Here is a 57,671-nt window from a genome sequence, read left to right on the forward strand (position 1 = left end):
GCCGACCATCAGCAACGAACAGTGTCCTGGTGGCGGCGCATACGCCGCGTCGGGACCGCCGTCGGCGGGCTCGCGGTGAAGGCAGGCCTTGCCACGGTCGCCGGGTTCATCTTGCTTGTCGTCGTGCTGGGTGCTGGCCTCTACGGGAGTGCCGCGCTCCCGCTGACGAGCGCTGGGCCCACTAAGGCGGCCCTGAACGCGGGGGCCTCACCCTTAGCTCCGCCCGCCACCGGGGCGGCCGCGCCCTTCACCGGAGCATCGACGGGATGCTCGGAGCCGGACCCGACGAACCGCGAGGGCTGCCTCACCCAGGCCACGGCCTGGCTCTACGACCAGCTGGAGCAGCACTTCGGCAAGCAGCCGACCGCGTGCTGGGACCGCCACGAGTGGAACCCGACCAGCGACCACCCCCGCGGGAAGGCCTGCGACGTGACCATCGGCCGAGCTGGCACCTTCCCCGGTGACGCTGATCGGGCACACGGGTGGGAGGTGGCCAACTGGCTGCGCGCGAACGCCTCAGCCCTCGACATCGCGTACGTGATCTGGGACGGCAAGATCTGGTCGGCCAGCCGAGAGGACGAGGACTGGCGGACGTACACAGGCGGCGGGATCTACGACGTGAGTACCGCTACCGGCGGCCACTACGACCACGTCCATGTCTCGACGCGAGACTGAGGTGATCCGAGTATCACCTCGGTGGTGACCCAACGTCACGTCGTGCGGTCGTAGATGAGGTGCACCGCCGGTGCATGCGGGACAACGAGTCCCGGATGGACACCAGTGAGGCGATGGTCCACATCGCGTTGATCACGATGATGCCACGGCGGCTGGCCCGTCAGCGCTAGTTCTCGGACTCGCTCTCACAGTGCCGGGGCTGACCAAAAGCCGAGGCTAATTGGGGTCCTGATGAGTCCGCAGATGGCCATGGTCATGGCCGGCTTGCTCACGCCCGCGGGCATCGGGTGGCCATCCGAGAGCTGCTCCGGCATCGGCGCTGGCAGGCGCTACGCCGCACGGCGGTGCAGGTCCACACCGCCAGTGGCGACCTCGCGGCCTTCGATCGAGTAGCCGTCCTCAGGCAGTCGCTCGACGCCCCACCACAACGGCCCCGGGCCTCACAGGCAGCGGATTCCGCGGTGCCGAATATTGGCACGTCGAGCAAGTCCGAGACGACTGTCGGTCCCGGGACGTAACCTGCCGCTCACCATGGCACTCGACATCGCCGACCTCCCCCAGCACCTCGGGAAGCTCCAGCAGTACCGCGCGCTCCTCTCCGGCGACGAGAAGGGCGAGAGCCAAGTGTTTCTCGACCGGCTCTTCCAGGCTTTCGGCCATGAAGGCTACGCCGAGGCCGGCGCCAAGCTCGAGATGCGTCTCAAGAAGAACGACAACAAGGGCACCTCCTTCGCCGACCTGGTGTGGAAGCCACGCGTCCTCATCGAGATGAAGAAGGCCGGCGCCGACCTCTCCAAGCACTTCCGGCAGGCCTTCGACTACTGGGTACGCGCGGTTCCGGACCGCCCGCGCTACGTCGTGCTGTGCAACTTCGACGAGTTCTGGATCTACGACTTCGACCGTCAGGTCGACGAGCCCGTCGACCGCGTCGCGCTCGCCGACCTGCCGCGCCGATGGGAAGCCTTCGGCTTCATGCTGGCCGATGAGCGGCCGGCGGAGTTCGCCAACGACTTGGTCGAGGTCACCCGCGAGTCCGCCGACAAGCTCGCCAAGCTCTTCAACACCCTCGTCGCCCGAGGCGTTGGGCGCGAGCAGGCCCAGCGCTTCCTCCTGCAGTCGGTCATGGCCATGTTCGCCGAGGACATCCGCCTGCTGCCGACGCACCACTTCACGACCGCGGTCACGGACTCGCTGGGCGCCAGTAAGCCCGTAGATACGTCTTACGACGTCGTCTTCGGTCTCTTCACGGCCATGAATACTTCGGGCGCCACCCCGGGCGGCCGCTACGCGGGCACGCCGTACTTCAACGGTGGGCTCTACTCCAAGGTCGAGCCGTTCGGGCTCGAGCGCGCCGAACTCGAGGTCCTCGCCGACGCCTGCCGCACCGACTGGTCGCTGGTGCGCCCGGAAATCTTCGGCACGCTCTTCGAGCAGTCGCTGGGCAAGGAGGAGCGCCACGCCTACGGCGCGTATTTCACCAGCCCCGCTGACATCGCCAAGATCGTCGGTCCATCGCTCGTGGAGCCCTGGCGGGCGCGCATCGAGGCGGCTACGACGCTGCCCGAGCTGCGCGCACTGCACCACGAACTCAGCACGCTGCGGGTGCTCGACCCGGCCTGCGGTTGTGGCAACTTTCTCTACGTCGCCTACCGCGAGCTGCGTCGCCTCGAGCACGAGGTGCTCGACCGCATTGAGGAGCGCTCACGGCGCGCGGGCTACCGCGAGCTCTCCCTGGTCACCCCGGAGCAGTTCCACGGCATCGACGTCCGGCCCTTCGCCGTCGAGGTCGCCAAGGTGACGCTCATGGTGGCGAAGAAGTTCGCGGCCGACGAGCTCGGCGACGACCAGCATGTCCTACCGCTGGAGAACCTCGATGCCAACATCATCGAGGCTGATGCGCTCTTCACAGCGTGGCCATCAGCCGACCTCATCATCGGCAACCCGCCGTACCTCGGCCGCCGGAAGGTCGTTGAGGAGCGTGGTGCGGCCTACGCCGACCAGTTGGCCCAGCGCTACCCGGCGGTCTCCGGGGTTAGCGACTACGTCTCGTATTGGTTCCCCTTGGCTCACGACCAGCTGCCCCAGGGTGGTCGCGCCGGGTTGGTCGCCACCAACACCATTCGCCAGGGCGACACCCGCAAGGTCACCCTCGACTACGTCGTCGACCACGGCGGCACGCTCACGGAGGCCGTCTCAACCCAGCCTTGGTCGGGCGACGCCGTCGTGCACGTCTCCATCGTCAATTGGGTCAAGGGCGAGCACCCCGAGCCGAAGGTCTTGTGGGTCGAGGACGGCCGCACCCGCCTTGAGCTGCCCGAACTGACCACCTCGCTCAGCCCGACCGTCAACGTGCGCTCAGCAAAGGCGCTTACAACGAACAAGTCGCCCAAGCGCGTGTTCCAAGGCCAGACCTTCGGCGTCGTGAAGGCCTTCAAGCTGAGCACCCAGGACGCCGCGCCGCTAAAGAGGGCCAGCGCGGGCGACGCGTCCGTCATTCACCCGTTCATCGGCGGCGAAGGACTGCTGCACGAGAACCCGCTGACGCAGGTCGTCATCGACGTCCCCGACGGTGACGCCGATACCGCGTGGCACCGGGCGCCTGCTGTCATGGCTCGCCTCCAGGATATGGCGCTGACCATCCGACAGGAGGCGGCAGAGAAGGAGGCACGCCGCAACGGTGAAGCGCTCGCCGCCAACGCCAACGCGCGCGTGAATCACCACCACAAGCGCTTCCTGGAGACGTGGTGGAGGCTCAGCTACCGCCGCGAGGACCTGCTGGGGGAGCTGGCAAAGGTCGACCGCTACATCGCGGTCACGCGCACAGCCACGCACGCCCGCCTGAGCGTCTTCACCTTCGTCGAGCCGCAGGTGCACCCCGGTGACTCGGTAGTCGCCTTCCCGCTCGATGACGACTACAGCTTGGGCATCTTGCAGTCTTCGACGCACAAGCGGTGGTTCGACGCCCGCTGCACGACGCTTAAGGTCGACCCCAACTACACGTCAACCACCGTGTGGGACAGCTTCGCGTGGCCCCAGCACCCGACCCCGGCTGCGGTCAAGGCTGTATCCGAGGCGAGCGCGGCACTGACGCGATACCGCCAGGAGTCCATGGCGCAAGGGAGGACCCTGGCGCAGATGTACGACGTTCTCCGCACCCCGGGAAAGTCGAGACTCCGGACACTGCACGAAGCTCTTGATGCGGTAGTGACGACCGCCTATGAGTTCGACCCGAAGGTCGACGTGTTGGCTCAGCTGCTCAGCCTCAACCTAACGACAGCGGACCAGGAAGCGGCCGGTGAAGCTGTGACAGCCCCGGGCCTTCCCCGCCACACCGACGGCACGCCCTATGAGGGTTGCCGCTTGACGGACTGGGCTCTGAGCGCCGAGTGGCCGTGACGCAGCTGCAACACGCCCCAGGTCATACCGGGAGCGCCAGACCCACTCCGGGGCGTTGCGGCGACGACCGAGCCCGTACGGAGCGCCTGCTGTTGGTAGAGCCCGATGAGGGCGCACGGGGACTCACGGTCGGCGGATTATCAGCCGTAGCGGCGGAAGCTGGCCCAGGCGAGGAAGGGATCCGCTGATCGGAGTTGGTGATCTTGTGGGCGGTCGCATGCACGAGCAGCACCCTCATGACGGCCGAGGAGGGATCAGGCCCGTGGAAGGTCACAGCGTCGACAAGCGCAAGATCGTGCAGTCCGTCGCTGTCACCACTGCCGCCTCGGCCAATCTGGAGGGTCAGGCTCTCCCGCCTGACTTCGTGCGCTCGCCGCGCGTCGCCGAGCTTCTGGCCAAGCGTCGCCGCTCGGCCTGATGCCGCTGGAGCCGGGGTACGGCGGGACGCCCGTCCCCGATGCCGAGCTGGGCTGGCTGCATCGCGACGTCCGCGAGCTCCTCGGCGATCCCGTCACCCTGCTGGACATCTACGACTACGAGCAGGCCTTCCAGCGGGACGTCGCCGGGCTGCAGTTTGATGCCGTCCTCTGCGGCGATCTTCAGGTCGACGATCTGCTCAGGGACACGTACGTACGTGACCTCCACCGCTCGGGTCCGCTGTACGACAGGCTCTGGCAGTGGGCGGGGAAGTACCGCCGGCACGAGGCCAAGGTCGGGGTTGCTCCGAGGTGATCGCCGTCGAGTTCCGCCAGACCCTGGAGTCGATCGCCTACCGCTGGCAGCACACCGATGACTGGACTGCGCGCGTCCTCGGCATCGCGGTGCACGTCGGGCTCGTCCGCATCCACCCGTTCGTCGACGGCAACTGGCGTGCCACGCGACTGCTGGCCGACCTCGTCTTCGCCGCCGTGCAGAACCCAGAGTCACCGGATCTCTTCGACTGGGACGTCGACAAGGCCGCCTGCATCGCTCACCTGCGGCGATACGACCGCTCCCGGGACCCGCTGGGACAGTGAGCCGGCACCACCACCTTTACAGCGCGGTGTCGGTGCGGGTAGGCAGCCGCGTTCGGTCCTCATTCCGGTCCTCATGAGAACCAGCGGGCACCAACGCGACCCAACCCAGCCGACGCTAACCACCTTGCTCCCCACAGAGGAGGCGTGCGCAACAGCTGAACGGCAGGGGACTGGTGCGATCCCGACGCTGAGTCACCGTCGTTCTGGCTGGTCAAGGACCTCATACCGCTGGCTGGCCCCTGCCGGAACAGTCTTCAAGAAGTCCTCAAAAAATCCTCAACTTGGCCGCATACGACCATCACGTGCCAACGCTCCTCAACGCATCCTTGCAGGTCATGGCACGATCAGACTCACGCCGCGGTAGCTCAGCCGGTCAGAGCAGGGGACTCATAATCCCTGGGTCGTGGGTTCGAGCCCCACCTGCGGCACCTACGTTTTTCCTGGTCACAACCTCAAAAAGGCTGTGACCAAGGGTTCTGCGCGGGGCAGAGAACTCCGTAGGGGCTCCTCTGGTTCTAGTCTCCTCCAATGGAGGACACATGGGTCGAGCGGGATCTGCCGTTGCTCACCTGGCTCGTTAGCCACTTCGACCAGTACTTCACCGACACGGTGGGCCTGGATCAGCTTGCGCAGCATTACGACGGGTCGCTGGACGACGTCGAGCGCGGGCTCGCGGCGCTCAGCAGCGCCCAGCCGCCCTACCTGCTGCTCGCTCCCGGGGAGATGAGCATGGCCGATCGCCTGGCGCCGGTCAGCGGTGTGACCGAGCGCGCCCGTCGCACCGTCGGCGCATGGCCGTCACCGGAGAGCCTGGCGGAGGCTCTGGGCCGAGCACTCGTGACCGCGTCGGAGAGCGAGCCGGATCCAGTCAAGAAAAGCAAGCTGCGCGAGCTGGGATCCTTCACCCTGGGTGCCGGGCGGGACCTCCTGGTCGACATCACGAGTGCCTTTATCACCAAGAGCACGGGCCTGAACTGACACACCGGGTGACTTCTTGTGACACCCTCTGAGCCCACGCTGAGCAGGGAGCCGCCGAGGTGCCACAGGTACCGGACCACGAAGATCGCAACATTCGTCAGTACGTCGAAGGCCAGCTTCGCGATGATGAGGACGGAGTCACTCTCGTTCAGCGGGTTGGCCAGGAGCGGGTCGCCGGTACTACGTACTCCATGTTCGACGTACACACCATCAAGGGCCGCTGGTGGGTCATCACCGACCCAACGAACCTGTACGACCAGGCCGCGTTCCCGGAGATCGACAACCTACTCAGCTTCCATATCGGGCTGGGCTTCCGAGTGATGGACAAAGGTCGAGTTGAGGTCGAGGACGACCTGCGCGAACACGCCGAGGGTGCCTGGCGGCGATACGCAGCTGCGGTCGAGGCCATGGACACAGCCAACGATGCCGAGGACTTCCAATCCGTCGGGGTGAAGTGCCGCGAGGCACTGCTCGCTATCGCTCGCGAGAATCATGACGCCGACTGGGTTGGAGAAGTAGCCGAGCCACCGAAGGGTGACAATCTCAAAGGCTGGATGGAGATCTTCGCCGCCGCGCTCCTGCCCGACCGTCGGCAGCGGGCCTACCTGAAGGAAATCACCGACAAGACCTGGGACATCGCCGTAGGTCTACAGCACAACACGAACGCGACCCCGTGGGACGCCGAGCTGACACTCGAGGCCGTTCACCACGTGCTCAACACATTTATGTTGGCCCGCATCAAGCACGATCGCGGCGATCCTGAGCGCTGCCCTCGTTGCGGTTCCTACCGCCTCGCCGGAGACGGCGAGATGGACGAGGTCGACGGCGAGGCCGGATACGCACAGTGGACGATCTGCGCTGCCTGCAAGTGGACGTCCGACCGCGAGTTCGAGTCATTCAAGGACTGGAATGAGCGCGTAGGCGACCGTGCCGCCAAGTACCTCGCGGGCGAACTCCCTGAGCAGCAGCAGCCCATGCCTAACGATGGGTTCAGTGCAGCTCGCAGCAAGCCTAAAGAAGGCGCGTAGACCGCGACGGCCCCTACCGAGCGAACGAGCCGCGTCTGGCGATGAGAGCCCGTTGGGTGACGAGTCGCAGCGTTCCACGGACACCGTTCGTGCAGACACCTACCGTTCTCGTCCAGCAGCGGGACTCGCCCGGAGCCACCGCAGGCCAAGGGGAGGGCACATGGCCAAGGACAAGGACGAGGACCTGCGCGAGGACATCGCGGCCGCCAAGTCGAAGATGCGGGTGACGTTCGGCGGTGGGCGCGAGATCAAGCGCCTGGTGGAGCACCTGTGGGAGGGCGAGCGCGTCGATGATATGACCGTGGGCCTCTACGGCAAGGGCAACGGCCTCGTCACGCTGACGGACCGGCGACTGCTGTTCACGCTCGACGGCGTGATGTCACGCGCGTCCGAGGACTTCCCCATGGACAAGGTGTCGTCGGTGCAGTGGTCCAGCGGCATGGTCACCGGAACCATCACCATCTTCGCCTCGGGCAACAAGGCCGAGATCAAGAGCGTCAACAAGGACGACGGCAAGCGCATCGTCGACACGATCCGCGCTCGACTCGCTGCCCCCAAGGCCAGCGCCAGCACCGTCGCCGCGCCCGCCGCGCCCGCGTCGCCGGACGTCTTCGAGCAGTTGGAGCGTCTCGGCAAGCTGCGTGACGCGGGGGTGGTGACGCCGGAGGAGTTCGACGCCAAGAAGGCCGAGCTGCTCGCTCGCCTCTGACGTGCCGACGGCCCTCGCCGCGCGTGGCGGGGAGGGCCGCCGAGGGGTCTCGCGTGGTCGCTACCGAGCGAACGACCCACCGGTGGTCCCGGTGGGCCGGAGCGCCGTGACCGACGCCGTAGCGGCCAGAGCCGGATCGGGGGCCGCCGGACGCGCCGACAGCCCTTCCAGCGCGGCGACGGCTGCGGCGGTGTCCTCCGCGAACAAGTGCGTGTAGATGAGCCGGGTCACGGTGTCGTTGGCGTGGCCCATCCACTCGGCCACCTGCTGGGAGCGCACCCCCGCGCTGGCGCACAGCGAGGCGTAGGTGTGGCGGAGGTCGTGGAACCGCACCCCCGCTCCCCGGGTACCGCTGGGTAGCCCCGCCGCGACCAGCGCCGGACGGAAGCGCCGCTTCACGAAGGTGCCCGGCTCCCACGGGCGGTCGTAGTCCACCGCCCCCGACACCGGCGAGTCATCGGTCGAGGTGGTGCCGCCGCGAGCGCCGTGGGAGTAGCCGCCGGGGCACCCGCCCAGCCACAGCGGCGTTGAGGCGTCATCGGCGCGGAGGTCCTGGGCGAGGTACGCGCCCAGGTCCTCGGCGAGTCAACGCACCAACGGCACCCGGCGGCTCGACCGGCCGGGGTGGCGGGCACCGCCGACCGCCGGACCGGCGACGTGTGATCAGATCGTCGAGCACCCACGGCCCGGGCCCGGGCCCCGGCTCAGCAAGGAGCTCAGACCATGACCGTCAAGCCCGCTCACGGCTTCCACCTGGCTCCGCTGCGCGGGTGGATGAACGACCCCAACGGGCTGGTCGAGATCGCGGGCACCCATCACGTCTTCTTCCAGCACAACCCCCACGCGCCGACCTTCGGGCTGATGCACTGGGGGCACGCCACCAGCACCGACCTCGTCCACTGGACCCACCACGACACCGCCCTGACACCGGGTGCCGGCGGGCCCGCAGATGCCGGCGGGTGCTGGTCGGGCGTCGCCGCTCCCCTGCCCGACGGCCGGTGGGCCCTGCTCTACACCGGCATCCCCGCCGGGCGTCCGTCGAGCCCGGGGAACGCCACCGGCTGCCGCGCCGTGTCCAGCGACCCCACGCTGAGCGCCTTCGCGCCGGACGGCGCTCCCGCCCTGGCCGAGTGGCCCGAGACCGACCCGCCGTTGACCGACTGGCGCGACCACGCGCTGCTCGCCACCAGCAACGGGCCGCTGCGCCAGGTGATCGCCGCCGGCACCTGCGGCGCGCCCGGCGCCGGCCGCCTCCTCACCTACCGGTCCACAGCTCCGGAGGGCGAGGAGCAGTACACCGCCTGGACCTACGAGAGCGTCCTCCTGCACGCGGAGGACGCCGGGCTCCCCGGGCAGGTGTTCGAGTGCCCCGACGTGTGGGTCTACGGCGACGAGGAGCCCTCGGGGCGGGCGGGAGCGGAGCGGGCCCTCGTGGTGCTCTCCTGGTACGACAAGGTCGTCGGTGGCCACCCCACCGACGACCCGGTGATCGCCTCGGGTGCCCTGTGGCTGACCGGGGTCCTGCACAGCACCCCCCAGGGCCTCCGCTTCGAGCCCGAGCACCGCGGCGTCGTCGACCACGGCGACCGCTTCTACGCGTGCCAGTCGTACTCCACCGGCGACGGGCGCCGCCTCGCCCTCGGCTGGCTGCGCACGCAGGACGATCCCGCCAGCCGCGACGCGAGCACCGTCGGCACCCAGTCCCTGCCGCGGCACTGGCGCGTGGTCCGGGGGCGCCTGGAGCAGCAGGCCGCCGAGGAGCTCGTCTCGCGCGTCGGAGAGCCGGTGGCGCACCTCGACGCCGAGACGGGGCGCGCGGTGCTCCCGGCTCCCCTGTCGCAGCTGGTCGTCGACGTCCACCTCGACGAGGACGCGACGGCGGGCGGGCTGAGCGGACGGGGCGTGGTCATGACCGGCGCGGACGGGCGCAGCACCACCGTCGACCTGGGCTGGACCGCGCTGACCTCCACGGAGACGCGGAACGACGAGGGGCTGTGGGCCCCGACGGCCCGCACCACGCGGTCGGTCCGGATCTTCGTGGACGCCGGCCTCGTCGAGTGCTTCACCGACGACGGACGCGCCGCGGCCTTCAGCGACCTCGGGAACCCGACGATCGCCAGCATCCACCTCGAGGGCGCTGCGACCTCGGCCGTCACCGTCGTGGTGCGCACCATGGACGTCTGACCGCAGTGCTCGTCCCCTGAGGGCGAGCACTGCGGTCGGAGCTGCAGGTCGTGCCGGCGCCGCGGCGTCGGCACCACCTGCCGCCCGCTCCGGTCAGACCGCCTGGAGGTGCACCAGCGTCACCGTGAGCGGGTGCCGGCGCGGCAGCACCAGACCCACCGAACCCCACACCGACCCGGGCAGCGCCGCCCCACCCGCCGGGCCCTCGGCCTCGACCGGGCCCATCCCCCGGTTAGCCCGCGCACCGCCGTCGGGCTCCGGCGCCCGCGAGCCCGCCGCGTCGACCGGCCCCACCCACCTCGCCCGGTAGCGACGCGCCGGGTCCAAGCCACCCAGGCCCCCGCGGCCGACGGGAACGCGCACCGGCACGGGGTGCTCGACGAAGGACTCCCCCAGCTGCACCAGCGCCACGAGCGCCTCCGAACCGTCCAGGGCCACCACGCCGTGGGCGCGCGCCGAGGGGTCCGGCGAGTCCGCGCGCCAGGTGCGCCCGGAGTGCAGCAGCCCGCGGTGGTCCTTGTAGACCTGCACCCACTGCGCCAACCGCTCCCGGTCGGGCTTGGAGGCGGTGGACACGTCCCACTCGATGCCGAACGCCCCGAACAGCGCCGTCGCCGCGCGGAAGTCCAGCGGGACGGTCCGGTGCGTCTGGTGGGACACCGGTGCCGAGACGTGAGCGCCCAGGTACTCGGGTGGCGCCTGCTGGACCATCCACCGCTGGATGTCCTGCCGAGCCACCGCGTCGGTCATGTCCGAGGTCCAGACCCGCTGCACGTGCTGCAGCACCTCCAGGTCCACCCGGCCCCCGCCGGAGGCGCAGCTCTCCCACTCGATGCTCGGGTGCAGTGCGCGCAGCTCGTCCAGCAGGCGGTAGAAGCCGACGGTGTTGGCGCTCACCACGGGGCGGCCGCCGGTGGCGCCGCCACCGGCCTCCAGCAGGTCGCGGTTGTGGTCCCACTTCACGTAGTCCACGGGGACCGCGCTCAGCACCGCCGAGATCGCGTCGCGCAGGTGCTCGCGCACCTCGTCGCGCGAGAGGTCCAGCACCAGCTGGTTCCGCTCCAGCAGCGGCGTGGCGCCCCGGGCCGAGAGCACCCAGTCGGGGTGGGCCCGGTGCAGGTCGGAGTCGGGGTTGACCATCTCCGGCTCGAACCACAGCCCGAACTGCATCCCGTGCCCGTGGACGGCCTCGGCCAGCGCCTGGAGGCCACCCTCGGCGTCGGGCCAGGCGTCCTGGGACACCGTCCAGTCGCCCAGGCCCGAGGTGTCGTCGCGCCGGGACCCGAACCACCCGTCGTCCAGCACGAACCGCTCGACTCCGACGCTCGCGGCGAGCTCGGCCATGTGCAGCAGGTGGGGCAGGTCGTGGTCGAACCACACCGCCTCCCACACGTTCAGCGTCACCGGCACCGGCCGCGCCGGCGCAGCCCCGGTCTGCTGACCGATGGCGCGCAGGAAGGCGTGGTTCTCGGCCGCCAGCCCGTCCAGGCCCTGCGCCGAGGCGCCCAGGTAGACCCACGGCGTCGTGTACGCCTGCCCTGGGGCCAAGACGGTCTCCCCGGCCAGCAGCAGCTCACCCCCACCCAGCGTCGTGGTCGAGGACGGGGACCGCTCCAGGCGCTGCACGGTGTTCCCGCTCCAGCCCACCGAGGCGCTGCGGACCTCCCCGGCGGCGAACCCGAAGCCGGGCGTGCCGACGACGAGGTCGCCGGCGGCGTCGTGGCCGGTCTTGCCGGTGCGGTTCTCCCGCAGCCACAGCCCGTCGCGCACCGGGGCGCGCTGGGGGACCCGCTCGTGGAGCCAGCCACCGGTGTGGTCCAGCACCTCGACGGCCTCGTCGGGCAGGGGGACGACGACCTCCAGGCCCTCCAGGGTGTAGTCGCTGGCCCCAGCGTTGGTCAGGACGTGGCGGGCGCGCAGCAGGCCACCGGGCAGCGCCTCCCACTCCGAGCGCAGCGCCAGGTGGGCGACCTCGTCGAGGGCGTTGACCACGACGCGGTCGGTGCGCTCGGCGTCGGCGCCGGTGGTCTCCACCTCGTCGAGGGTGAACGCCGTCGACCACGCAGGGTCCTCCCCAGGTGCCGGAGCGGGGCGGTGGCCGCGCAGCGCGGGACGGGTGTAGAGACCGGTGGAGTGCTCCGGCAGCACCGCCAGGCCCTGCACGCCCTCCAGGCCGCGGCGAGCGGCGACCACGTCCTGCGCGCTGGCGCCGGCGACCTGCTCGGCCGGCCCCCACCAGACGACACGAGGGAGGTCACCGCCCTCGGAGACAGCCAGGACGAGAGCCGTCCCGGCTCCCTCATCGGGCTCGCCGGAGCGGGTGAGCAGGATGGCGGAGTCGAGCGGAGCCATGGGTCCTTCCAGGTGGTCGGGGTGGTGGTGCGAGGCCGGTCGATGACGGGTCACACGCGGACGGCGCCGCACCGGTGTCCCGGTGCGGCGCCGACGCTGGTGCTGGCGTGGTGCTGCAGAGCTGCTGCTCAGCCCTTGACGGAGCCCGCCGTCAGGCCGCGCACGAAGTACCGCTGGAGCGAGAGGAACACGAGGATCGGCAGGACCATCGTGAAGAACGCGCCAGCGGTGAGCAGCTGGTCGCCCTGGCCCTGCTGGCCCAGGAGGGACACCAGGGAGACCGTCAGCGGCTGGTTCTCGCCCGGGCCGATGAAGATCAGGGCCACGAGCAGGTCGTTCCAGACCCAGAGGAACTGGAAGATGGCGAACGAGGCCAGAGCCGGCGTCGACATCGGGACGATGAGCTTCCAGAAGGTCTGGAAGTGCGTCGCGCCGTCGATCTTGGCCGACTCGATGATCTCGCGGGGCAGCGTCGCCATGTAGTTGCGAATCAGGTAGGTGGCCAGGGCCATGCCGAACCCGATGTGCGCGAGCCACGCGGCAGCGAACTGACCGTTGAGGCTGAACTGGCCGTAGATGTTCAGGATGGGCGCGAAGGCCACCTGGTTGGGCACCACGAGCAGCGCCACGATGAAGACCAGCAGGAAGTTCCGGAACGGGAACTCCATGAACGTGAAGGCGTAGGCCGCGAACGCCGCGATGAGGATCGGGATGATCGTGGCCGGGAGGGTGATCGCCAGGGAGTTGACGAAGGCCCGGGCCATGTCCGTCTGCTGGAACAGCTGGACGTAGTTCTCCACCGTCAGGCGGCTGAGCTGCGAGGGCCCGGTGAAGATCGACCACCAGCCCGCCGCAGCGGCGTCGGTGCGGTCCCTCAGGGACGTGATCGCCAGACCGAAGACGGGGATGATCCACAGCAGGCACAGCAGCGTGATGGCGATCTTGACCCACAACGGCGCAGGAGCTCCTGCGTCCTCACCGTGGCCACCGGAGTCCTTGCGGCGCTTGCGAGGGCGGATCGCCGTGAGGCCCGGGTCCGTGGTCTGGCCGGGGTTCGACACCGGCGGGACGGTCGTCGACTGGCTCATCGTGCAGCCTCCTCGGCCCGGAACTGACGGATCTGGTAGATGAGGAACGGCACGATGACCAACATCAGGATCACCACGATCGCGGCCGCCGCGCCGGCGTCGCGCTGGACGTACAGCGCCTGGTAGAAGTTCAGCGCGATGATGTTGGTGCCGAAGCCGCCGTTGGTGGCCACGTAGACCACGTCGAAGGTCTTCAGCACACCGATCAGCACGGTGATGAACACCGTGATGAGGGTCGCGCGGATCTGCGGGATGACGATGCTGAAGAAGATCTTGCCCTCTCCAGCGCCGTCGATGCGCGCCGCCTCGAGGGTGTCGGTCGGCACGCCCTTGATGGCCGCCGACAGCAGCACCATCGCGAAGCCCGCCTGCGTCCAAACCAGGATCACCATCAGCAGGAAGCTGTTGAGCTTGAAGTCCGGGGTCTGGAGGAAGGCGACGGGCTCGTTGCCCAGCGCGACCCAGATCGCGTTGAGCAGGCCCGTCTGGTTCTGCGTGGCGGGCACCGCGTTGTAGATCAGGCGGAAGATGGCCACGGAGCCGACGGCGCTGATGGCCAGCGGCAGGAAGATCAGCGTCTTGGAGACCTTCTCCCCGGTCGGCCGGAGCCGGTCAGCCAGCGTCGCGATGAGCAGGCCGAAGACGATCGAGAACGTCGGGACGATGAGGATCCACAGGAACGTGTTGAACAGCGTGGTCTGGAAGTTCGGTGAGGAGAGCAGGCGCGTGTAGTTCTCCAGGCCGATGAAGGCGGTGCTGTCGGCGTTGGCGAAGCTGTAGACCAGCGTCTGGAAGAACGGGTAGACGAGGAACAGCCCCAGGGCCGCGAAGGCCGGGAGGATGAAGACGTAGGGCTTGATGAGCTCCTGCGGCTTGCTCGGGAGCAGCTCGGTGAGCTTGTTGAGCACGTAGAAGAGGACGACGGCGCCGGCGACGCCGCAGACGACGGCGATGATCGCGTTCAAGATGGTGATGGTCACGGGACCTCCACGTCCGGTGGACCAGATGCCTGGTGCGGGCTGAGTGTGGTGGGTGGTGCAGCGGAGCGCCAGAGGGCCCCTGCGCGGACGGCGCCGAGCTCCGGGTGGAGCTCGGCGCCGTCCTGTGCGGAGCGGTGGGTCAGCTGGCGGGCCAGCTGGCCTCGATGTTGTCCAGCGCCTGCTGCTCGGACTCCTGGCCGGCGATCCAGGCGGTCATCTCGGTCCAGAAGGTGCCGGAGCCCACAGCGCCCGGCATCTGGTCGGAGCCGTCGAAGACGAACGCGGTGGAGTCGTACGCCGCCGTCGCCATCTGCTTGGTCAGCTCGTTCGGGTAGGCGCTCTGGTCGAAGTCCTTGCGGGGCGAGATGAAGCCGTTCGCCGCGGCCCAGTCCTTGCCGAAGTCCGCCGAGGCCATGTAGTTCATGATCTTGGCGGAGTCCTCGGTGTTGTTGAACACCGAGGCGAGGTCGCCACCGCCGAGGACGGGCTTGTCGTCAGCGGTCAGGCCCGGCATGGCGAAGACGCCGACCTGGTTGTCGATGTCGGACAGGACCGCGTCGGGGAAGCCGCCGCTGCGGGCCACGAAGTTGCCCTGGCGGTACATGTAGCAGGCCGGCGGGTTGTCGAACATCGGGTTCGCGGCCGTCGCGAAGTTGTTGCTCGCGATCGACTGGCGGCCGCCGTTGACGTTGCCGTCGGTCAGCAGCAGCTGGCTCATGGTGTCGGCGGCCTTGACGACCGTCGGGTCGTTGAAGGGGATCTCGTGCTGGACCCACTGGTTGTACACGTCGGGGCCGTTCTGGATGAGCATGAGGTTCTCGATCCAGTCGGTGGCGGGCCACCCCGTGGCCGAGCCCGACTCGATGCCGAAGCACCAGGGAGCGGTGCCGCTGGACTTGACCGTGTTGGTCAGCGTCGTGAGCTCGTCGAGCGTCGTGGGTGCCTGGTAGCCCGCAGCGTCGAAGGCCTGCTTGGGGTAGAAGACGATCGACTTGATGTTCAGCGACATCGGCAGCGCGTACTGCTCGCCGTCGATCTGGCCGGCCTCGACGATGCCGGGGACCATGGCGTCGATGTTGGCGCTGTCGACGATGTCGGTCAGCGGCGTCAGGTCGTTCTGGAAGGACTTCATCAGCCCGGGCTGCGGGAAGATCGCGATGTCGGGCTTGTTGTTGCCCGAGACGCGCGTGGAGATCAGGGTGTTGAAGTCCGGCGTGGGCGAGAACTTGACGTTGATGCCCTCGGCGTCGGCGTACTTCTTGATCTCGGCCTGGAACTGGTCCGAGCTCGAGTCGGTGAAGCCGTACATGATCTCGACGGTGCCGTCGTCCGAGCCGCCACCGCCGGCGTTGTTGGTGTCACCGGAGCTGAGGCAGCCGGCCGTGAGGGCCGTGACCAGACCGGCGGTGAGCAGCGCGCCTGCGGCGCGAGCCGAACGTGACCTGATGCGCATTGTGTGGGCTCCTTCGTCCACCAGGGGGCTCCAGCACCGACCAGCGGGAGCATGTGCAGGCAGGCGCCGTGCACGATGGGCTGAGTTTTGCCTCAAACTCTCTGGTGCGTCAACCGGGAAGGCGACCCCCGCCGGGGGGATAGTGTTCGACCCTGTGGGTTCTGGTGCGAAAGTGCCCGTTCGTGATCCTTTCGTGACTGAACCGTGACGTGACCGTGTCCTGACGGGGGCCCGGAGCTGTTGACCGGCGACGAGCGCCCCTGGCACGGTGTCGCCGCCGCAGAGGACGAGGTGGTCCGTGGAACTCCCCCAGCAGGCCCCGGTCGGGGGCACGGTGCACGACGTCGCCGTCGAGGTGCTGCGGCACGGCCCACTGCCTCGCGGCGCGCTCGCCCGCCGCCTGGGCCTCTCCGCCGGCAGCCTGACCCGCCTGTCCAAGCCGTTGATCACCAGCGGGCTCCTGGTGGAGGCCGCCGCCGCCGTCGACCCCGAGAGCCGCCGTCCCACGCGCCCGCTGGACGTCCCCGCCGACCGCCACCGCTTCGTCGGCGTGGACCTCACCGGGTCGGCGGCCTGGGCCGTGGTCACCGACCTGCGGGCGAGGGTGCTCAGCCGCGGTGACGCCCCGCTGCCCGACCGGTCCCCGGCGGCGGTCGTCGAGGTCGCCGCCCTCCTGGTCGAGCGGCTCCTCGCGGAGGAGGGCGTGCGGGCCGACGCCGTCGGCGTGTCACTGGGTGGCTACGTCACCCCCGGTGGCGTCGTCCGCCGCGCCCCGTTCCTGCGCTGGGACCAGCCGGTCGACCTGGGGGCGCTCCTCGAGGCGCGTCTGGGGCGCCAGGTGGTGCTCACCAACGACCTCGCCGCCATGACGGCCACGGAGCACTGGTTCGGCGAGGGCCGGGGCACCACGTCCTTCGCGGTCCTCACGATCGGGGCCGGGGTCGGGTACGGGCTGGTGCAGCACGACCAGGTCGTCAACACCCCCGACACCGGGCTGCAGCTCCTGGGACACCACCCCCTGGACAGCTCCGGGCCGCGGTGCCCCGAGGGCCACCGCGGTTGTGCGACTGCACTGGTCACCCTGCCGGCCCTGGAGCTGGCCGGCAGCCTGGCCCTGGCCCGCCGGGCGGACGCGCACGAGGTGCTGGCGCTGGCGGCGGCCGGCGACCCCCGGGCTCGCTGCGTCGTCGACGACGCGGCCCGCCACGTCGGCACGCTCGTGGCAGCAGTCGCGAACTTCACGACCGTCGAGCGCATCCTGCTCACCGGAGACGGCATCGAGCTCGCCCGCACGGGCGAGCGGGCCCTGCACGAGGGGATCGCCGCCGCCCGCGACCCCGACGCCTCCGCCGTCGACCTCGTCCTGCGCCCGCACCACTTCGAGGCGTGGGCGCGCGGAGCCGCCGGCGCAGCGATCAGCGAGTACGTCGCCGGCCCCGAGTGGCTGGCGATGGAGGAGGCCGGGGCAGAGGCAGCCCACCTCTGAGCCGGCACGGACGCGTCACCGAGGTCCCTGCGCGCGACCCCGGCGGTCTGCGCGCGGTGCAGCCGCGGTGGTGGTCGTGGACCTGCAGGCGGCGGGGGTGCGCAGTGCTCGTCCTCGGTCGCCCGCACCCCGCCCGGGGACCCTCCGCGGGGCCGCGCGAGACTCGAGGCCCAGCACGACGCACCGCGAGGAGACCCTGGTGATCGAGATCATGGACGCCGCGGAGCTGCCGCGGGCCCGGGCGGCCGGAGCGCTGGTCGCGCGCATCCTGCGGACGCTCCAGGAGCGCTCCGAGGTGGGCACCGACCTGCTTGACCTCGACCGCTGGGCGCGGGAGATGATCCAGGAGGCCGGGGCCGTCTCCTGCTACGTCGACTACGCCCCCTCCTTCGGCCGCGGGCCCTTCGGCCACCACCTGTGCACGTCGGTGAACGACGGCGTGCTCCACGGCCTCCCCCACCCGCACGCGCTCGCCGACGGCGACCTGCTCACCCTCGACCTCGCCGTCTCCCTCGACGGGGTGGTGGCCGACTCCGCCCTGAGCTTCGTCGTCGGCGACCGCCGGCCGGCCGGGGCGACCGAGCTCGTCGACGCCACGGAGCGGGCCCTGGCCGCGGCCATCGCCGTCGCCGGACCGGGCGCGCGCGTCGGCGACCTCTCCCACGCCATCGGCGAGGTGCTCACCGGGGCCGGGTACTCGGTCAACACGCAGTTCGGCGGGCACGGCGTCGGCTCGACCATGCACCAGGACCCGCACGTGCCCAACGCGGGCGCTCCCGGGCGCGGCTACAAGCTGCGCCCCGGCCTGCTCCTGGCGCTGGAGCCGTGGGTCATGGCCGACACCGACCGGCTCGTCACCGACGCCGACGGCTGGACGCTGCGCAGCGCCACCGGCTGCCTCACCGCCCACAGCGAGCACACCGTGGCCATCACCGAGGACGGGTGCGAGGTGCTGACGCTCCGCTTCTGAGGGAGGCCGGCCTCAGCGCTGCAGGCGCTCGGCCCCCTCGGCGAGGTCGCGCGACCACTCCGGCCGGGGCACGCACAGCTGCAGGGCGCGCGGGCGCAGCACCACCTCGAGGGTGCGCCCCGGCGCGATGACGTCGCCGTCGAGCTCGCGGGGGTTCTCGCGGTCGGCGGTGACGCGCACGCCGGAGGCGCGGTGCACCTCGAAGTGGTCGACGTGGTCGCGGCGGCGCAGCACGCCCCACAGCAGCGCCGCCCAGTGGCCCACGGTGCGCGGGGTCATGACGGCGACGTCGAGCGTCCCGTCGTCGGGCTCCGCCTCGGTGAGCAGCTGCACGCCCGCCTGCAGGCGACCGACGTTGCCGACGACCACGCTGCGCGCGCGCCGCTCCAGGGCGGGCCCGCCGTCCAGCTCGATGCGCAGGTGCATGTGGCGGCCCCGAAGGTGGCGCAGCGCGGAGAAGACGTAGGCCACGGGTCCGAGCACGCGCTTCACGCCGCTGGGGGCGTCGTCGAGCATGGCGGCGTCGAAGCCCATCCCCGCCATCACGGCGAACGCCTGCCCGTCGACCTCGCCGACGTCGATCCGCCGGCGGCCGCCCTCCGTGGCCAGGCGCACCGCGGCGGCCGGGTCGTCCGGGACCCCGAGGTTGGTGGCCAGCAGGTTGCCCGTCCCGGCCGGCAGGATGGCGAGGGCGGCCTCGCCGCCGGCCAGACCCTCCACGCAGGCGCGCACGGTGCCGTCGCCCCCGCAGGCGAAGACGAGCTCGGCGCCGTCCTCCGCGGCGCGGCGCGCCTGGCCGGTGCCGGGGTCCTCGGGGGTGGTCTCCACCCAGACCGGGGCGGGCCAGCCGGCGGCGGCCAGCGCGGCGTCGACGGCATGGCGCCGGCGCTCCAGGCCGTCGACCCGCGCCGGGTTGTAGACCACCGCGGAGCGCACCGGCCGGGGGTCGTAGGAAGCGGAGGGGCCGGACGGCGCGGTGCTGGTCACGTCCGCAGAGCCTGGCGCAGGTCGGGCGGGCGCGCGCGGTGATCACCGGCCGGGCGGGTGGCCCGCGGGGACCGGGGGGAGACGGCACGGCCCCCGGAGGAGCAGGATGGGCGCTGTTGCTCGAGGAGTGGGCCGCGTCCGCGTCGACCCCTGGACGAGCCCCCATGGTCACCACCACCGACGCCGCCGGCGCGCCCCGCGCCGGCGAGGGCGTCGTCGGGGCGGAGCTGGTGGCGCAGGACGCGGCCGCCGCCGAGGCCCTCATGCGCGGCACCTACGCCGAGGTGACCTACCGGCTGCACCGCCCCGACGGGACCGACGAGCCCCACCTGGTCCTGGAGGGGGTCGCGGCCGGGGGCCTGCGCTCCGGGCGGCTGCGGTGCGGGCCGGCAGCGGACGTCGAGGCGGGACCCTCTGAGGACGTCGTCACGTCGCTGCTGCTGGCCGGCTCCCTGAGCGCCGCGACGACGGGAGGGCCGCTGCTGCCGGTGCGGCCCGGCGAGGTGCTGACCTGCGTCACCGGCTCGGGGATGCGCGCCGCGTACGGCGAGGGGGCGGCGTTCGGCATGCTGCGCCTGCCGCGCCGGGCCGTCGAGACCGCCGCGGAGGCCGCGGGGCTGGCCGAGGGCGCGGCGCTGCGCATCCTGTCGACGGGTCCGCTCGACGAGGCCGCGGGGCACTACTGGCGCCAGCTCATGGCGTTCACGCACCGCCAGCTCACCGCGCCCGGCTCGCCGATGGGCCACCCCCTGTACGCGGACCACTGGCAGCAGTCGCTGGCGGCGGCGGTGCTGCGCGTCTTCCCCAACACGACGATGACGTCAGCCGTCGACGGCGCCGCCTCCGCCGGGGCGGTGGGCCCCGCGACGCTGCGCCGCGCCCTGGCGCACGCCGAGGCCCACGCCCACGAGCCGATCGGGGTGGCGGACCTGGCGGAGGCGGCCGGCGTGGGCGTCAGGGCCCTGCAGCTCGCCTTCACGGCCCACCTCGGGACGACGCCCACGGCGCACCTGCGCGACATCCGCCTCCGGCGCGCCCACGCCGAACTGCGGGCGTCCGTCCCGGTCCCCTCGTCGGCCGAGCACCCCGGGGCCACCACGGTCGCGGCCGTCGCAGCGCGCTGGGGGTTCACCTCGCCCAGCGCCTTCGCCACCGCCTACCGCCGGGTGCACGGGTGCTCGCCCAGCGACACGCTCCGCGGGTGAGGCCGGCGCGGCGACCGGCCTGAGAGGTCGCTGGGGCGGCGCTGGGGCCGTCCTGGGCTCGCGGATGCGAAGCCGGTCGCGCGCGAGCGAAACCTTTCCTCCGGGGACTGGCGCGGCCCGCCCGCGGTGTGGCTCCATGGGTCCACCGAGCTCCCCCGGCCCGGTGCAGACCGACCCGCCGCTTGAGCAAGCAGGCGGCGGGTCGGTCCGCTCAGCAGCCGGGCGGCTCGCCGGCGGAGGTGCGGGCGCGGTGGCCCAGCGGGCGCTCAGCGGCGCATGACGGCCCGCGCGAGGCGGTTGCCGAGGAACTGCCCGAGCACGACGATCGCGACGATGGCCACGAGCGCCGCGTAGACGACGCCCCAGTCGTAGCGCTGCGAGCCGTACTGGATGGCGTAGTCGCCCAGGCCCCCGCCGCCGACGAGGCCGGCCTGGGCCGACATGTCGACGATGCCCACGAAGATGAAGGTGTAGCCCAGCACCAGCGGGCCGAGGCCCTCGCGGACGACGACGCCGAAGAGGATCGCCGCGCGGGAGGCGCCCATCGCGCGCGCGGCCTCGACCACGCCCGGGTCGACGCCCACCAGCGACTGCTCCACGATGCGCGCCACGGCGAAGCCCGCGGCGATGGCGATGGCGAACGTCACGGCCTCGGTGCCGATCGTGGTGCCGACCACGAGGCTCTGCAGCGGCCCGACGGCCAGCAGGAAGATGACGAAGGGGATCGGCCGGATGACGTTCACGAGCAGCCCGAGCACCCCGAAGACGAGGCGGTTCGCGAACAGGTTGCCCGGCCGCGTGGCGTAGAGGGCCACGCCCATCACCAGGCCCACCAGGCCGGAGACCACCATGGCGATGCTCACGATGAAGAGCGTCTGCCCGATCGCCCTGACGAAGACGTCGGTGCTCCCGAGGAAGCCGTCGAAGAACCCCACCGTCACTCCTCCTCCTCGACGACCACGCCCTGGTCGCGCAGCGCCCCCAGCGCGCGTCGCACGGCGGCGTCGTCACCGGTCAGCTCGTAGGTGAGCGACCCGGCCCGCCGCTCCCTGATCTCCCCGACGCCCCCGAACACGAGCTCGGCACCGGTGCCGGCGTCGCGGAACGCGGCGTCGACGGTCTGCTGCAGGCGCGGCCGGTCGGTCACCCGCACGGTCACGAGGCGGCCGGGGTGGTGCTCCCGCAGGCGCGCGAGGGCCTCCGGCGAGGGCCGGTCGTGCGTGGCGCTGCGCACGAAGCGCTGCGCGGCGGCGGTCTGCGGCGCGGTGAAGACGTCGTAGACGTCACCCAGCTCGACCACGCGCCCGCCCTCCATGACGGCCACCCGGTCGGCGACCCGCCGCACGGCCTCCATCTCGTGGGTGATGAGCATGACCGTGACCCCCAGCTCGGTGTTGACGCGCTTGAGCAGGGTCAGCACCTCCTCGGTGGTCTCCGGGTCGAGGGCGCTGGTGGCCTCGTCGGCCAGGAGCAGCGGGGGGCTGGTGGCGAGCGCGCGGGCGATGCCCACGCGCTGCTTCTGCCCGCCGGAGAGCTGCTCGGGGTGGGCGTGGGCGCGGTCGAGCAGGCCGACGAAGTCGAGCAGCTCGGCGGTGCGCCGGTCGCGCTCGGCGCGCCCGACCCCGGCCACCTTCAGCGGGTACGCCACGTTGCCGGCGACGGTGCGCGAGCTCAGCAGGTTGAACTGCTGGAAGATCATGCCGATGCCGGCGCGGGCGGCGCGCAGCTCCTTCTCGCCCAGGCGCGTGACGTCCTGGCCGGCCACGCGGACCGTGCCGGACGTGGGCAGCTCCAGGGCGTTGACGAGCCGCACCAGCGTCGACTTGCCGGCCCCGGAGTAGCCGATGACCGCCAGCACCTCGCCGCGGCGCACCGAGAGGGTGACGTCGTCGACGGCGGTGACGGCGGCCCCCGAGCCGCGCTGGAACCGCTTGGTGACGCCCTCGAGCTCGACGAGGGCGTCACCGGTCACGGGCTGTGCCACCCGCCGTCAGCCGGCGGCCCGGGCAGCCGCGGCGTCCTGCTCGACCTTCGCGAGGTCGGCCTGGAGCTCGCTGGCCGGGCGGTCCACCACGACGGCGCTGGCGTAGTCCTGCGTGAACACGGCCTGGACGGCCGGGTCGTGCCAGAGCTCGGCCAGGGCGAGGTACGTCGGGTCGGCGACGTCGGCCTCCTTCGCGGCGAAGATGTTCACGTACGGCGCCGCGGCCGGGGAGGCCGGGTCGTCGGCGACGATGATGTCGTCCTGCGACAGCTTCGCGGCGGTGGCGTAGTTGTTGTTGACCACGGCGGCGGCGGCCGATCCGGACTGCAGCGCCCCGGCGGTCTGGTCGGCGGAGACCGGGGTCACCTGGACCTTCGACGAGGTGATGTCGTCGACGGAGGAGAAGGCCGTGCCGCCGCCCTCGAGCTGCACCAGGCCGGCCGACTGCAGCAGCAGCAGCGCGCGCGCCTCGTTGATGGCGTCGTTGGGGATCGCCACGACGGCGTCGGCGGGCAGCGACGCGACGTCCTGGACGGTCGTCGCGTACAGCGGCAGCGGGTAGACGGCCGTGGCCCCGATCGGCTGGATGTCGTCGTCGGCGGTGGTGTTGTAGTTGGCGAGGTACTGGATGTGCTGGAACTGGTTGAGGTCGACCTCGCCCTGGCTCAGCGCCGGGTTCGGCAGGCTGTAGTCGGAGAAGTTGACCAGCTCGACGTCGACGCCGAGCTGGCTCTTCGCGAGCTCGGTGTACGTCTTCCAGTAGGGCAGGGCGCTGTCGGAGACGCCGATCTTCACGCTGGAGCGGTACTGCCCCGACGCGGCCGGGCTGGCGCCGGAGGCGGCGGGGGTGCCGCCGTCACCGCGGGAGCTGGAGAACCAGATGCCGCCCCCGACGAGCAGGACGAGGACGACGGCGGCCGCGACGACGGCGGCGACGGGCGACCGCTTCGGCTTGTCGGGCAGGACGGGACCGGACGTGGACATGGCTCTCCTCAGGACGGGCGTCGGGCGTGCGAGGGGGTGCGGACCGCGCGGGGCAGGACGGGTCAGGCCCCGGGCGGCGGCCGGGCGCCCTCGCGGGCGCGCCGGGGCCGGCCGAGGGCCTGGTGGTGCTCGTCACGGGTGCTCCTGGCGGTCTGCGCTTGCCGGGCTGGTCGACCGGCCGGGTCGTCACCTGGAGCACCCCGCCGCAGAGGAGGGTTGCTGGACAGCGAGCCAGGGCTTCGCGCTGCCACTCATGACCTTCGGCTCCGACGCTACGGACGGCGCCGCAGGAGCGTCAAACCGCACCGGGGTTCGTGACCGACCTGTGACCGGCCAGCGCGGGGTCCCCGGGGCACCGACAGGCGTACGGGTGATCGACCGTCCTGGCGCGCACGACTATCCTGGGTGCGTGACTGTGCTGGCCCTGACCACCGCGCTGGACCTGGTGGCGGTGCGCCCTGGGCGCTGACGCGGGGGTGCGTCCCCCCTCGTCGCCCCTGGGCGTGGTGGCCGTGGGGCCGGACTCCCCCGCGGCCGTGCTCATGGTGGACCTCCGGTCGCGCACCGTCCTGTACGCCAACGACACCGCGCGGCAGATGGCCCCCGGCCTGGGCCTGCCCGTCAGCATCGACGACTGGGCCGGCGCGGCCGACCTGCGCGACCTCGACGGACAGCCCCTGGAGGAGACCTCCCACCCGCTGTCGCGGGTCGCGCGCTTCGAGCCGGTCGCGGGCCAGGGGGTCTCGGCCGAGAGGCCCAGCGACCTCGGCCCGCGCCGCGAGCCGCTGTGGGTGGTGGGGCTGCCGCTCGACGCCGCGCCCAACCTGCGCGGCCACGCCCTGGTCGTGTTCCTGCCCGTGCGGGAGCGCGAGGAGCTGGGCGAGCGCGCCGAGCACGCCCACGACGACGTGCGCCGCGCCGAGTCCCGGCGCTCCGACGACGACCGCGCCGCGGGCGACCCGGGTGCCGACCACGTCCCGGCGGCCCGCGACGCGGGAGCCGTCCGGGAGGCGGCGGTGCTCGCGACGGGGCTGTCGTTCACGGTCGGCGACGCCGTCGACCCGGAGCGGCCCCTGGTGTGGGTCAACCCCGCGTTCACCGCGGTCACGGGGTACTCCTTCGAGGAGTCCGTGGGCCGCAACTGCCGCTTCCTGCAGGGGCCCGGCACCGACCCCGCCGTCCCGGCGCGCATGAAGCGCGCCCTGGCGGCGGGCGAGCCGTGCGCGGAGACGCTGCTGAACTACCGCGCCGACGGCACCGCGTTCTGGAACCACGTCGTCCTGAGCCCGATCCTCGACGCCGACGGCGCGGTCACGCACTACGTCGGCATCCAGTCCGACGTGTCGGGGCAGGTCGCCGCCGACGCCGAGCGCGAGCGGGCGATGGCGCAGGCGCAGGAGGCGCGCCGCGCCGCCGAGGCCGCCCACACCCGGCTGCAGCTGCTGGCGGAGGTCAGCCGCCAGCTGTCGGAGACCGTCGACCCGGAGCTGGCGCTCGACCGCCTGGCCCGCATCGTGGTGCCCGAGCTGGGCGACTTCGCCGTGCTGGCGTTCGTCCGCGACGACGCCACCGTGCCGCTGGTGCGCCCCGACAGCCCGGTCGCCGACCAGGTCGTCGGCGCCGCGCGGGCGCGCGCCCCGCGGCACGGCCTGCACGACGTGTCCTGGTGGCACCGCGACCCGGCGCTGCTCCCCGCCCTGGAGCAGCACGCCAGGTACCGCCTGCGGCAGCTGAGCTCCGACGGCCGCGAGGCGCTGCTGTCGCTCCTCGGGCCCGCGGGCCGCGTGGTCTCCGGGTCGGAGGGGTCCGACGGCGCCGGTCGCGCCCCCGACGACCTCGTCCCCGAGGGCGCCGACCCGGCCGAGCTGCTCGAGCAGGTCCTGGGCCTGTTCGACCCGGGGCCGGCCCGCGACGCGCTGGTGCAGCTCGCCCCCACGTCGCTGGCGACCTTCGCCCTGCGCAGCCGGGGGCGCACCCTCGGGCTGCTGACGATCGGCACGTCCTCCGGCCGCGCCCCGCTCGACGCCGACGACCTCGCCCTGGGCGCCGACATCGCCGCCCGCGCCGGGCTCGCCCTGGACCGCTCGCGCCTGTTCCGCCAGCAGCGGGACCTCGCCGAGGGCCTGCAGCGGTCGCTGCTCAGCCTCAGCACCGCCGCCGCGCCCGCCCACCTCGACGTCGCCGTGCGGTACGTGGCCGCGGCCGAGGCGGCGCAGGTCGGCGGTGACTTCTACGACGTCTTCAGCCAGCCCGGCGGCGCCGGGGTGGTGGTCATCGGCGACGTCATGGGCCACGACACCCAGGCCGCCGCGGCGATGGCCCAGCTGCGCTCGATCGTGCGCACCCTCGGGGTGGTCGGCGACGACGGGCCCGCCCGCATGCTCACCCGCGCCGACGAGGTCACCCGCGCCCTCGGCGTCGACACCACCGCCACCGCCACCGTGGTGCGCCTGTGCGAGGCCGACGACGGCGCCGACCTGGTGCTGGAGTGGTCGAACGCCGGCCACCCGCCGCCGCTGGTGCTGCACGACGACGGCCGCGTGGAGACCCTCAGCGCGGAGCAGACCGACCTGCTGCTGGGCATCGACCCCAGCACGCACCGGCAGCTGCAGACGACCGCGCTGCCCGACGGCGCGACGCTCCTGCTCTACACCGACGGGCTCGTGGAGCGCCGCGACCAGCCGCTGCCGGTGGGCATCGCGCGCCTGCAGGAGGTGGCGGCGGCCGCGCGCTGCGGCGCCGACCTGGAGGGCCTGCTCGAGGTGCTGCTGACCGAGATGCTCCCGCCGCTGCTGTCCGACGACGCCGCCCTCGTCGCCGTCCGGCGCCGCTGAGCCGCTCTGGCCGGCCGGCGCACCTCAGACGAGGGCGCTGGCCAGCCGGGCGAGGCCGTCGGCGGTGCGCGCCGGCAGGCTCCGCCGCCCCCACTCCCCCGCCGTGAGCTCGCGGCTGCGGGAGCGGTAGAGGTCCTCCACGCCGCGCAGCTGCCGCACGAAGCCCGCCCCGCGGACCAGGACGACCACCTCGAGGTTCAGCTCGAAGGAGCGCATGTCGAGGTTGGAGGAGCCGATCACGGCCACCTCGTCGTCGACGCTGAGCGTCTTGGCGTGCAGCACGCACGGCGCCGGGTAGAGCCAGATGCGCACCCCTGAGCGCAGCAGCGCGTCGTAGTAGGAGCGCTGGGCGTGGTGCACCAGGGCCTGGTCACCGCGCTCGGACACGAACAGCTCGACCTGCAGCCCCCGCTCGGCGGCGCTGCGCATGGCGAGCAGCAGCGACTCGTCGGGCACGAAGTAGGGGCTGACCACCACCGCCCGCTCCTGCGCGGCGTGCAGGAGCGAGACGAACAGCCGCAGGTTGTTCTCCTGCTCGAAGCCCGGCCCGCTCGGGACCACCTGCGCCTGGAGCTCGTCGTCGGCCGGGGGCGCCGGCGCGACGTCCGTCCGCAGGCGGTCGTCGAGGAGCTCCCCGGTCTCGCTGTACCAGTCGGCCACGAAGACGGCGTCGAGCGCGGTGACCACGGGACCCTCGAACCGCGCCATGACGTCGACCCAGCGGCGCCCCTTGCGGCGGTTGCTCCGCTTGCCGTACGCCGGGTCGACCACGTTCTGGCTGCCCGAGAAGGCCACGGCGCCGTCGACCACGAGGATCTTGCGGTGGTTGCGCAGGTCGACGCGCAGCAGCTCGCGCGAGGTGGGCCACACCGGGAGCATCCGGCGCCAGAGCACGCCCGCGGCGTCGAGGCGACGCACCATCGCGCGGTAGCCCTTCACGCGCAGGCTGGCGAGGTGGTCGAACAGCACGCGGACCACGACGCCCCGTGCCGCCGCCCGCTCGAGGGCCGCGAAGAACGGCTCCGTGGTCTCGTCGAGCGCCAGGATGTAGAACTCGGCGTGCACCGAGTGCTGGGCCGCCTCGACCTCGGCGGTCATGGCCCACAGCGAGCCGACGTAGTCCTCGAGGAGGTCGGCGCGGTTGCCGGAGAGCACGGGCATCGCCCCGAGCCGGCGGTTCATCGTGTGGATGGACCGCAGCACCGGCAGCTGCTCGTGCTCGGGCGTCAGGTGCACCGGGCGGTGCTCGGTGGTGCGCTCGAGCACGCGCTCGTTGAAGCGCTGCTGCTTCTCGCGCCGGGCCCGGGGGAGCTTGGGGCTGCCGATGACGAGGAAGGCGACCAGTCCGAGGTAGGGGATGAGGACGACGGCCAGCACCCAGCCGAGCGCGGCCGAGGGGCGCCGGTCGTTGGCGATGACCGCGGCGACCACCAGGCCTCCGAGCACGCCCACGGCGACGACGCCCCAGACCGCCCACTCCGGCCAGCTGTCGGGCAGGACGCTGTCGAGCGGCAGCCACTCCACGCCGGTCAGTCGTCCATCTGGAGCTCTCCGAGGCGGGACCACTCGGTGCCCTCGACCTGGAAGTTGATGATCTTCGGGCGCTCGGCGACCTTCGAGCCCAGGGTCGCCATCGCGGTGCGGAAGTGCTCGCCGGTCACGTGCGCCTCGGCGGCGCCGTCCTGGAACGCCTCCAGGAGCACGTACTCCGTCGGGTCGTCCACGGAGCGCGACCAGTCGAAGAACAGGTTGCCCGGCTCCGCGCGGGTGGCGGCGGTGAAGTCGGCGACCTCCTCCAGCCAGGTGTCCGCGTGCTCCGGGCGGATGCGCCACTTGACGGCGATGAAGATCACTGGGGGCCTCCGGTCTCTCGAGGGTCCGACCCGCGACGGGGGTCGACCTGCACCTTCGGCCCTGGGCCCGCCCCTGGCAACCGCTGGCCGGTGAGGACGGCGGCGACGTCGTCGAGGCCGACGACCGCGGCGACGAGCGGGCGGGGGTCGACGATGCCGCGCGCGTAGGCCTCGACCACGTCGGCGAGGGCCGGTGAGGCCGAGAGGACCCCGACGGCGGTGACGTCGCCGAGCACCAGCGCCCGGGTGTCGACGGTGCTGGGCGAGGCGGCGATGCCGATGCAGACCAGCCGCCCGCCGGGCTCCAGCAGCTCCAGCGCCCGGGCCGGGGTCCCCGCGCCGGTGGCGCAGTCGACGACGGCGTCGAAGGGCGCGTGGGGCAGGGTCTGCTCGGTCCAGGTGCGCTCCAGCCCGAGGGTGCGCGCGAAGGCGAGCGAGGCCTCCTCCACCCCCAGCAGGTGGACCTCGGCGCCGGCCGCCCGCAGGAACAGGGCGGTGAGCAGGCCGATCGTGCCGGGACCGACCACCAGGGCGCGGTCCCCCGGACCGGCGGCGGCGGCGCGGGCGGCCCGCAGCGCGTTGCCGCCGGGCTCCACCAGGGCGCCCAGGGCGGGGTCGACGGCGTCGGGCAGGGCGTGCAGCGAGGAGGCCGGCACCGCGAGCCGCTCGGCCAGCGCCCCGTGGCGGCCGCCGCGGATGCCGACCTCCTGGCGGTCCTCGCACAGGTGCTGGCGCCCGCGGCGGCACCTGCGGCAGGCCCCGCACCCGAGCATCGTGTCGCCGGTGGTGCGCCGCCCCCGCCAGGAGGCGTCGACGCCGTCGCCGACCTCGACGACGGTGCCGCACCACTCGTGCCCGAGGCGCACGGGGTAGCTGGCGTGCCCGCTGCGCAGGTAGGTCATCTCCCCGGTCGCGAACTCCAGGTCGGTGCCGCACACGCCGACCCGCTCGACCTCGACGACCACCTCGCCGGGACCGGCCACGGGCACGGGCACGCGCTGCACCCCTCCCCCGCCGGGGCCGGTGAGCACGTGGGCGCGCATCGTCGCCGGCCGTCCGTCCGCTGCGTCCACGCTCCCCACGGTGCCAGGCACCCCCTCAGCGCCGGACGTCGGGCGGGGCGGTGCTCGTGGGCAGCCCCGCCTCCAGCCACGCCCGCACCCCGCCGACGACGTCCGTGGCGCGGTGCAGGCCGACGGCGCGCAGCGACGCGGCGGCGAGGCTGGAGCTGAACCCGTGGCGGCACAGCACCACGACCTGCAGGTCGGGGCCGGTGGCCTCGGGGATGCGCCACGGGCACGCCGGGTCGAGCCGCCACTCCAGGACGGTCCTGTCGATGACGAGGACGCCGGGCAGGTCGCCCTGCTCGCGGCGCTGCTCGTCGGTCCGGGTGTCGACGAGCAGCGCACCGCGGGCGCCGGCCGCGTGCGCCTCGCGCGGCGTGAGGCGGACCACGCCCTCCCGCGCGGCGGCCAGGACCTCAGCTGCTCCCACGCGGCCAGTCTCCCGGGCGGGCCCGGGTCCGGCCCGGTGGGCGGTGACGGGCTGTGGCGGACCAGTTCCGGCGAGTTCCTTGACTGCGCAGTCACGATCGACCTACGTTGCTCCGCGTCCGCCCATGACAGCGCAGTCACGAAGGGGTGTGCCGTGATCAGTCCTGACTCCGCCGCGCCCGCGCGCACCCCGGCTCGCGCCGTCGTCATGGTCGACGTGGCCCGCGAGGCCGGGGTCAGCCAGAAGACCGTCTCGCGGGTGGTCAACGGCTCCGACCAGGTGCGGCCCGAGGTCCGCGACCGCGTTCTGGCCGTGATCGACTCCCTGGGCTACCGCCGCAACAGCGCGGCGCGCGCCCTGGCGGCGGGGCGCACGCACCTGATCGGCATCGTGGCGATGGGCACCCCGCTCTTCGGCATCGCCGAGCACGTGGTCGGCGCCGAGCGCGCCGCCCGCGAGCGCGGCTACGGCACCGTGGTGGTCTCGCTGAGCGAGGCCGGAGACGCCGCCGAGGTGGGTCCCGCGCTGGACCGGGCGCTGGCGCTCGGCGCCGAGGGGCTGGTGCTGGTGGAGCCGTTCCGGCGCGACCCCGCGCTGCTGGCCCCGTGGGCCGACGTGCCGATCGTCTCCCCGCGCCACGACGAGGGGCCGGACGCCGACACCTCTCCCCTGCACAGCCACGTCACCGTGGACGAGGAGCACATCGGCCGCCTGGCCACCGAGCACCTGCTCGCCCTGGGCCACCGCAGCGTCGCCCACCTCGCGGGCCCGCTGGCGTGGCAGCCGGCCGAGCTGCGCGAGCAGGGCTGGCGCGCCGCCCTCGCCGAGGGCGGCGGCGAGGCCGTCGGTCCGGTGCGCGGTGACTGGTCCGCGCGCAGCGGCTACCGCGCCGCCCAGGAGCTGCTCCGCCGGGGCGAGGTGTTCACCGCCCTGTTCGCCGCCAACGACTCGATGGCCGTCGGGGCGGTGCGCGCCCTGGTCGAGGCCGGGGTCCGGGTCCCCCAGGACGTGGCCGTGGTCGGCGTCGACGACCTGCCCGAGTCGGAGTTCCAGGTGGTCCCGCTCACCAGCGTGAAGCAGGACTTCGCCGCGCTGACCCACCGCTCCGTCGAGCACCTCGTCGGCTCCCTCGAGGGCGAGCCCCCCGCCGACCGCGCCGAGGTGGTCCTGGCGCGGCTCGTGGTGCGCGCCAGCTCCGGCGCCCCGCTCGGCCCTCCCGGCGCCACCTCGGGAGCCTCCCCCTAGTCCCCCGGCGCCGGCCCCGCGCCGGCACCGGCCAGCACCACCCCGCACGACCAGCCAGACCGGACCCGTCACACCAGCGAACACCAGGACGAAGGAGTTCCCTTGTTCGAGATCCCCAGCACGCCCCTGTCCCGCCGCGCCGCGCTGGCCGGCCTCTTCGGCGTCTCGGCCTTCGGGCTCGCCGCCTGCGCGGGCAGCAACACCGGTGGCGGCAACGGCGCCAGCGCCGAGCCGGTGTCGGCCGACGACTTCACCAAGGCCATGGACACCGACACCGAGCTGACCTTCTGGACCTGGGTGCCCGACATCCAGAACGAGGTCGACCTGTTCCAGGCGAAGTACCCCAAGATCAAGGTCAAGGTCGTCAACGCCGGCCAGGGCCTGGACCAGTACACGGCGCTGCGCACGGCGCTGAAGGCCGGCAAGGGCGCGCCCGACGTCTGCCAGATCGAGTACCAGTACATCTCGTCCTTCCTCATCGGGAAGAACCTGCTCGACCTGTCCGGCATGAACGGCTACGGCGACCTGTCCAGCGCGTACCCCGAGTGGGTCTGGTCGCAGGTGACCCGCGACAGCGCCGTCTACGCCGTCCCGCAGGACACCGGCCCCATGGGCATGCTCTACCGCGACGACCTGCTCCAGGCCGCCGGCGTGCAGGCCCCCACCACCTGGGACGAGTTCGCCACCGCGGCGCAGACCTACCGCAGCGCCAACCCGAGCAGCTACCTCACCGACCTGCCCCCGAACCAGGCCGGGCAGATGATCGGCTTCATGTGGGCCAACGGCGCCAAGCCGTTCGCCTACGACGGCGACAAGACCATCACCATCGACCTCACCGGCACCGAGGCCACGCAGGTCGTGGAGTTCTGGCAGGGCCTGGTGCAGAAGGACCTGGTCGCCGTCGACCCGGACTTCACCGACCAGTGGTACCAGGGCCTCTCGGCGGGCACCTACGCCTCGTGGCTCACCGCCGCCTGGGGCCCGGTGTTCCTCCAGGGCACCGCCAAGAACACCTCCGGGAGCTGGCGCGCCGCGCAGCTGCCGCAGTTCACCGCCGGCGGCACCGCCACCGGCAACTGGGGCGGCTCCACCGACGCCGTCATCTCCACCTCGCCGAACCCGGTGGCCGCCGCCGAGCTGGCGCGCTTCATCAACGTCGAGAAGGAGCCGGCCATGAAGCTGGCGACCGAGCAGTTCCTCTTCCCGCCGCTGAACTCGGTGCTGGAGGACTCCGCCTTCGTCGACCAGACGCCGGAGTTCTACGGCGGCCAGAAGGTCAACGAGGTCTTCGTCGAGGCGTCCAAGAACGTCAACACCGACTTCGAGTGGCTGCCGTTCATGGACACCGTCTACTCCAGCTACACCGACATCATGGGCCCGGCCATCACCGGCCGCGGCGACATGGTCTCGGCGCTCGCCGCCTGGGAGAGCAAGCTCAAGGAGTTCGGGTCGTCGCAGGGCTTCACGGTCAAGTGACCTCCTCGACCAGCACCGCTGCGGCACCGGCGAGCTCGCCGGTGCCGCGGCGGCGCGGCGCCTCCCCGGCGCTGCGCCGCCAGCACCGCGCCGCGTACCTGCTCGTGGCGCCCTTCATGGTGGTCTTCGCCGCCATGCTCGTGGTGCCGCTGGTGTACGCGGCCTACCTCTCCCTGTACCGGGAGCAGCTCATCGGCGGCGTGTCGTTCGTCGGCCTGCAGAACTACGTCGACGCCCTGTCCGACCCGGCGTTCGCCGCCGGCCTCGTGCGGGTCGGGATCTTCCTGGTCGTCCAGGTGCCGGTCATGCTCGGCGTGGCGCTCCTGGTCGCGCTGCTGCTCGACTCCGGGACCCTGTACCTGCAGCGCTTCATCCGCCTGGCCGTCTTCCTGCCCTACGCCGTGCCCGGCGTGGTGGCCACCCTCATGTGGGGCTACCTCTACGGCCCCGACTTCGGCCCCTTCGCGCAGGTCGCGACCGCGCTGTCGCTGCCGAAGCCGCCCTTCCTGTCGAGCTGGATGCTCGGCTCGATCATGAACATCGTCACGTGGTCGTTCGTCGGCTACAACATGATCATCATGTTCGCGGCGCTGCGCGGCATCCCGACGGAGCTCTACGAGGCGGCCCGCGTGGACGGCGCCAGCGAGCTGCGCATCGCGTGGTCGGTCAAGATCCCCGCCATCCGCAGCGCGATCCTGCTGACGCTGATCTTCTCGGTCATCGGCAGCTTCCAGCTGTTCAACGAGCCGCAGCTGCTCCGCACGCTGGCGCCCTCGGTCATCGACACCGCCTACACGCCCAACCTGTACGCCTACAACCTCGCGTTCACCAACCAGAACGTGAACTACTCGGCGGCCGTCGCCTTCCTGCTGGCGCTGGTCATCGCCGTCCTGTCGTACGTGGTGCAGCTGTCGGCCCAGCGGAAGGAGCGCCGCTCGTGAGCGCCGCGACGAGCCCCACCACCGGCAGCGCACCCACCGGCGCCGTCGCCGCCCTGGAGGGGACCGGCGGCGCGGGCCGCCGCCGGCGCACCGCCAGCGACCGCCGCAGCCCGCTGCTGACCGTGCTGGTGATCCTCGTGCTGCCGTACTTCCTGCTGCCGCTCTACTGGCTGGTGGTCGCCTCCACCAAGGACAACGGCCAGCTGTTCTCGACGTTCGGCCTCTGGTTCGACCAGATCAACATCGTCAGCAACCTGCAGCAGGTCTTCACCGCCCAGGGCGGCATCTTCTGGACCTGGATCGGCAACACGGTGCTGTACTCGCTGGTCTCCGCGGTGGGCGCGGCCCTTCCTGGCCACCGCCGCCGGGTACGCCTTCGCCAAGTACAGCTTCCCGGCGGGCACCGCGCTGTTCTCGGTGGTGCTCGGCTCGATCATGGTGCCGACGACGGCGCTGGCCATCCCGACGTACCTGCTCTTCGCCGGCGTCAACCTCACCGACACCCGGTGGTCGGTGATCCTGCCCAGCCTGGTCAGCCCGTTCGGCGTCTACCTCATGCGCGTGTACGCGGCCGACGCCGTCGACACCCAGCTGCTCGAGGCCGCCCGCGTCGACGGCGCCGGTGAGCTGCGCATCTTCTTCTCGGTGGCGCTGCGGCTGCTCGCCCCCGGCTTCATCACGGTGCTGCTCTTCACGCTGGTCGCGACCTGGAACAACTACTTCCTGCCGCTGATCATGCTGAGCACCCCGGAGAAGTACCCGCTCACCGTCGGCCTGGCGCAGTGGCAGTCGGCCGCCGCCGCCGGCTCCGGCGGGCAGGTGCTGTTCTCCAGCGTCATCACCGGCTCGCTCGTCTCGATCGTGCCGCTCGTCATCGCCTTCCTCTACCTGCAGAAGTACTGGCAGGCGGGGCTGGCCACCGGAGGGGTCAAGGGATGAGCCTGTTCGACCGGCGGCACCACCAGAAGGGCCTGCCTCCGCGGGTGCTCTTCGGCGCCGCCTACTACCCCGAGTACACGCCGTCGCCCCGGGTGAAGACCGACCTCGACCTCATGGTCGACGCCGGCATGACCGTGGTGCGCGTGGGCGAGTCGGTGTGGTCGACGTGGGAGCCCTCCGACGGGGTGTTCGACCTCGACTGGCTCGAGGAGGCCCTGGGCGGCTGCCACGAGCGCGGCATCTCCGTCATCCTCGGCACGCCGACGTACGCCGTCCCGATGTGGCTGGCGCGCAAGCACCCCGAGCTGGCGCTCGACCCGGGCACCGGCACCCCGATGCGCTGGGGCAGCCGCCAGGAGGTCGACTTCACCGCCCCCGCGTTCCGCTTCCACGCGAGCGCGTGGTCCGGAGGGTCGTGGAGCGCTACGCGGCCCACCCGGCCGTCATCGGCTACCAGGTCGACAACGAGCCGGGCCTGCACCTCATCCACAACCCCGGCACGTTCGAGGCGTTCGTCGACCACCTGCGGGGCCGCTACGGCACCGTCGAGGCGCTCAACGAGGCGTGGGGCCTGACGTACTGGTCGCACCGGCTCTCGCGGTGGGCCGACCTGTGGACGCCGCACGGCAACGCGCAGCCCCAGTACGACCTCGCCTGGCGCGAGTTCCAGACGCTGTGCACCTCCGACCTCATCTCCTGGCAGGCCGGGGTCGTGCGGGAGGTGGCCGCCGCGGCCGGCCGCGACGACCAGTTCGTCATGACGTGCGTGTCGTACACCCGCCCCGCCGTCGACGAGCTGGGCGTCGGCGCCGACCTGGACGTCGCCGCCGGCAACCCCTACTACGCGATGCAGGACGCGCTCGCCCTGCCGGCGCCCGACCCGCTGCCTCAGCAGTACTGGACGTCGACGGGCACCTGGACGCTGGTGCACACCGCCGACCGGATGTTCGCCTCCCAGCAGGCGCCCTTCCTCATCACCGAGACCAACGCCGCCGCCATCGGCGGGGCCGCGGTGAACTTCCCCGCGTGGGACGGCCAGTGGCGCCAGGCGGCGTGGGCCTTCGTGGCCCGCGGCGCGCGGATGGTCGAGTACTGGCACTGGCACACGCTGCACGCCGGCACCGAGACCTACTGGGGCGGTGTGCTGCCCCACGACCAGCAGCCGGGGCGGGTCTACGAGCAGCTGGCGCAGCTGGGCGCCGAGCTGGGCGCCGCGGGCGCGACCGCGGCGGGCCTGCACCCGGACGCCCAGGTGGGGCTCCTCTACTCCGTGCCCAGCAAGTGGGGCCTGTCGTTCCAGCCGCACACCGCGTCGGCGGACGACGGCAACCGGCCCTACCCCGTGGTCGAGGGCACCTACGACGGGCTCGTCGCCACCTGGGCCCGGGGCGCGTTCGACGCCTCGCTGGCCACCCGCCTCGTGCACGACCGCCAGCTGGTGCTCGGCGGCGCCGGTGGCAGCGGCGCCTCCCCCGAGGAGGTGGCCGCCGAGCTGCCGGTGCTGCTCGTGCCGGGCCTCTACGTGGCCTCCGACGAGCTGCTCGACTGGCTCGACGCGTACGCCACCGCTGGCGGCCACCTGGTGCTCGGCATCCGCTCCGCGTACGCCGACGAGCTGGCCCGCGCCCGCCTCGAGGTGAAGCCGGGCCGCCTGGCCGAGGCCGCGGGGGCCAGCTACCAGGAGTTCTCCAACCTCGACGCGCCGCTCCCGCTCGTGCCGCGCGCGGCGGCTCGCGGCGGTGCCGGTCTCCCGGCGCTGGACCTGCCGGACGGAGCGCAGGCGCGCACGTGGGTCGACGGCCTGCGCGCCGACGGCGGGGCCGAGGAGCTCCTCGGCTACGACCACCCGCACTTCGGGCGGTTCCCGGCGGTCACGACGGCCGCGCGCGGCGCGGGCCGGGTCACCCTCGTCGGCACCGAGCCCGACGCGGCGACGGCGGCGGCGCTCGTGAGCTGGGCGGTGGACGCCTCGGCGTCGAGCGCGGCCGGCACGTCCGCGGCGCAGCGGCGCTGGGACGGCCCCGCGTCGGTGACCGTCAGCTCCGGCACGGCCCACGACGGCGCGCGCGTGCACGTCGTCCACAACTGGTCGTGGACCCCGGCGTCGGTCGTGGTGCCGGTGGCGGCGAGCGACCTGCTGGCCGGCGGCGCCGCGGCCGGCGGCTGGTCGGCCGGCGAGCGGCTGGACCTCGGCGCGTGGGACGTGCGGGTGCTCGTGGAGCGCTCCGCCTGACGGCGGCACGACGACTGGACGACGGCGGGCGTGGCCCGGCACTGCCTCGCGGTGCCGGGCGACGCCCACCACGATGGGTCCATGAGCACGTCCAGCAGCGCCCGCCGTGAGCTCAAGATCGGGTACAAGGCCTCCGCGGAGCAGTTCGACCCCGCCCAGCTGGCCGACTACGCCGTCCAGGCCGAGGAGTCCGGCCTGGACTCGGTGTGGATCTCCGACCACTTCCAGCCCTGGCGCCACGAAGGCGGCCACGCCCCCTCGGCCCTGACCTGGCTGGGCTGGGCCGCGGCCAAGACCACCCGCGTGCAGCTGGGCACCTCGGTGCTCACCCCCACCCTGCGCTACAACCCCGCCGTCATCGCCCAGGCCTTCGCCACCCTGGGCTGCCTGGCACCGGGGGCGCGTCATCCTCGGCGTGGGCACCGGGGAGGCCCTCAACGAGCACGCCGTCGGGGCGGACTTCCCCCAGACCCGGGAGCGCTTCGCACGCCTGCGCGAGGCGGTCCGCCTGATCCGCCAGCTGTGGAAGGAGGACCGGGTCACCTTCGAGGGGGAGTACTACCGCCTGCACGACGCGACGGTCTACGACAAGCCGCAGGTGCCGGTGCAGGTGTTCATCGCCGCCGGCGGGCCGGGGGTGACCAAGTACGCCGGGCGCGCAGGCGACGGGTACATCTGCACCTCCGGGAAGGGCATGGACCTCTACCAGGACACCCTGCTGCCCTCCCTGCGCGAGGGGCTGGAGGCCTCCGGGCGCACCGAGGCCGACATCGAGCGGACCATCGAGGTCAAGCTGTCCTACGACCGCGACCACGACCGCGCCCTGGAGAACACGAGGTTCTGGGCGCCGCTGTCGCTGTCGGCGGAGCAGAAGGCCCAGGTGCACGACCCGGTGGAGATGGGGCGCCTGGCTGATGAGCTGCCGATCGAGCAGGTGGCCAAGCGGTGGATCGTGGCTGATGACCCGGCGCAGGTGGCCCAGGCGGTGGCGGGCTACGTGGAGGCCGGGTTCGACCACCTGGTCTTCCACGGTCCGGGGCAGGACCAGACGCGGTTCCTGACGCAGTTCACCGAGGACGTCGTCCCCCTGCTGCGCACCCGCTGACCGGTCGGCTCAGCCGAGGCGGTCCGGGGCCACCCGCTGGTGCACCGGCCAGGCCGAGGGGCCGTGGAGCACCCAGCGGGCCGTCGCCTCGCCGTCGAGGAGCACCACGCCGCGCTCCTCGGCGGTGACGGTCGCGCTGTTGGTGAAGCCCCCGGTGGTGAGCAGCACGGCCGGTGGCGAGCGGGTCGCCCTCCACGCGCTCCGCCAGGGCGCGCACGGCGGGGGCGGCCACGAAGCCGTCACCGCTGGCCCGGCAGCCGACCACCAGGGACGTCGAGCCCCGGCTCGCGCGGACGTGGACGAGCTCGTCGCCGCCCTCACCGGGCTCCACGTGCGCGTCCTCCCAGCCGTCGCGGCGCAGGTCGCGGCTCACCTCGAGGACCAGCTGCTGCACGGGCAGGGGCGCGAGCCGCGAGCGCTCGGCGGTGACGGCCTCGCGGTCCTCCTCCTGCCGCCGCCCGGCGTCGCCGCCGACGGCGTCGGTCCCGGTGGGCAGCAGGTGGACGACGCCGAGGCCGGCCAGCCCCAGCAGGAGCGCGAGCACCACCCAGTGCCACCAGCCGAGCCAGTGCCAGGCGTCGTGCACCACGGGCAGGGTCAGCAGGGGGGCCAGGAGCAGCGCGCCGGTGCCGGCGACCAGCCACCACGTGGTCCGACCCTCACCCTGACCGCTGCTCATGTCCTGCTCCTCCGGTGCTCGAGCCCCCACGGCTCCGACGTCGGTCCTCGACGCTCCCAGGTGACCGGGTGCGGCCCGCCGCGACACGCCGGTGATCACGACCCCCCGAAAGGGTGACGCACCCGGACGGAGGGGACGAGGAGGCCACCCCCCGTCACCCGTGAGGCGGCGCGATGATCACCCGTCCAGGTCCACCGGACGGTCGGCCTCGGCGGTGCAGCGGCTGGCCTCGCGCTCACCGCGGGCGCGCAGGGCGCGCTCGGCCTCGTCGGGAGCCGTCCCGCGCCGGCGCAGCTCGCGCAGGTGCGCCAGCTCAACGTCCACCCCGGTCAGCACCGCGCGCAGGCGGTGGGACGCGTCGTCGTCGACGGGCAGGCTGCTCACCGCGCCAGGATGCGGTGGGCGACGCCGCGCGACCAGGCCCGCCGGGTGAACAGCGGGTGGCCCGCCGGGGGCGCTCGGCAGAGCGCCCGGCGGCGCGGCGGGCCAGGCTGTGTCCGTGACGGCTCCCCACGGCGCTGCCGGCCCCCACCCCCTGCACGCCCTCCGGTCCGGCCGCCCGCGCCGCGCGCCCGCCCCGGGCGGCTCCCCCGCCCGCGGGCTCGACGCCCTGCTCGCCGACCTCGACACCGGCGCGGTGCCCGTCCCGACGGGGCGGGTGCCCGGCACCGCCGTCCGGGAGGGGTTCAGCTGGGCGGCCCACGACGCCGACGACGCCCGCTGGTACCCGCAGGGGGTGGCCTGCCTGCGGGGCGGCGCGGTGCTGCTGGTCGGCTGGTACGAGAAGCCCGCCGGCCTCCTCGGCCGGTCGAGCAGCTCGGGCAGCTCGAGCCGCTCCGGCCGGCGCTGGCTGCCGCGCTCCCGGGTGAGCGTCGTCGACAGGTCCGACCCCACCCGCCCCCGCTACCGGCACGTCGAGCTGGTGGTGCCGCACCGGCGTCCCCTGGCGTGGGTCCGGGCGCTCGGGCCGGTGCCGGTGCACGCCGGGGGGCTCGCCGTCGTCGACCGCGCCGAGGGCGGTCCCCTGCTCCTGGTGGCCGACACCCTCGCGGGGCTGCGCACCTTCGCCCTCGACGACCTGGCGCCCGGGCCCGACGGCTGGGTGCTCCCCCAGCGCGCCTCGCTGCGCGCCCCGCTGCTGCGGGGCGCGCTCGCCGACCTCCGGGCCCGGCGCCGGCCCAACCCGCTGCGCTTCTCCTTCGTCGGCGCTGCGGCCGGGGGACGCGGCGGTGGGGGCGGCGGTGCGGGCGGCGGTGGGAGCGACCCGGAGCTGGTGGTCGGGGAGTACCGGCGAGCCGGTGACCGCAGGCCCGACGGACCGCCGCGGCTGCTGCGCTACCGCCTCGACCCGAGGACCGGCCTGCCGGCGGCTGCTCCCGGCGCGCGCGGGGGCGAGCCGCTGGAGGTCCACGTCGGGCAGCCGCCGCGGATGCAGGGCGCTGCCCTGCTGCCCTCCGGCGGCGGCGGGGACGAGGACGGGGTCACCTGGGTCCTGTCCGCGAGCGCGGGGCACGAGCGCTGCGGCGACCTGCACGTCGGGAGCCCCGGGGCCTGGACCACGCACCGAGGGGCGCTGCCCCCGGGGTGCGAGGACCTCGACCCGGAGGACCCGGGCGACCCGGCCTCGCACCTGTGGGGCGCCAGCGAGCACCCGGGGCGGCGGTGGGTCTACCGGGTCGAGGTCCCCGTCGGCGGGAGGTCCTAGGGTGCGCGCGTGAGCACACCGACCTCGCCCAGCCACCCGCTCGTGCCGCTCAGCGCCGCGGAGCTGACCCGCAGCCGCGAGCTCCTCGCCGCCGCCGGCCACCTGGCCGAGACCGTGCGCTTCGCCTCCGTCGCCCTGGCCGAGCCGCCCAAGGCCGAGCTCTTGGCGTGGCGCGAGGGCGACCCGGTGCCCCGCCGCACCCGGTCGGTCCTGTGGGACCGCGCGGACAACCGCACGCACGTCGCCGTCGTCGACCTCGCCGCCGACGGCGGGGCCGGCGCGGTGCTCGAGTGGCGCCACCTGCCCGACGAGGTCCCCAACTTCACCCTCGACGAGTGGCACGAGGCCGAGGAGGCGCTCAAGGCGCACCCCCGCGTGCAGGAGGCCCTCGCGGCCCGCGGCATCACCGACCTCGACCTGGTGCTGCTCGACACCTGGACCTACGGGCGCGAGGTGATGCCCGAGCAGTGGCGCGACCGGCGCCTCGGCTGGGCCGACGTGTGGCGCCGCGAGACCCCCACCGGCTCCCCGTACGCCCACCCCGTCAGCGGGCTGAAGTTCGTGCTCGACATGAACACCTTCGAGCTGCTCGAGGTCCACGAGGACGACGACGCCGCGCGCCGGGCCGTCGGCGCCGTCGACGCCTCGCCCACCGTGGTCGGCGAGTACGAGGCCGACCTGCTGCCCGCCGTGCTGCCGGGCTTCACCGTGCGCGAGCCGCTGGCCCGGCTCGACATCACCCAGCCCGACGGGCCGGGGTTCTCCGTGGTCGACGGGCTGCTCACGTGGGACCGGTGGCAGGTGCGCCTCGGCTTCACCCCGCGCGAGGGCCTGGTGCTGCACCAGCTCGACTGGGTGGACGGCGACCAGCGCCGCACGGTCGGCCACCGCCTGTCCTTCGCCGAGATGGTCGTCCCCTACCGCGACCCGTCGTTCGACCACTACCGCCGCACCGCCTACGACATCGGCGAGTGGGGCCTGGGGTACATGACGACGTCGCTGGAGCTGGGGTGCGACTGCCTGGGCGAGATCCGCTACCTCGACGCCGTCCTCACCGACTCCCGCGGCGAGCCGTACACGACCACGAACGCCATCTGCCTCCACGAGGAGGACGACGGCGTGCTGTGGAAGCACGTCGACGCCAACGGCCGGGCCGCCGTGCGCCGCGCCCGCGTCATGGTGATCTCGTTCCACGCGACGGTGGCCAACTACGAGTACCTCGTCTACTGGCGCCTGCACCAGGACGGCGCCGTCAGCTGCGAGGTGCGCGCCACCGGGATCATGGTGACCACGCCGCTGCCCCCGGGCGAGGCCACCCCGGCCACGGGCGTGCTGGTCGACGAGCGCACCTACGCGCCCATCCACCAGCACTTCATCGTCGCGAGGCTCGACCTCGACGTCGACGCGCAGCCCGGGCAGCCGCCGACCAACACGGTGGTGGAGGTCGACTCCGTGGCCGAGCCGATCGGCTCCGGCAACCCCTACGGCCTGGCCGTCACCACGCGGACCACGCCGGTGCGCTCCGAGGCCGAGGCGGGCCGCTCCACGAACGCCGCGACGGCGCGCACGTGGAAGGTCACCAACCCCGAGCGCCGCAACGCCCACGGCGCCCCGGTGGCCTACGCGCTGCACACCCCGTCGGCGGTCCCGGCGCTGTTCGACCCGGAGGCGCCGCAGTTCCGGCGCGCACCGGTCATGGGGCACCCGGTGTGGGTGACCCGTCACCACGACGACGAGCTCTGGCCCGCCGGCGACAACCCCACCCAGTCGGCCGAGGACACCGGCATGACCCGGTGGACCGCCGACGACGAGCCGTTGGAGGGCACCGACGTGGTGCTGTGGCACGTCTTCGGGATCCACCACGTGCCGCGCCCGGAGGACTGGCCCGTCATGCCGTGCGACCCGGTCGGGTTCTCCCTCACGCCGTCGGGCTTCTTCGACAGGAACCCCACCCTCGACGTCGCCCCGCCGCGCTCGGGTGGTCATCCGGGTGAGCACGGGGGCCACTGCCACTCCTGACCCTCAAGGTCGCTGGGCCGTGCGCCGATGACAGCGCATGGCCCAGCAGATCGTGGTGAAGAACCGCCAGCAGATGGCGGCCGAGACCGAGGACGCGCTGCGCGACGCCGCGCACGCCGGCGCCCTCGACCCCCAGGGGACCGGTGCGACGCACTTCAGCCGCCGCACCGGCTACCACCTGCACACCGTCGGCTTCGACTCCGAGGGGCACCCGCAGACCTGGGTCTTCACCAAGGGCTGAGGTCGGCCCGCCACCCTCCGTCGTCAGCGGCGGCGCAGCACCCCAGCGGCGTAGGCGGCCTGCCCGGCGTGCTGCAGGTCGTCACCGAGGACGCTGGTCAGGCGCACCCCGAGCGTGACCGGCGGGTCCCAGTCGGTGTCGACGACGCGGTCGAGGTCCTCCGGCGACAGCCCGGCGAGGTAGGCGCTGGTGCGCTCGTGGACGGCGTCGAGGTAGCCGCGCAGGAGGTCCGCGGGCGCCCTGACGGCGAGCACCTGGTCCTCGTCGAAGCCGTAGCCGATCTCGCCGTCGTCGAGCGGCAGGTCGAACCGCCGCGCCCAGACCCCACCGCCACCGGCCGCTCCTGACGGGCCCGACCGGCCTGACGTCCACACCTGCTCGCTCCCGGCGACGTGCGCGACGTGGTCGTCCTGCACGCGCGCCAGGTGCCAGACGAGCCACGCGACGGTGTTGGCGCCGGGCTCCAGCGGGGTGGCCAGCTGGTCGTCGGTGAGACCGTCCAGCGCCTGCGCGACGACGTCGCGCACCTGGTCGAGCCCGTCCTGCAGCACCTCGGTCGCGTCCACGCCGCTCCCCTACCCGCCGCGGACGCACCCCACGCCCCCGGCGCTCCCCGGCGCTCCCCGGCCCTGCCCTGCCGCCCCGCTCAGACGGGGTCGATCTGCTCGGCGTTGAGCCAGGTGCAGACGATGTCGCCGCCGCCGGTGGTCCACACCACGCGGGCCATCCACCCGGCGCCCTCGCGGCGCCACTCCAGCACGAGGCCCGCGTGGTCGGCGCCGGTGGCGTGCACCCAGCAGTGCACCTGCCGCTGCGGGCGCCGCTGCGCGAGGGCCTCCTCGGCGGCGCGCCGGGTGCTCTCGTTGGCGGCCACGAGCCAGGCGGGGAGGCCCGTGCTCGCCCGGTTCGTCCCTCCCGCCACCGGGGCAGGATGGCACGCGACGGCCCGCTCGTGCGAACGGGTGTTCGACCCTCCGGGTGGTGGGCCGTCAGCCCGCGTCGACGGCGGCGGCGCGCTCGACCATCAGCTCCTGCACCGACTCGCGGGCCGACCGGCGGCGGCGGTAGCGCTCCAGGCCCGCGGCGGCCGGCGCCTCCTCGGCCGGGCGGACCGGCACCTCGTGGCGGGCGGCGGGCACCCGCGGCAGGGTGATCGCGGGGTGCGCCGGGACCTCGCGCACCACGCCGGGCACCAGGCGGCTCCAGCCGGTGCCGGTCCAGACGTGGGAGGCCTGGGCGGCCCAGCCGTTGCGGCTGATGGTGACCCGCTCGTCCTCCGGCACGGCAGGGTCGAGGTACAGGTCGCCGGCCTGGGGGCCGGGTGTGGGGCGCGGCGCTGCGATCACCCCCAGAACGGTACGCACGGGACACCACCCGACCCGGCAGCGACACGCACGCGGTGCGCGCTACTCCTGGGTGCTCGCGCGCAGCCGCTGCCGCTCGGAGGCCAGCGCGAACAGCGCGGCGTACGCCTCCCCCGCGGCGGCGTGCTCCCCCGCCGCCTCCAGCCGCTGGGCGCGGCCCTTGAGGTCGGTCTCGCGGCGGCCCAGCTCGCGCAGGAGGACGTCGTGCAGCAGGCCCGAGGCCAGGCGCGAGAGCCCTGCGTCGGAGTCGACCGGCAGCGGCACCACCGCGAGCGCCCCCAGCAGCGAGGCCACCTGGTCGGCGGTCTCCTCGGTGGAGGCGTCCACCAGGTGGTCGACCCAGGAGACGCCCGCCTCGCGGCCCGCGGCCACTCCCCCGGCCTTGCGCACGGCCTCGTGGACGGCGTGCGACGGCGCCAGCACGAAGGCGTCCGGCGGCAGCTCGTCGAAGGCCAGGGGCACCGACGCGGGGGCCTGCACCACGAGGGCCAGCAGCTGGCGCTCGGCCGCGGCCACGACGTCGCGCTCGCCCCCGCCACCGGGCCCGCCCGGGCCGCCGCGCCCGCGCCCCTGCGGACCGGCGGACCCACCGCGTCCTGCGGAGCGCCCCGGGCCCTGGCCCGCGCCCTGGCCGGCGGCACCCGCCCCGCGACCGGCGCGGAGGGCCTCGGTCTGCACCGCGCGCTGCACGGCGCCCAGGTCCATGCCCAGCATCCGGGCGAGCTGGCGGGTGTGCTCCTCGCGGAGCTGGCGGTCCTTGATGCCGGCGACCACGGGGGCCGCGGCGCCCAGGGCGCGCACCCGCCCCTCGGCGGTCTCGAGGTCCCACGCCGCGAGCACCTGCCGCACGGCGAACTCGAACATCGGCCGCTTGGCCTCGACGAGGGCCACGACGGCCTCGTCGCCGTCGGCCAGGCGCAGGTCGCACGGGTCCATGCCCCGCGGCTCGACGGCGACGTACGTCGCGGCGACGAACTCCTGGTCGTGCTCGAAGGCCCGCAGCGCGGCCTTCTGGCCGGCCGCGTCGCCGTCGAAGGTGAAGACGACCTGGCCCGCGCCGTCGTCGTCGCCCAGGAGGCGGCGCACCACGCCGACGTGGTCGCTGCCGAAGGCGGTGCCGCAGGTGGCGACGGCGGTGGGCACGCCCGCCAGGTGGCAGGCCATGACGTCGGTGTACCCCTCGACGACCACCACCTGCTTGCGGCGGCCGATCTCCTTCTTGGCGAGGTCGAGGCCGTAGAGCACGTGCGACTTGCGGTACAGCGGGGTCTCGGGGGTGTTGAGGTACTTGGGGCCGGAGTCGTCCTCGGTGAGGCGCCGCGCGCCGAAGCCGATGACCGAGCCGACGACGTCGCGGATGGGCCACACCAGGCGACCGCGGAACCTGTCGTACGGGCCGCGCTGGCCCTGGGCGGCGAGGCCGCCGGTGACCAGCTCGTCGGAGGTGAAGCCGCGGCTGCGCAGGTGGTCGGTGAGCGCGCCCCAGCCGGTGGGCGCGTAGCCGACGCCGAAGGTCTCGGCGGCCGCCCTGTCGAAGCCGCGCTCCTTGAGGAAGCGCCGGCCGACCTCCGCCTCGGGCGAGAACAGGCGCTCGGCGTAGAACTCGGCCGCCACGCGGTGCGCGTCGAGCAGGCGCTGGCGCTTGCCGACGTCCTGCGCGGGTCGCGAGCCGCCACCGTCCTCGTAGCGCAGGGTCACGCCGACCTTGGCGGCCATCATCTCGACGGCCTCGACGAAGGTGACGGCCGTCGTCTTCACCAGGAAGTCGAAGACGTCACCGCTCTCGTCGCACCCGAAGCACTTGTACCTGCCGGTCGAGAGGCGCACCGTGAACGACGGGGAGCGCTCGTCGTGGAAGGGGCACAGGCCCTTCAGGGAGCCGACGCCGGCGGACTTGAGCACGACCTGCTCACCGACCACCTCGTCGATCCGCACCCGCTCGCGGACGGCGTCGACGTCCTCGCGCCGGATCTTGCCCGCCACACCAGCGAGTCTAGGTCGGTGCGTCCAGTCGGGTCGTCGTCGCGGCCCGGCGCTGTGGAGGACGGGTGGTTCCGCGCTCGCCGCACGGGCCCGCGGTGATCCGCGCGCCTACGCTCGACGGCGTGGAGGACCTGTTCGCTCGGCTGGGTGACCTGCCGTCGTGGGTGCCGGCGCTGCCCCTGTGGTTCAGCGTCGCGCTGCTGGTGGTCGACGCGGTCGTGCGCGTCGTCGCCGTCGCCGTCGTGCCCAACAACCGCCGCCCCTCCTCGGCGATGGCGTGGCTGCTGGCGATCTTCTTCCTGCCCTACGTCGGCATCGCGGCGTTCCTGCTCATCGGCTCCCCGAAGCTGCCGCGGGCGCGCCGCGAGAAGCAGCGGGCCATCAACGCGATGATCATGGCGCGCACCGAGGGCATGGACGTGGTCCGCGAGGACGACCCCTGGCCGCCGTGGCTGGCCTCCCTGGTGCGCCTCAACCGGCACGCCGGGGCGATGCCGCTGGTCACGACCAACTCGGCCACCGTCTCCACCGACTACGACAAGACGCTGCTGCAGCTGGCCGAGGAGGTCGACGGCGCCCAGCGCTTCGTGCACGTCGAGTTCTACATCCTCAACCTCGACGACTCGACGCGGCCGCTGTTCGAGGCCATGGCCCGTGCGCGTCGGCGCGGGGTGTCCGTGCGGGTGCTGCTCGACCACGTCGCGTCGCTGCGCACCCCCGGGTACCGCGCCACGCTGCGCGCGCTCGACGCGATGGGCGCCGACTGGCGCGAGATGCTCCCGGTGCAGCCGCTGCGCGGGAAGTTCCAGCGGCCCGACCTGCGCAACCACCGCAAGATCCTGGTGGTCGACGGCGAGGTGGCCTGGACCGGCAGCCAGAACGCCGTCGACCGCGGGTACCACAAGAAGCGCTACGGGCGGCGCAACCTCGCCTGGCAGGACCTCATGGTGCGGTTCGAGGGCCCGGTGGTCGCCGAGGTCAACGCCCTGTTCGTCACCGACTGGTACTCCGAGACCGACGAGCTGCTGGAGTCCGAGGCCGACCCGGTGCCCGTGGAGTCGGGCCAGCGGATCGGGCGGCGCCTCGACTGCCAGGTGGTGCCCAGCGGACCGGGCTTCGAGGGCGAGAACAACCTCAAGATGTTCAACGCGCTCATGTACTACGCCCAGGAGCGCGTCATCATCACCAGCCCGTACTTCGTCCCCGACGACTCGCTGCTCTACGCGGTGACGACGGCGGCCGAGCGCGGCCTGCGGGTGGAGCTGTTCGTCTCCGAGGTGGCCGACCAGTGGCTGGTCTTCCACGCGCAGCGCTCCTACTACGAGGCGCTGCTGCGCTCGGGCGTGCGGATCTACCTCTACCCGGCGCCGTACGTGCTGCACGCCAAGCACGTCACGATCGACGACGACGTCGCCGTGGTCGGCTCCTCCAACATGGACATCCGCTCCTTCAGCCTCAACCTCGAGGTCTCGGTGATGGTGCGGGGCCGGTCGTTCGTCGACGACGTGCGCGCCGTGGAGGACTCCTACCGCGCGGTGAGCCGCGAGCTGCTGCTGAGCGACTGGCTGCAGCGGCCCTGGCGCAGCAAGCTCTTCGACAACGTCTGCCGGCTCACCTCCGCGCTGCAGTAGCCCGCCGGCGGCGGGTGAGGGGCCGTCAGGGGTAGGTCATCACCAGGCGGGCGTGCCACGCGAGGGCGCTGGTGTCGGTGAGCGAGGCGACCTGGTCGACGACGGCGCGCAGCCGCCCGGCGTCGTCGTCGGCCTCGGCGTGCCAGGCCGCGAAGGGCGGCTCCATGACGTGGGGGCGCTCCAGCAGCGCGCGGACCAGGTCGGTCACGACCTCGCGCTCGGCGGCGTAGGTGGAGGCCTTGTCGCGGCTGGTGAGCACGAACGCCGCGGCGACGCCCTTGAGCACGGCGATCTCCACCTCGGTGCCTCGCGGCACCACGAGGTCGGCCGCGTAGCGGGTCAGCGGACCGGGACCCGCCACCTCCCGGGTGGCCCGCTCGGCCGCGGCGCAGAACCTGCCGATGAGCTGGCTGGTCATGTCCTTCAGCGCCGCCAGGGACGCCCACGAGCCGTCGAAGGAGTCGACCCAGGTGGGGGTCGCGAGCAGCCTGTCGAGGGCGGCCTCCACCTCGACGTCGGAGGCGTCGGGCAGGTGCAGGGCCCGCACGGCCCGCGCGATCTGCCCGCGCTCGCCCCGGGGGGCCAGGGCGCGCAGGTCGAGACGGCCGGCGACGACGGCGTCCTCGACGTCGTGCACGCAGTAGGCGATGTCGTCGGACAGGTCCATGACCTGCGCCTCGATGCAGCGGCGGCGGTCGGGGGCGCCCTCGCGCAGCCACTCGAAGACCGCCTCGTCACCGGCGCTGCCGCCGGAGTAGACCCCGAACTTGCGGGTGGTCCCGCGGGGGTCGTCGCCCGAGCGCCACGGGTACTTGGTGGTGGCGTCCAGGCTCGCGCGGGAGAGGTTCAGCCCCGCGGGCCTGCCGTCGGCGAAGCGGGTCTTGGGCTCCAGCCGCGTGAGCAGCCGCAGCGTCTGGGCGTTGCCCTCGAAGCCCCCGACCGCGGCGGTGAGCTGCGCCAGCGCCGACTCGCCGTTGTGCCCGAAGGGCGGGTGCCCGAGGTCGTGGGAGAGGCAGGCGGTGTCGACGACGTCGGGGTCGCACCCCAGCGCCCCGCCCAGCTCGCGGCCCACCTGGGCCACCTCGAGGGAGTGCGTGAGGCGGGTGCGGGCGAAGTCGTCGCTGCCCGGGCCGACCACCTGGGTCTTGGCGCCCAGGCGCCGCAGCGCCGAGGAGTGCAGCACCCGCGCGCGGTCGCGGGCGAAGGCGCTGCGCTTGTAGCTCTTCGGCTCCTCGGGGGCCCAGCGCGCGCGGGCGTGCTCCCCGTAGCCGGACACCTCGCCGTCGACCTCGCAGTGGGCGCCCCGGTCCTGCAGCCCCCCGGTGGGCCCGTCCGTCCGCCCCTCGGTCCGCCCCCCGGTCAGCACGGCCTAGCCGCCCGCCGTCGCGGAGGGGTCGAGCTCGCCGGCGCGGACCACCTCGAGGGAGGCGCCGGTGAGCTCGCGGCTGTCGAGCCAGCCCTCCGGCAGCACCACCCGCGGCGCCGGGGAGGTGCGGCCGCGGGAGCCCTCGGCGGCCTCGCCCGGGTACGGCTGGTCGAGGTCGAGGGTGGCGATGAGCGCGTCGAGAGCGGCGAGGGTGTCGACCAGGCCGAGCTGGGCGCGCATGTGCCCGCCGACCACGTAGCCCTTTAGGTACCAGGCCACGTGCTTGCGGATCTCGCGGCAGCCGCGCAGCTCGTCGCCGAAGTGCTCGACCAGCAGCTCGGCGTGGCGGCGCAGGGTGGCGGTGGCCTCGCGCAGCCCGGGGCGCACCCGCTCCTGGCGGCCCTGCATCGCAGCGGCCAGGTCGGCGAACAGCCAGGGGCGGCCCAGGCAGCCGCGGCCCACGACGACGCCGTCGCAGCCGCTGCGCTCGACCATGCGCACGGCGTCCTCGGCGGACCAGATGTCGCCGTTGCCGAGCACCGGGATGCTGGTCACGGCCTCCTTGAGGCGGGCGATCGCCTCCCAGTCGGCGGTGCCGGCGTACCCGTCGGCCGCGGTGCGCCCGTGGAGCGCCACCCAGGCCGCCCCCTCGGACTCGGCGGTGCGGCCGGCCTCGAGGTAGGTGAGGTGGTCGGGGTCGATGCCCTTGCGCATCTTCACCGTGACCGGCACGTCGGGGCCCGAGGACGTCTGCGCGGCGCGGACCGCGGCCCTGACGACGTCGCGGAAGAGCCCGCTCTTCCACGGCAGGGCCGACCCGCCGCCGCGGCGGGTGACCTTGGGCACAGGGCAGCCGAAGTTGAGGTCGACGTGGTCGGCGAGGTCCTCGCTGACCAGCATCCTCACGGCCGCGCCGACGGTGGCCGGGTCGACGCCGTACAGCTGCACGCTGCGGGGGCTCGCCCCCGGCTCGTGCTGCACCAGCCGCAGGCTCTCGGGGGTCCGCTCGACCAGCGCCCGGCTGGTGACCATCTCCGAGACGTAGACGCCGGCGCCGTGCTCGCGGCACAGGCTGCGGAACGGCGCGTTGGTGACGCCCGCCATGGGGGCCAGGACCACGGGGACGTCGACGACGTGCTGGCCGAAGCGCAGCGGCGGCAGCAGCGCCCCGGGCGCCTGGTCGGTGTGCGCGCCGGTCTGCTCACCGGCCGGGCTCCGGGTGTCGAGGGTCGCGGTCACGGCTCCATCCTCCCGCACGGGACCGACACCGCAGCGCGCCTCGCCGGCACCCGCCGGTGCGCCCCCCACCGCACGAGCGCCCCGGCCGGGGTGTCGACGGGCCTGCTGGCAGGACCGGCGGTCAGCGGGGGCGGCGGGCGGTCCGGTACTCGACCTCCGGGCGGCCCGTGCCGCCGTAGCGCTGGTGCCGCTCGAGCACGCCGCCCTCGGTGAGGTGCTCGAGGTACCGGCGCGCCGTCACGCGCGAGGTGCCGCACGCGGTCGCCACCTCCGACGACGACGCCCCGCCCCCGGTGGCGACCTCGACCGCGCGGCGCACGGCCTCGAGCGTCTCCTGGGCCAGGCCCGACGGCAGCGCTGCGCCGGTGCTGCTGCGCAGGGCCGCGAAGGCGCGGTCGACGTCGCCCTGGTCCAGCGGGGCGTCAGCAGCGCCGCCGTCGCCGTGCAGCTGCGCGCGGAAGTCCAGGTACCGCGTCAGCTTCTCCTCGAAGGAGCGGCGGGTGAACGGCTTGAGCAGGTACTGCACCACCCCGAGGGAGACCGCCGCGCGCACCGCCACGAGGTCGCGGGTCGACGTGACGGCGATGACGTCACCGGTCCACTTCGCCGCCCGCAGGGAGCGCACCAGCTCCAGGCCGTGGCCGTCGGGCAGGTCGAGGTCGAGCAGCACCAGGTCGACCGGGGTCTCCCGCGGGGTGGCGCGCAGGTGCGCGACGGCCTCGCGCACGGTCCCGGCCGTTCCGGCGAGCACCAGGCCGCTCACGCCCGTGACGTACTGGCCGTGCGCCGCGGCCATGATCGGCTCGTCCTCCACGACGAGCACGCGGACGGGCCCCTTCGCCGCCGTCACCTCGTCATCACCGGAGCCCCTCCAGCGGCAGCCGGACCTCGAACGTCGAGCCCGTGACGTCGATCGTGCCGCGGCGGCGGCGCACCACCTGGTCGACCAGCGACAGCCCGAGGCCGCGGCCCGCGGTGCTCGCGGAGACCTTGGTGGTCCAGCCGCGGGTGAAGGCCGCGTCGACCAGGTCGTCGGGCAGCCCGGGGCCGCTGTCGCTGACCCGCAGCAGCAGGTCGCCGCCGTCGGGGCGCACGCCCACCAGGACCTCGCGCTCGTCGTCGTCCAGCGCGCCGACCGCGTCGACGGCGTTGTCGAGCAGGTTGCCCAGCACGGTGACGAGGTCGCGCCCCGCGGACGCGCTGGAGGCCAGCCCGGCGGGCAGGTAGGAGCCCGGCTCCACCTGCACGGTGACCGCCCGCTCGGCGGCCTGGGCGGTCTTGCCCAGCAGCACCGCGGCGACCACGGGCTCCTCGATGCTCTCGACCACCCGGTCGGTGAGGCGCTGGCTCAGCTCGAGCTGCTCGACGGCGTGCTCCACCGCGCGCTCGGGGTGCCCGGTCTCCACGAGGACGACCACCGCGTGCAGGCGGTTGGCGGCCTCGTGCGCCTGGGAGCGCAGCGCCTCCGACAGCGCGCGGGTGGAGTCGAGCTCGCCGGTGAGCTCCTCCAGCTCGGTGCGGTCGCGCAGCGTCATCACCGCGCCCCGCCGGTTGCCGTCCCAGGGGACCTGCGACTGGCTGACCACCAGCACCCGCTCGTCGGTCAGGTGGGTCTCGTCGGTGGCGGTGCGGCCGTCGACGAGCAGGTCGCGCAGCGAGGGCGCCACCGGCAGGTCGGCGGCGGGGCGCCCCACCGGGTCGTCGGCGTCGTCCGCCAGCCCCAGCAGGCGCCGGCCCTCGTCGTTGGCGACGCCCACGCGGCCGCTCGGGTCGACGACGACGAGCCCCTCGCGCACCGAGTGCAGCACGGCCTCGTGGGAGGAGTACATCCGCTCCATCTCCTCGCTGCCCATCCCGTGCGTCTGACGGCGCAGCCGCCGCGACACCAGGGCGCTGCCGGCCAGCGCCACCAGCACGAGCCCCCCGAGCGCGGCCAGGGGCACCGGCAGGCTGCGGACGAACTCCTGGTCGAGCTGGGCCGTGGTCACCCCGACGGCCACCAGGGCCACCACCGGCCGGGCGCCGTCGCCCGCAGGCGCGCTCTCGGGCGCGTCACCGGGCGCGTCCTCGAAGACCGGCACCACCGCGCGCACCGAGGGCCCGAGCGTGCCGGTGTACGTCTCCGTGAAGGGCCTGCCGGCCAGCGCCTGCTCGCGCGACCCGAGGTAGGTCCTGCCGATCTCCTCCGGGCGGGGGTGCGTCCACCGCGTGCCGTCGGGCGCCATGATCGTGATGAAGGAGACCTGCGCCTCGCCCCTGACGGCCTCGGCGAAGGGCTGCAGGGCGGCGGTCGCGGAGCCCGGGTCGGCGGCCTCCCCGCCGGCCGCCTCGGCGACCACCGGGCTCAGCGCGATCGCCTCGGCGATGCCGAGCACGCGCTCACCGGCGGCCCGCTGGTCGCTGCGCACGTCGAGCACCGCGTCCAGGACGGCGACCCCCAGCAGCAGCAGCACCAGCAGCCCCGCCTGCAGGGCGAGCAGCTGCCGTGCGAGCGACATCGCCCGCACCCGCGTCATGAGCACCCCTCCAGGATGACCTGCTGCTCAGCCACCTGTGAACAGCCCGTGCCCCCGCCTGTGAACACAAGGTTCACAACGACGACACCCCCGTCCGCGCTGGGCACCCTTCTGGGCAGACGGGGTGACCCGTGGCACACCGGAGCGGAGCCGCTCCGGACACGACGACGTGGAGGTGCGCTGACCGTGAGCAGCTCAGCAGCGGCGGTCCCGAACGGGACGACCGCCCCCAAGAAGCACAAGGACAAGTCGCACTGGCTCTACATCGGCGTCATCGTCGCCGTGACGGCCGGCATCGTCCTGGGCCTGGCGGCCCCGGAGACCGCCAAGGAGATGAAGCCGATCGGCGCGGCCTTCATCGACCTGGTGAAGATGATGATCGGCCCGGTGATCTTCTGCACCATCGTCCTGGGCATCGGCTCCATCCGGAAGGCCGCGACCGTCGGCAAGGTCGGCGGCATCGCCCTCGGCTACTTCCTGGCGATGTCGACGTTCGCGCTGCTCATCGGTCTGGTCGTGGGCAACGTCATCCACCCCGGCGACGGCCTCACCATCTCCGACTCCGACGCGGCCGCGGCCGCCGCCGCCGCTGAGAAGGCCGCCGCGGCGTCCTCCGAGGCCGGCGGCGTCATCGGCTTCATCACCTCCCTCATCCCCACCACGCTGTTCTCCGCCCTGGTGCAGGAGCAGGTGCTGCAGGTGCTCGTCATCGCCCTGGTCGTCGGCTTCGCGCTGCAGACCATGGGTGAGACCGGCAAGCCGCTGCTCGACCTCGTGGGCAACCTGCAGAAGCTCGTCTTCAAGATCCTCGCCTGGGTGATGTGGCTGGCTCCCATCGGCGCGTTCGGTGCGATCGCCGGCGTCGTCGGCGAGACCGGCGTCGACGCCCTCAAGGCCCTCGCGATCCTCATGGGCGCCTTCTACCTGACCTGCGCCGTCTTCGTCTTCGTCATCCTCGGCACGATCCTGCGGGTCGTCACCGGCCTGAACATCTTCAGCCTGCTGAAGTACCTGGGCCGCGAGTTCCTGCTCATCGTCTCGACGTCCTCCTCCGAGACCGCGCTGCCCCGCCTCATCGCGAAGATGGAGCACCTGGGCGTCGCCCGCCCGGTCGTCGGGATCGTCGTGCCGACCGGCTACTCCTTCAACTTGGACGGCACCGCGATCTACCTGACCATGGCCTCGATCTTCATCGCCGACGCCATGGGCACCCCGCTGTCGATCCCGGCGCAGATCGGTCTGCTCGCCTTCATGATCCTCGCCTCCAAGGGCGCCGCCGGCGTCACCGGCGCCGGTCTGGCCACCCTGGCCGGCGGCCTCCAGGCCCACGCCCCGGCCCTGGTCCCCGGCGTCGGCTTCATCGTCGGCATCGACAGGTTCATGTCCGAGGCCCGCGCCGTCACCAACTTCGCCGGCAACGCGGTGGCCACCGTCCTGGTGGGCACCTGGACCAAGGAGATCGACAAGGACCGCGTCCGCTCGGTCCTCGCCGGCGACCTCCCCTTCGACGAGTCCTCCCTCGCCGCCGACGGCGGGCACGGCGCCCCGACCGCCGGCCCGAACGCCCCGTCCGAGCGCGACGGCGACCTCGTCCTCTCCGACGACCGTCCGCTGGTGGGCAGCGCCCAGCGCTGACACCGCACCACCGGCGGCGCGGGCGCCGACCTCCCACCAGGGGGTCGGCGCCCGCGCTCGTGCGCGCCCAGGCGCTCTCCCCCGGCCGCCCGCGCGCACCCCTCGTGGGCACAGGGCCACCCCGTGCCACTCCTACTGGCACGGGGTGGCCCTGTGCCAGTCCCGAGGTGGTGCAGACCCACCCAAGGGCGCTGGAGTGACGACCACGGGGCTCTCCGTGCGCCCACAGGAGCGCCCGCACCACCTGCTGTCCACAGGGGCGGCGATGAACGACGTCGGCGGCTGCTCGCCCGTGACGCTGGGCCGCATGCCCCGACGCAAGCCCATCGACGAGCAGGCCCTCGCCGACGTCCTCCGCCCTGGAGCATCCGTCGCCACGCACTCCGAGCTGAAGGAGATCGGAGTGCCGTCGTCGACGATCACCCTGCGCATCCGGGACGGCGGTCCGTGGCAGCGGGTCCTCCCCGGCGTGGTGGCCGGCCACAAGGGGGTGCTCACGCGCTTCGAGAAGCGGATGGGAGCGCTGGAGTACGCGGGGCCGGACAGCGCACTCACCGGACTGGACGCCCTCGACCTCCACGGGCTCCGCACCAGGGGCCTGCGCCGCAGCGACAGGGTGCACGTCCTCATCCCCCACAGCAGCCAGAAGAGCTCGCACGGCTTCGCACTGCTGACGCGCAGCCGCCGGGCCATCGCGAGCTCCGTCCGCGGGGGGCTGCGAGTGGTTCCCGTGGCGCGGGCCCTGGTCGACGCCTGCCGCCGCGAGGGCGCTCTCGACGACGTCCGGGAGCTGGTCGCGGCGGCTGTCCAGCAGCGCCTGTGCACGGTGGCGGAGGTCGCGGTGGAGGTGGCGCTGGCACAGCGGCAGCGCACAGCCCTCCCGCGCTCCGTCCTCGCGGAGGTCGCAGCGGGGATCCGGTCGGTGGCCGAGGCGAAGCTGCGGGCGGGCTTCGACCGGTACGGGGTCCCCCAGCCACGGTGGAACGTCGAGATCCGGAACGACGCCGGGGAGCTCGTGGTCACCCTCGACGCCTACTGGGAGGACCTCGAGGCCGAGCTGGAGATCAACTCGGTGGAGTGGCACCTGGCGCCGCGCGCCTTCAGGAAGACGACTCGGCGCCAGCGCGTCGTGGTGCTGAGCGGACGCAGCACCATCTCGGTGCTCCCCAGCGAGATCGACGACGACGTCGAGGGGATCTGCCGGGAGGTCCTGCAGTTCCTGAGGGTCTGCGCCGCTGAGCGGCAGCAGCGCGGCGCCTCTTGACTCCCACGCCCTGGTGGGTGGGACCGCGCCACTCCAGGAACAGCACAGGGCCACCCCGTGCCAGTAGGAGTGGCACGGGGTGGCCCTGTGCCACTCGAGTGGAACCGAGGGGGCGACCGCCGGGGCGCGTCAGCCCAGGGAGGCGGCGCTGGCGTCGCGGGCCGTCGACAGCTCGACGAGGACGGCGCGCTCGATGCTCGCGGCGTCGGCCTCGGACAGGTCGATGAAGCGCAGCGCCAGCTCGGCGCGGTCGGAGTCGACGCGGACCACCTCGGCGCGGGTGGTGACGGTCTGCTCGTCGGCCACCTCGACGACGACCTCGAGCTCGGAGTCGGCCAGGCCGGCGCCGCCGAGGTTGGCGAGGGCGGCGTCGGTGGCGAGCACCACTCGGGCGCCAGTGCGCGAGAGGTCGATGGTGCGGGCGGCGGCGGCGACGCGGCCGCGCAGCTGGGCGCGTCGGGCGAGGTCGGCGCGGGGCTCGGCGCGCTGGTGCTCGGTGGCCAGGGCGAGGACGCCGGTCAGGAGCACCTCGCCGGGGGTCGCCGTGCCCTCCACGACGGCCTCGATGACGAGCGCGGCACCGCTGCTCAGCGGCACGTGGACCCACACCGGGGCGTCGGTCAGCTCGGCCGCCGAGGCCTCGTCGAGGGCGACGACGGCGGTGGCGACCAGGCCCGCGGGGCTGGTGCTCCAGTCGTCGAGGCGCCCGACGTGCTCGGGACCGCCGGAGATCGGCAGGAGCCGCACGGCGGCACCGACCGGGGGGACCTGGGAGGAAGCCGTGGACACGCTGGCGACCCTAGCCCTCGCGGCGTGTCGCAGCGGGCGTTTCCGGGCAAGCCCGGGAACGCCCGCTGCGACAGCGGTCCGACAGCGCTCAGGAGGTGCCGGGCGGGGTCAGGCGCCGACGAGGCGCTGCGCGAGGTAGCCCGGCACCTGGTCGAGCGCGACGCGCTCCTGCGTCATCGTGTCGCGGGAGCGGACCGTGACGGCGTGGTCGTCGAGGGTGTCGAAGTCGACGGTGAGGCAGAACGGGGTGCCGATCTCGTCCTGGCGGCGGTAGCGGCGGCCGATGGCGCCGGCGTCGTCGAAGTCGACGTTCCAGCTCTTGCGCAGCTCCGCGGCGAGGTCGCGCGCCTTGGGCGAGAGGTCGGCCGAGCGCGACAGCGGCAGCACCGCGGCCTTGACCGGGGCGAGGCGGTGGTCGAGGCGCAGCACGGTGCGCTTGTCGACGCCGCCCTTGGCGTTGGGGGCCTCGTCCTCGGCGTAGGCCTCGACGAGGAACGCCATCAGGGAGCGGGTCAGGCCGGCGGCGGGCTCGATGACGTAGGGCACCCAGCGCTCGCCCTTGGCCTGGTCGAAGTACGACAGGTCGGTGCCCGAGTGCTCCGAGTGCGTCTTCAGGTCGAAGTCGGTGCGGTTGGCGATGCCCTCGAGCTCGCCCCACTCCGAGCCGGTGAACCCGAACCGGTACTCGATGTCGACGGTGCGCGTGGAGTAGTGCGACAGCTTCTCGGCGGGGTGCTCGTAGTGGCGCAGGTTGTCGCGGTCGATGCCGAGGTCGACGTACCAGTCGGTGCGGTTGTCGATCCAGTACTGGTGCCACTCGGTGTCGGTGCCGGGCTCGACGAAGAACTCCATCTCCATCTGCTCGAACTCGCGGGTGCGGAAGATGAAGTTGCCGGGCGTGATCTCGTTGCGGAACGACTTGCCGATCTGGCCGATGCCGAACGGCGGCTTCCTGCGCGCCGAGCCCATGACGTTGGCGAAGTTCACGAAGATGCCCTGCGCGGTCTCCGGGCGCAGGTAGTGCAGGCCGGACTCGTCCTCGACGGGGCCGAGGTGGGTCTTCAGCATCATGTTGAAGTCGCGGGGCTCGGTCCACTCGCCGCGGGTGCCGCAGTTGGGGCAGGCGATCTCGGTCAGGCCCGCCGGCGCGCGGCCCTTCTTCTCCTCGAACTCCTCGGCCAGGTGGTCGGCGCGGTAGCGCTTGTGGCACTGCTGGCACTCGGTGAGGGGGTCGGTGAAGACGCCGACGTGGCCCGAGGCCACCCACACCTTGCGCGGGAGGATGACGGAGGAGTCCAGGCCGACGACGTCGTCGCGGCTGGTGACCACCGAGCGCCACCACTGGCGCTTGATGTTCTCCTTGAGCTCCACGCCGAGGGGCCCGTAGTCCCACGCCGACCGGGTGCCGCCGTAGATCTCCCCCGAGGGGAAGACGAAGCCGCGCCGCTTGGCGAGGCTGACGACGTCGTCGATGCTGGACTTCTTCTTCGGGCTGGGCGTGCTCACGGGAGACCCTCTCCGGCTGGCGTGTCGGTGGACGCCCGATCGTAGGTCACCCCTTCGGGGGTGCTCCCAGCACGAACTCCACCGCGGCGTCGCGGAAGTGCCGCGAGACCGGCGCGTTGAAGTGGTTGCGCCCGGGGAT

Annotated in this window: 48 protein-coding genes, 1 tRNA gene, 3 pseudogenes and 1 riboswitch (1 of these 53 only partly in view); of the genes and pseudogenes, 26 read left to right on the forward strand and 26 right to left on the reverse strand. The window is 73.2% G+C overall.

Annotated features, from left to right (window positions below; genetic code table 11):
* The first annotated feature begins 21 nt into the window (after positions 1-21).
* The 9 genes from F1641_RS11975 to F1641_RS12015 all read left to right on the forward strand — a co-directional run bounded on the left by F1641_RS11975 (position 22) and on the right by F1641_RS12015 (position 7,802).
* Positions 22-675, forward strand: a complete 654-nt coding sequence (locus tag F1641_RS11975; protein WP_194905747.1) for a hypothetical protein — start codon at positions 22-24, stop codon at positions 673-675.
* Between the two features lie 531 nt (positions 676-1,206).
* Positions 1,207-4,071 carry a class I SAM-dependent DNA methyltransferase gene (locus tag F1641_RS11980; protein WP_194905748.1) on the forward strand — a complete coding sequence of 955 codons (2,865 nt, stop codon included), beginning with the start codon at positions 1,207-1,209 and terminating at the stop codon, positions 4,069-4,071.
* A gap of 262 nt (positions 4,072-4,333) precedes the next feature.
* Positions 4,334-4,489 carry a hypothetical protein gene (locus F1641_RS11985; protein WP_194905749.1) on the forward strand — a complete coding sequence of 52 codons (156 nt, stop codon included), beginning with the start codon at positions 4,334-4,336 and terminating at the stop codon, positions 4,487-4,489.
* Entirely contained in the window at positions 4,489-4,803 is a 315-nt protein-coding gene (locus F1641_RS11990; protein WP_194905750.1) for a hypothetical protein, read from the forward strand. Before F1641_RS11985 ends, F1641_RS11990 begins: the two co-directional genes overlap by 1 nt.
* Positions 4,800-5,087 (forward strand): Fic family protein, encoded by a 288-nt coding sequence (locus F1641_RS11995; protein ID WP_206691053.1) that lies wholly within the window; start codon positions 4,800-4,802, stop codon positions 5,085-5,087. The genes F1641_RS11990 and F1641_RS11995 overlap by 4 nt, the downstream gene beginning before the upstream one ends.
* Positions 5,088-5,441: 354 nt before the next feature.
* Positions 5,442-5,515: transfer RNA gene (locus tag F1641_RS12000), tRNA-Ile, on the forward strand.
* A 100-nt stretch (positions 5,516-5,615) separates the two neighbouring features.
* Positions 5,616-6,065, forward strand: coding sequence for a hypothetical protein (locus F1641_RS12005; RefSeq protein WP_194905751.1), 450 nt, complete (start codon positions 5,616-5,618; stop codon positions 6,063-6,065).
* A 59-nt stretch (positions 6,066-6,124) separates the two neighbouring features.
* Positions 6,125-7,093, forward strand: a complete 969-nt coding sequence (locus tag F1641_RS12010) for a hypothetical protein (RefSeq protein WP_194905752.1) — start codon at positions 6,125-6,127, stop codon at positions 7,091-7,093.
* A gap of 160 nt (positions 7,094-7,253) precedes the next feature.
* Entirely contained in the window at positions 7,254-7,802 is a 549-nt protein-coding gene (locus F1641_RS12015) for a PH domain-containing protein (RefSeq protein WP_206691054.1), read from the forward strand.
* A gap of 60 nt (positions 7,803-7,862) precedes the next feature.
* On the opposite strand, the gene F1641_RS12020 is transcribed toward F1641_RS12015, so the two are convergent.
* Positions 7,863-8,249: a tyrosine-type recombinase/integrase gene (locus tag F1641_RS12020; protein ID WP_194905754.1), complete on the reverse strand. Its 387-nt coding sequence runs from the start codon at positions 8,247-8,249 to the stop codon at positions 7,863-7,865.
* Between the two features lie 276 nt (positions 8,250-8,525).
* Between F1641_RS12020 and F1641_RS12025 the strand changes: the two genes are divergently transcribed.
* A complete protein-coding gene (locus F1641_RS12025; protein ID WP_194905756.1) occupies positions 8,526-9,986 on the forward strand; it encodes a glycoside hydrolase family 32 protein in 1,461 nt (486 codons plus the stop codon).
* Positions 9,987-10,079: 93 nt separating this feature from the next.
* Here the strand turns inward: F1641_RS12025 and F1641_RS12030 are convergent, their stop codons facing one another.
* The 4 genes from F1641_RS12030 to F1641_RS12045 all read right to left on the reverse strand — a co-directional run bounded on the left by F1641_RS12030 (position 10,080) and on the right by F1641_RS12045 (position 15,859).
* Positions 10,080-12,338 (reverse strand): alpha-galactosidase, encoded by a 2,259-nt coding sequence (locus F1641_RS12030; RefSeq protein WP_194905758.1) that lies wholly within the window; start codon positions 12,336-12,338, stop codon positions 10,080-10,082.
* A gap of 128 nt (positions 12,339-12,466) precedes the next feature.
* Positions 12,467-13,426, reverse strand: a complete 960-nt coding sequence (locus F1641_RS12035; RefSeq protein ID WP_194905760.1) for a carbohydrate ABC transporter permease — start codon at positions 13,424-13,426, stop codon at positions 12,467-12,469.
* Positions 13,423-14,406 carry a carbohydrate ABC transporter permease gene (locus F1641_RS12040; protein WP_194905762.1) on the reverse strand — a complete coding sequence of 328 codons (984 nt, stop codon included), beginning with the start codon at positions 14,404-14,406 and terminating at the stop codon, positions 13,423-13,425. Before F1641_RS12040 ends, F1641_RS12035 begins: the two co-directional genes overlap by 4 nt.
* Positions 14,407-14,545: 139 nt before the next feature.
* Complete coding sequence (locus tag F1641_RS12045; protein ID WP_194905765.1) at positions 14,546-15,859, reverse strand: ABC transporter substrate-binding protein; 1,314 nt, start codon at positions 15,857-15,859, stop codon at positions 14,546-14,548.
* Positions 15,860-16,157: 298 nt separating this feature from the next.
* On the opposite strand from F1641_RS12045, the gene F1641_RS12050 reads away from it, so the two are divergent.
* Both F1641_RS12050 and map read left to right on the forward strand, forming a co-directional pair.
* The gene (locus F1641_RS12050) at positions 16,158-17,345 is read left to right on the forward strand and encodes an ROK family transcriptional regulator (RefSeq protein ID WP_194905767.1); all 1,188 of its coding nucleotides are present in this window, start codon (positions 16,158-16,160) and stop codon (positions 17,343-17,345) included.
* A gap of 199 nt (positions 17,346-17,544) precedes the next feature.
* A complete protein-coding gene (gene map, locus F1641_RS12055) occupies positions 17,545-18,315 on the forward strand; it encodes a type I methionyl aminopeptidase (protein WP_194905769.1) in 771 nt (256 codons plus the stop codon).
* A 12-nt stretch (positions 18,316-18,327) separates the two neighbouring features.
* Here the strand turns inward: map and F1641_RS23240 are convergent, their stop codons facing one another.
* Positions 18,328-19,302 (reverse strand): diacylglycerol kinase family protein, encoded by a 975-nt coding sequence (locus F1641_RS23240; RefSeq protein ID WP_194905771.1) that lies wholly within the window; start codon positions 19,300-19,302, stop codon positions 18,328-18,330.
* 164 nt (positions 19,303-19,466) lie between these two features.
* Here F1641_RS23240 and F1641_RS12065 point away from each other — a divergent pair, with 164 nt between their 5' ends.
* Positions 19,467-20,507, forward strand: coding sequence for an AraC family transcriptional regulator (locus tag F1641_RS12065; protein ID WP_194905773.1), 1,041 nt, complete (start codon positions 19,467-19,469; stop codon positions 20,505-20,507).
* A 266-nt stretch (positions 20,508-20,773) separates the two neighbouring features.
* Here F1641_RS12065 and F1641_RS12070 read toward each other — a convergent pair whose 3' ends face one another.
* The 3 genes from F1641_RS12070 to F1641_RS12080 are packed head-to-tail and all read right to left on the reverse strand — an operon-like array spanning position 20,774 to position 23,475.
* On the reverse strand, positions 20,774-21,442 hold the full coding sequence (locus F1641_RS12070; protein WP_375541487.1) for a methionine ABC transporter permease: 669 nt from the start codon (positions 21,440-21,442) through the stop codon (positions 20,774-20,776).
* Positions 21,443-21,444: 2 nt separating this feature from the next.
* Positions 21,445-22,491: an ATP-binding cassette domain-containing protein gene (locus F1641_RS23245; RefSeq protein ID WP_309225584.1), complete on the reverse strand. Its 1,047-nt coding sequence runs from the start codon at positions 22,489-22,491 to the stop codon at positions 21,445-21,447.
* Between the two features lie 6 nt (positions 22,492-22,497).
* Positions 22,498-23,475 (reverse strand): MetQ/NlpA family ABC transporter substrate-binding protein, encoded by a 978-nt coding sequence (locus F1641_RS12080; RefSeq protein WP_194905774.1) that lies wholly within the window; start codon positions 23,473-23,475, stop codon positions 22,498-22,500.
* 149 nt (positions 23,476-23,624) lie between these two features.
* Positions 23,625-23,734, reverse strand: a riboswitch (SAM riboswitch).
* 217 nt (positions 23,735-23,951) lie between these two features.
* On the opposite strand from F1641_RS12080, the gene F1641_RS12085 reads away from it, so the two are divergent.
* Positions 23,952-26,309 carry a SpoIIE family protein phosphatase gene (locus tag F1641_RS12085; RefSeq protein ID WP_194905776.1) on the forward strand — a complete coding sequence of 786 codons (2,358 nt, stop codon included), beginning with the start codon at positions 23,952-23,954 and terminating at the stop codon, positions 26,307-26,309.
* Between the two features lie 24 nt (positions 26,310-26,333).
* Here the strand turns inward: F1641_RS12085 and cls (F1641_RS12090) are convergent, their stop codons facing one another.
* Genes cls (F1641_RS12090) through F1641_RS12105 form a run of 4 tightly spaced genes read right to left on the reverse strand, consistent with a single transcriptional unit; the run spans position 26,334 to position 29,656 of the window.
* On the reverse strand, positions 26,334-27,833 hold the full coding sequence (gene cls / locus F1641_RS12090) for a cardiolipin synthase (protein WP_206691055.1): 1,500 nt from the start codon (positions 27,831-27,833) through the stop codon (positions 26,334-26,336).
* Between the two features lie 5 nt (positions 27,834-27,838).
* Positions 27,839-28,162 (reverse strand): putative quinol monooxygenase, encoded by a 324-nt coding sequence (locus tag F1641_RS23250; RefSeq protein WP_194905779.1) that lies wholly within the window; start codon positions 28,160-28,162, stop codon positions 27,839-27,841.
* Positions 28,159-29,205 carry an alcohol dehydrogenase catalytic domain-containing protein gene (locus F1641_RS12100; protein WP_194906016.1) on the reverse strand — a complete coding sequence of 349 codons (1,047 nt, stop codon included), beginning with the start codon at positions 29,203-29,205 and terminating at the stop codon, positions 28,159-28,161. Before F1641_RS12100 ends, F1641_RS23250 begins: the two co-directional genes overlap by 4 nt.
* A 55-nt stretch (positions 29,206-29,260) precedes the next feature.
* Positions 29,261-29,656 carry a rhodanese-like domain-containing protein gene (locus tag F1641_RS12105; RefSeq protein WP_194905781.1) on the reverse strand — a complete coding sequence of 132 codons (396 nt, stop codon included), beginning with the start codon at positions 29,654-29,656 and terminating at the stop codon, positions 29,261-29,263.
* Between the two features lie 153 nt (positions 29,657-29,809).
* On the opposite strand from F1641_RS12105, the gene F1641_RS12110 reads away from it, so the two are divergent.
* The 6 genes and pseudogenes from F1641_RS12110 (at position 29,810) to fgd (ending at position 37,595) form a co-directional block, all read left to right on the forward strand.
* Positions 29,810-30,901: a LacI family DNA-binding transcriptional regulator gene (locus tag F1641_RS12110; protein WP_206691057.1), complete on the forward strand. Its 1,092-nt coding sequence runs from the start codon at positions 29,810-29,812 to the stop codon at positions 30,899-30,901.
* Between the two features lie 102 nt (positions 30,902-31,003).
* Positions 31,004-32,377, forward strand: coding sequence for an ABC transporter substrate-binding protein (locus tag F1641_RS12115; protein WP_206691058.1), 1,374 nt, complete (start codon positions 31,004-31,006; stop codon positions 32,375-32,377).
* Entirely contained in the window at positions 32,374-33,318 is a 945-nt protein-coding gene (locus F1641_RS12120) for a carbohydrate ABC transporter permease (RefSeq protein ID WP_219729546.1), read from the forward strand. The genes F1641_RS12115 and F1641_RS12120 overlap by 4 nt, the downstream gene beginning before the upstream one ends.
* 53 nt (positions 33,319-33,371) lie before the next feature.
* Positions 33,372-34,257, forward strand: a pseudogene (locus tag F1641_RS12125) (carbohydrate ABC transporter permease).
* Positions 34,254-36,490, forward strand: a pseudogene (locus F1641_RS23875) (beta-galactosidase). Before F1641_RS12125 ends, F1641_RS23875 begins: the two co-directional pseudogenes overlap by 4 nt.
* Positions 36,491-36,571: 81 nt before the next feature.
* A pseudogene (gene fgd / locus F1641_RS21560) lies at positions 36,572-37,595 on the forward strand (glucose-6-phosphate dehydrogenase (coenzyme-F420)).
* Here fgd and F1641_RS12140 read toward each other — a convergent pair.
* Positions 37,558-38,274 carry a hypothetical protein gene (locus F1641_RS12140; protein WP_194905783.1) on the reverse strand — a complete coding sequence of 239 codons (717 nt, stop codon included), beginning with the start codon at positions 38,272-38,274 and terminating at the stop codon, positions 37,558-37,560. The pseudogene fgd and the gene F1641_RS12140 overlap by 38 nt on opposite strands.
* A 177-nt stretch (positions 38,275-38,451) precedes the next feature.
* Positions 38,452-38,658 (reverse strand): hypothetical protein, encoded by a 207-nt coding sequence (locus F1641_RS12145; RefSeq protein WP_194905784.1) that lies wholly within the window; start codon positions 38,656-38,658, stop codon positions 38,452-38,454.
* A 115-nt stretch (positions 38,659-38,773) separates the two neighbouring features.
* On the opposite strand from F1641_RS12145, the gene F1641_RS12150 reads away from it, so the two are divergent.
* Genes F1641_RS12150 through F1641_RS12160 form a run of 3 tightly spaced genes read left to right on the forward strand, consistent with a single transcriptional unit; the run spans position 38,774 to position 42,239 of the window.
* The gene (locus tag F1641_RS12150; protein ID WP_194905787.1) at positions 38,774-39,979 is read left to right on the forward strand and encodes a hypothetical protein; all 1,206 of its coding nucleotides are present in this window, start codon (positions 38,774-38,776) and stop codon (positions 39,977-39,979) included.
* 9 nt (positions 39,980-39,988) lie between these two features.
* On the forward strand, positions 39,989-41,998 hold the full coding sequence (locus F1641_RS12155) for a primary-amine oxidase (protein WP_194905789.1): 2,010 nt from the start codon (positions 39,989-39,991) through the stop codon (positions 41,996-41,998).
* Between the two features lie 37 nt (positions 41,999-42,035).
* Positions 42,036-42,239: a hypothetical protein gene (locus tag F1641_RS12160; protein ID WP_194905791.1), complete on the forward strand. Its 204-nt coding sequence runs from the start codon at positions 42,036-42,038 to the stop codon at positions 42,237-42,239.
* A 23-nt stretch (positions 42,240-42,262) separates the two neighbouring features.
* Here the strand turns inward: F1641_RS12160 and F1641_RS12165 are convergent, their stop codons facing one another.
* From F1641_RS12165 to dnaG, 4 genes are all read right to left on the reverse strand, one after another.
* Complete coding sequence (locus F1641_RS12165; protein ID WP_194905793.1) at positions 42,263-42,805, reverse strand: DinB family protein; 543 nt, start codon at positions 42,803-42,805, stop codon at positions 42,263-42,265.
* Positions 42,806-42,885: 80 nt separating this feature from the next.
* Positions 42,886-43,161 carry a hypothetical protein gene (locus F1641_RS12170; RefSeq protein ID WP_194905795.1) on the reverse strand — a complete coding sequence of 92 codons (276 nt, stop codon included), beginning with the start codon at positions 43,159-43,161 and terminating at the stop codon, positions 42,886-42,888.
* 67 nt (positions 43,162-43,228) lie between these two features.
* The gene (locus F1641_RS12175; protein WP_194905797.1) at positions 43,229-43,585 is read right to left on the reverse strand and encodes a hypothetical protein; all 357 of its coding nucleotides are present in this window, start codon (positions 43,583-43,585) and stop codon (positions 43,229-43,231) included.
* 60 nt (positions 43,586-43,645) lie between these two features.
* Positions 43,646-45,586 carry a DNA primase gene (dnaG, locus tag F1641_RS23255; RefSeq protein WP_194905799.1) on the reverse strand — a complete coding sequence of 647 codons (1,941 nt, stop codon included), beginning with the start codon at positions 45,584-45,586 and terminating at the stop codon, positions 43,646-43,648.
* Between the two features lie 164 nt (positions 45,587-45,750).
* Between dnaG and cls (F1641_RS12185) the strand changes: the two genes are divergently transcribed.
* A complete protein-coding gene (gene cls / locus F1641_RS12185; RefSeq protein ID WP_194906021.1) occupies positions 45,751-47,217 on the forward strand; it encodes a cardiolipin synthase in 1,467 nt (488 codons plus the stop codon).
* A gap of 25 nt (positions 47,218-47,242) precedes the next feature.
* Here the strand turns inward: cls (F1641_RS12185) and F1641_RS12190 are convergent, their stop codons facing one another.
* The 4 genes from F1641_RS12190 to F1641_RS12205 all read right to left on the reverse strand — a co-directional run bounded on the left by F1641_RS12190 (position 47,243) and on the right by F1641_RS12205 (position 52,338).
* Positions 47,243-48,493: a deoxyguanosinetriphosphate triphosphohydrolase gene (locus F1641_RS12190; RefSeq protein ID WP_375541488.1), complete on the reverse strand. Its 1,251-nt coding sequence runs from the start codon at positions 48,491-48,493 to the stop codon at positions 47,243-47,245.
* Positions 48,494-48,586: 93 nt separating this feature from the next.
* On the reverse strand, positions 48,587-49,822 hold the full coding sequence (gene dusB / locus F1641_RS12195; RefSeq protein ID WP_309225588.1) for a tRNA dihydrouridine synthase DusB: 1,236 nt from the start codon (positions 49,820-49,822) through the stop codon (positions 48,587-48,589).
* Between the two features lie 121 nt (positions 49,823-49,943).
* On the reverse strand, positions 49,944-50,672 hold the full coding sequence (locus F1641_RS12200) for a response regulator (protein WP_219729547.1): 729 nt from the start codon (positions 50,670-50,672) through the stop codon (positions 49,944-49,946).
* A gap of 7 nt (positions 50,673-50,679) precedes the next feature.
* Positions 50,680-52,338, reverse strand: coding sequence for a sensor histidine kinase (locus F1641_RS12205; protein WP_255514687.1), 1,659 nt, complete (start codon positions 52,336-52,338; stop codon positions 50,680-50,682).
* 186 nt (positions 52,339-52,524) lie between these two features.
* On the opposite strand from F1641_RS12205, the gene F1641_RS12210 reads away from it, so the two are divergent.
* Positions 52,525-53,973 carry a cation:dicarboxylate symporter family transporter gene (locus F1641_RS12210; RefSeq protein ID WP_309225589.1) on the forward strand — a complete coding sequence of 483 codons (1,449 nt, stop codon included), beginning with the start codon at positions 52,525-52,527 and terminating at the stop codon, positions 53,971-53,973.
* Positions 53,974-54,169: 196 nt separating this feature from the next.
* A complete protein-coding gene (locus F1641_RS12215; protein ID WP_194905804.1) occupies positions 54,170-55,237 on the forward strand; it encodes a hypothetical protein in 1,068 nt (355 codons plus the stop codon).
* A gap of 129 nt (positions 55,238-55,366) precedes the next feature.
* On the opposite strand, the gene F1641_RS23260 is transcribed toward F1641_RS12215, so the two are convergent.
* From F1641_RS23260 to F1641_RS12230, 3 genes are all read right to left on the reverse strand, one after another.
* On the reverse strand, positions 55,367-56,026 hold the full coding sequence (locus F1641_RS23260) for a PilZ domain-containing protein (RefSeq protein ID WP_194905806.1): 660 nt from the start codon (positions 56,024-56,026) through the stop codon (positions 55,367-55,369).
* Between the two features lie 108 nt (positions 56,027-56,134).
* The gene (locus F1641_RS12225) at positions 56,135-57,532 is read right to left on the reverse strand and encodes a glycine--tRNA ligase (protein WP_194905808.1); all 1,398 of its coding nucleotides are present in this window, start codon (positions 57,530-57,532) and stop codon (positions 56,135-56,137) included.
* A gap of 46 nt (positions 57,533-57,578) precedes the next feature.
* Positions 57,579-57,671, reverse strand: the 3' end of a protein-coding gene (locus F1641_RS12230; RefSeq protein ID WP_206691061.1) for an alpha/beta fold hydrolase. It continues 729 nt past the right edge of the window; the window shows 93 of its 822 coding nt (coding positions 730-822); its start codon lies off the right edge, out of view; its stop codon occupies positions 57,579-57,581.

The organism is Quadrisphaera sp. INWT6, assembly GCF_015390235.1.
GTDB lineage: Bacteria > Actinomycetota > Actinomycetes > Actinomycetales > Quadrisphaeraceae > Quadrisphaera.

Bases quoted from the DNA above. Each gene is read 5' to 3' on its own strand.
- F1641_RS12005 (WP_194905751.1), top strand. From the start codon at position 5,616: ATGGAGGACACATGGGTCGAGCGGGATCTGCCGTTGCTCACCTGGCTC.
- F1641_RS12030 (WP_194905758.1), bottom strand. From the start codon at position 12,338: ATGGCTCCGCTCGACTCCGCCATCCTGCTCACCCGCTCCGGCGAGCCC.
- F1641_RS11990 (WP_194905750.1), top strand. From the start codon at position 4,489: ATGCCGCTGGAGCCGGGGTACGGCGGGACGCCCGTCCCCGATGCCGAG.
- F1641_RS12205 (WP_255514687.1), bottom strand. From the start codon at position 52,338: ATGACGCGGGTGCGGGCGATGTCGCTCGCACGGCAGCTGCTCGCCCTG.
- F1641_RS12080 (WP_194905774.1), bottom strand. From the start codon at position 23,475: ATGTCCACGTCCGGTCCCGTCCTGCCCGACAAGCCGAAGCGGTCGCCC.
- F1641_RS12045 (WP_194905765.1), bottom strand. From the start codon at position 15,859: ATGCGCATCAGGTCACGTTCGGCTCGCGCCGCAGGCGCGCTGCTCACC.
- F1641_RS12100 (WP_194906016.1), bottom strand. From the start codon at position 29,205: ATGCGCGCCCACGTGCTCACCGGCCCCGGCGGGGGAGGGGTGCAGCGC.
- F1641_RS12140 (WP_194905783.1), bottom strand. From the start codon at position 38,274: ATGAGCAGCGGTCAGGGTGAGGGTCGGACCACGTGGTGGCTGGTCGCC.
- F1641_RS12065 (WP_194905773.1), top strand. From the start codon at position 19,467: ATGGTCACCACCACCGACGCCGCCGGCGCGCCCCGCGCCGGCGAGGGC.
- F1641_RS12035 (WP_194905760.1), bottom strand. From the start codon at position 13,426: ATGAGCCAGTCGACGACCGTCCCGCCGGTGTCGAACCCCGGCCAGACC.
- F1641_RS12015 (WP_206691054.1), top strand. From the start codon at position 7,254: ATGGCCAAGGACAAGGACGAGGACCTGCGCGAGGACATCGCGGCCGCC.
- F1641_RS12025 (WP_194905756.1), top strand. From the start codon at position 8,526: ATGACCGTCAAGCCCGCTCACGGCTTCCACCTGGCTCCGCTGCGCGGG.
- F1641_RS11980 (WP_194905748.1), top strand. From the start codon at position 1,207: ATGGCACTCGACATCGCCGACCTCCCCCAGCACCTCGGGAAGCTCCAG.
- F1641_RS12160 (WP_194905791.1), top strand. From the start codon at position 42,036: ATGGCCCAGCAGATCGTGGTGAAGAACCGCCAGCAGATGGCGGCCGAG.